Annotated in this window: 50 protein-coding genes and 1 tRNA gene (1 of these 51 running past the window's edge); 30 read left to right on the top strand and 21 right to left on the bottom strand. The window is 72.5% G+C overall.

The window, feature by feature from the left end:
- Both ACZ6ZT_RS29565 and ACZ6ZT_RS29560 read right to left on the bottom strand, forming a co-directional pair.
- Positions 1-16, bottom strand: partial view of a DUF1062 domain-containing protein gene (locus ACZ6ZT_RS29565; protein ID WP_469723233.1) — the start only. It extends 533 nt beyond the left edge of the window; only the first 16 of its 549 coding nucleotides appear in the window; its start codon is at positions 14-16; its stop codon lies beyond the left edge, outside the window.
- Between the two features lie 184 nt (positions 17-200).
- A complete protein-coding gene (locus ACZ6ZT_RS29560; RefSeq protein ID WP_469723155.1) occupies positions 201-593 on the bottom strand; it encodes a hypothetical protein in 393 nt (130 codons plus the stop codon).
- 307 nt (positions 594-900) lie between these two features.
- Here ACZ6ZT_RS29560 and ACZ6ZT_RS29555 point away from each other — a divergent pair, with 307 nt between their 5' ends.
- From ACZ6ZT_RS29555 to ACZ6ZT_RS29520, 8 genes are all read left to right on the top strand, one after another.
- Complete coding sequence (locus ACZ6ZT_RS29555; protein ID WP_469723154.1) at positions 901-1,554, top strand: DUF4360 domain-containing protein; 654 nt, start codon at positions 901-903, stop codon at positions 1,552-1,554.
- Positions 1,555-1,589: 35 nt separating this feature from the next.
- Positions 1,590-2,255 (top strand): DUF4360 domain-containing protein, encoded by a 666-nt coding sequence (locus ACZ6ZT_RS29550; RefSeq protein ID WP_469723153.1) that lies wholly within the window; start codon positions 1,590-1,592, stop codon positions 2,253-2,255.
- 159 nt (positions 2,256-2,414) lie between these two features.
- Entirely contained in the window at positions 2,415-3,203 is a 789-nt protein-coding gene (locus tag ACZ6ZT_RS29545) for a 2-keto-4-pentenoate hydratase (protein ID WP_469723152.1), read from the top strand.
- A gap of 12 nt (positions 3,204-3,215) precedes the next feature.
- On the top strand, positions 3,216-4,112 hold the full coding sequence (locus ACZ6ZT_RS29540; RefSeq protein ID WP_469723150.1) for an acetaldehyde dehydrogenase (acetylating): 897 nt from the start codon (positions 3,216-3,218) through the stop codon (positions 4,110-4,112).
- Positions 4,109-5,143 carry a 4-hydroxy-2-oxovalerate aldolase gene (dmpG, locus tag ACZ6ZT_RS29535; RefSeq protein ID WP_469723149.1) on the top strand — a complete coding sequence of 345 codons (1,035 nt, stop codon included), beginning with the start codon at positions 4,109-4,111 and terminating at the stop codon, positions 5,141-5,143. Before ACZ6ZT_RS29540 ends, dmpG begins: the two co-directional genes overlap by 4 nt.
- Positions 5,144-5,195: 52 nt before the next feature.
- On the top strand, positions 5,196-6,347 hold the full coding sequence (locus ACZ6ZT_RS29530; RefSeq protein WP_469723148.1) for a Rieske 2Fe-2S domain-containing protein: 1,152 nt from the start codon (positions 5,196-5,198) through the stop codon (positions 6,345-6,347).
- Positions 6,344-6,700 carry a hypothetical protein gene (locus ACZ6ZT_RS29525; protein ID WP_469723147.1) on the top strand — a complete coding sequence of 119 codons (357 nt, stop codon included), beginning with the start codon at positions 6,344-6,346 and terminating at the stop codon, positions 6,698-6,700. Before ACZ6ZT_RS29530 ends, ACZ6ZT_RS29525 begins: the two co-directional genes overlap by 4 nt.
- A 283-nt stretch (positions 6,701-6,983) precedes the next feature.
- On the top strand, positions 6,984-8,000 hold the full coding sequence (locus tag ACZ6ZT_RS29520) for a 2Fe-2S iron-sulfur cluster-binding protein (protein WP_469723146.1): 1,017 nt from the start codon (positions 6,984-6,986) through the stop codon (positions 7,998-8,000).
- Positions 8,001-8,076: 76 nt separating this feature from the next.
- Here ACZ6ZT_RS29520 and ACZ6ZT_RS29515 read toward each other — a convergent pair whose 3' ends face one another.
- On the bottom strand, positions 8,077-8,964 hold the full coding sequence (locus tag ACZ6ZT_RS29515; protein ID WP_469723145.1) for an IclR family transcriptional regulator: 888 nt from the start codon (positions 8,962-8,964) through the stop codon (positions 8,077-8,079).
- A 232-nt stretch (positions 8,965-9,196) separates the two neighbouring features.
- Entirely contained in the window at positions 9,197-10,423 is a 1,227-nt protein-coding gene (locus ACZ6ZT_RS29510) for an IS110 family RNA-guided transposase (RefSeq protein WP_469723144.1), read from the bottom strand.
- 477 nt (positions 10,424-10,900) lie between these two features.
- On the opposite strand from ACZ6ZT_RS29510, the gene hsaA reads away from it, so the two are divergent.
- The 5 genes from hsaA to ACZ6ZT_RS29485 are packed head-to-tail and all read left to right on the top strand — an operon-like array spanning position 10,901 to position 16,050.
- Entirely contained in the window at positions 10,901-12,070 is a 1,170-nt protein-coding gene (hsaA, locus tag ACZ6ZT_RS29505; RefSeq protein ID WP_469723143.1) for a 3-hydroxy-9,10-secoandrosta-1,3,5(10)-triene-9,17-dione monooxygenase oxygenase subunit, read from the top strand.
- Positions 12,067-12,924, top strand: a complete 858-nt coding sequence (gene hsaD / locus ACZ6ZT_RS29500; protein WP_469723142.1) for a 4,5:9,10-diseco-3-hydroxy-5,9,17-trioxoandrosta-1(10),2-diene-4-oate hydrolase — start codon at positions 12,067-12,069, stop codon at positions 12,922-12,924. The genes hsaA and hsaD overlap by 4 nt, the downstream gene beginning before the upstream one ends.
- A gap of 11 nt (positions 12,925-12,935) precedes the next feature.
- Positions 12,936-13,829: a VOC family protein gene (locus ACZ6ZT_RS29495; protein ID WP_469723140.1), complete on the top strand. Its 894-nt coding sequence runs from the start codon at positions 12,936-12,938 to the stop codon at positions 13,827-13,829.
- On the top strand, positions 13,817-14,350 hold the full coding sequence (locus ACZ6ZT_RS29490) for a flavin reductase family protein (RefSeq protein ID WP_469723139.1): 534 nt from the start codon (positions 13,817-13,819) through the stop codon (positions 14,348-14,350). Before ACZ6ZT_RS29495 ends, ACZ6ZT_RS29490 begins: the two co-directional genes overlap by 13 nt.
- Positions 14,347-16,050 carry an FAD-dependent oxidoreductase gene (locus ACZ6ZT_RS29485; protein WP_469723137.1) on the top strand — a complete coding sequence of 568 codons (1,704 nt, stop codon included), beginning with the start codon at positions 14,347-14,349 and terminating at the stop codon, positions 16,048-16,050. Before ACZ6ZT_RS29490 ends, ACZ6ZT_RS29485 begins: the two co-directional genes overlap by 4 nt.
- On the opposite strand, the gene ACZ6ZT_RS29480 is transcribed toward ACZ6ZT_RS29485, so the two are convergent.
- A complete protein-coding gene (locus ACZ6ZT_RS29480) occupies positions 16,029-16,712 on the bottom strand; it encodes an HAD family acid phosphatase (protein WP_469723135.1) in 684 nt (227 codons plus the stop codon). The two genes, ACZ6ZT_RS29485 and ACZ6ZT_RS29480, sit on opposite strands and share 22 nt — an antisense overlap.
- A 200-nt stretch (positions 16,713-16,912) precedes the next feature.
- Between ACZ6ZT_RS29480 and ACZ6ZT_RS29475 the strand changes: the two genes are divergently transcribed.
- The 3 genes from ACZ6ZT_RS29475 (at position 16,913) to ACZ6ZT_RS29465 (ending at position 19,849) form a co-directional block, all read left to right on the top strand.
- The gene (locus tag ACZ6ZT_RS29475) at positions 16,913-17,731 is read left to right on the top strand and encodes a serine protease (protein WP_469723134.1); all 819 of its coding nucleotides are present in this window, start codon (positions 16,913-16,915) and stop codon (positions 17,729-17,731) included.
- A 247-nt stretch (positions 17,732-17,978) separates the two neighbouring features.
- Positions 17,979-18,647 carry a response regulator gene (locus tag ACZ6ZT_RS29470; protein ID WP_469723133.1) on the top strand — a complete coding sequence of 223 codons (669 nt, stop codon included), beginning with the start codon at positions 17,979-17,981 and terminating at the stop codon, positions 18,645-18,647.
- A complete protein-coding gene (locus ACZ6ZT_RS29465) occupies positions 18,644-19,849 on the top strand; it encodes a sensor histidine kinase (protein ID WP_469723132.1) in 1,206 nt (401 codons plus the stop codon). The genes ACZ6ZT_RS29470 and ACZ6ZT_RS29465 overlap by 4 nt, the downstream gene beginning before the upstream one ends.
- Positions 19,850-19,883: 34 nt before the next feature.
- Here the strand turns inward: ACZ6ZT_RS29465 and ACZ6ZT_RS29460 are convergent, their stop codons facing one another.
- Positions 19,884-20,156, bottom strand: coding sequence for a transcriptional regulator (locus ACZ6ZT_RS29460; RefSeq protein WP_469723232.1), 273 nt, complete (start codon positions 20,154-20,156; stop codon positions 19,884-19,886).
- Positions 20,157-20,263: 107 nt separating this feature from the next.
- Complete coding sequence (locus ACZ6ZT_RS29455) at positions 20,264-20,689, bottom strand: hypothetical protein (RefSeq protein WP_469723131.1); 426 nt, start codon at positions 20,687-20,689, stop codon at positions 20,264-20,266.
- Positions 20,690-20,856: 167 nt separating this feature from the next.
- Here ACZ6ZT_RS29455 and ACZ6ZT_RS29450 point away from each other — a divergent pair, with 167 nt between their 5' ends.
- From ACZ6ZT_RS29450 to ACZ6ZT_RS29435, 4 genes are all read left to right on the top strand, one after another.
- Positions 20,857-21,198, top strand: a complete 342-nt coding sequence (locus ACZ6ZT_RS29450) for a chorismate mutase (protein ID WP_469723130.1) — start codon at positions 20,857-20,859, stop codon at positions 21,196-21,198.
- 89 nt (positions 21,199-21,287) lie between these two features.
- Positions 21,288-23,789 (top strand): aminopeptidase N, encoded by a 2,502-nt coding sequence (gene pepN / locus ACZ6ZT_RS29445; protein WP_469723128.1) that lies wholly within the window; start codon positions 21,288-21,290, stop codon positions 23,787-23,789.
- Between the two features lie 375 nt (positions 23,790-24,164).
- Complete coding sequence (locus ACZ6ZT_RS29440; RefSeq protein ID WP_469723127.1) at positions 24,165-25,556, top strand: pyridoxal phosphate-dependent decarboxylase family protein; 1,392 nt, start codon at positions 24,165-24,167, stop codon at positions 25,554-25,556.
- Positions 25,553-26,962 carry a lysine N(6)-hydroxylase/L-ornithine N(5)-oxygenase family protein gene (locus ACZ6ZT_RS29435; RefSeq protein ID WP_469723126.1) on the top strand — a complete coding sequence of 470 codons (1,410 nt, stop codon included), beginning with the start codon at positions 25,553-25,555 and terminating at the stop codon, positions 26,960-26,962. Before ACZ6ZT_RS29440 ends, ACZ6ZT_RS29435 begins: the two co-directional genes overlap by 4 nt.
- A gap of 9 nt (positions 26,963-26,971) precedes the next feature.
- On the opposite strand, the gene ACZ6ZT_RS29430 is transcribed toward ACZ6ZT_RS29435, so the two are convergent.
- Positions 26,972-28,789: a bifunctional metallophosphatase/5'-nucleotidase gene (locus ACZ6ZT_RS29430; RefSeq protein ID WP_469723124.1), complete on the bottom strand. Its 1,818-nt coding sequence runs from the start codon at positions 28,787-28,789 to the stop codon at positions 26,972-26,974.
- A gap of 142 nt (positions 28,790-28,931) precedes the next feature.
- Here ACZ6ZT_RS29430 and ACZ6ZT_RS29425 point away from each other — a divergent pair, with 142 nt between their 5' ends.
- The gene (locus ACZ6ZT_RS29425; protein WP_469723123.1) at positions 28,932-29,657 is read left to right on the top strand and encodes an SIMPL domain-containing protein; all 726 of its coding nucleotides are present in this window, start codon (positions 28,932-28,934) and stop codon (positions 29,655-29,657) included.
- Between the two features lie 157 nt (positions 29,658-29,814).
- Entirely contained in the window at positions 29,815-31,242 is a 1,428-nt protein-coding gene (pyk, locus tag ACZ6ZT_RS29420; protein WP_469723121.1) for a pyruvate kinase, read from the top strand.
- Positions 31,243-31,329: 87 nt separating this feature from the next.
- Here the strand turns inward: pyk and ACZ6ZT_RS29415 are convergent, their stop codons facing one another.
- Together ACZ6ZT_RS29415 and ACZ6ZT_RS29410 are read right to left on the bottom strand one after the other, a co-directional pair.
- Positions 31,330-32,079, bottom strand: coding sequence for a helix-turn-helix domain-containing protein (locus ACZ6ZT_RS29415; RefSeq protein WP_469723119.1), 750 nt, complete (start codon positions 32,077-32,079; stop codon positions 31,330-31,332).
- A 110-nt stretch (positions 32,080-32,189) separates the two neighbouring features.
- Positions 32,190-32,265: transfer RNA gene (locus ACZ6ZT_RS29410), tRNA-Leu, on the bottom strand.
- A 97-nt stretch (positions 32,266-32,362) separates the two neighbouring features.
- Between ACZ6ZT_RS29410 and ACZ6ZT_RS29405 the strand changes: the two genes are divergently transcribed.
- Positions 32,363-33,016 carry an ANTAR domain-containing response regulator gene (locus ACZ6ZT_RS29405; RefSeq protein WP_469723118.1) on the top strand — a complete coding sequence of 218 codons (654 nt, stop codon included), beginning with the start codon at positions 32,363-32,365 and terminating at the stop codon, positions 33,014-33,016.
- Between the two features lie 69 nt (positions 33,017-33,085).
- Here the strand turns inward: ACZ6ZT_RS29405 and ACZ6ZT_RS29400 are convergent, their stop codons facing one another.
- From ACZ6ZT_RS29400 to ACZ6ZT_RS29365, 8 genes are all read right to left on the bottom strand, one after another.
- Positions 33,086-33,802, bottom strand: coding sequence for an ABC transporter ATP-binding protein (locus ACZ6ZT_RS29400; protein ID WP_469723117.1), 717 nt, complete (start codon positions 33,800-33,802; stop codon positions 33,086-33,088).
- Positions 33,799-34,746 carry an ABC transporter ATP-binding protein gene (locus ACZ6ZT_RS29395; RefSeq protein WP_469723116.1) on the bottom strand — a complete coding sequence of 316 codons (948 nt, stop codon included), beginning with the start codon at positions 34,744-34,746 and terminating at the stop codon, positions 33,799-33,801. The genes ACZ6ZT_RS29400 and ACZ6ZT_RS29395 overlap by 4 nt, the downstream gene beginning before the upstream one ends.
- A 3-nt stretch (positions 34,747-34,749) precedes the next feature.
- Positions 34,750-36,567, bottom strand: coding sequence for a branched-chain amino acid ABC transporter permease (locus ACZ6ZT_RS29390; RefSeq protein WP_469723114.1), 1,818 nt, complete (start codon positions 36,565-36,567; stop codon positions 34,750-34,752).
- 5 nt (positions 36,568-36,572) lie between these two features.
- Positions 36,573-37,502: a branched-chain amino acid ABC transporter permease gene (locus ACZ6ZT_RS29385; RefSeq protein ID WP_469723112.1), complete on the bottom strand. Its 930-nt coding sequence runs from the start codon at positions 37,500-37,502 to the stop codon at positions 36,573-36,575.
- A gap of 124 nt (positions 37,503-37,626) precedes the next feature.
- Positions 37,627-38,856 carry a branched-chain amino acid ABC transporter substrate-binding protein gene (locus tag ACZ6ZT_RS29380; protein WP_469723111.1) on the bottom strand — a complete coding sequence of 410 codons (1,230 nt, stop codon included), beginning with the start codon at positions 38,854-38,856 and terminating at the stop codon, positions 37,627-37,629.
- A 299-nt stretch (positions 38,857-39,155) separates the two neighbouring features.
- The gene (locus tag ACZ6ZT_RS29375; RefSeq protein WP_469723110.1) at positions 39,156-39,479 is read right to left on the bottom strand and encodes a hypothetical protein; all 324 of its coding nucleotides are present in this window, start codon (positions 39,477-39,479) and stop codon (positions 39,156-39,158) included.
- A 452-nt stretch (positions 39,480-39,931) separates the two neighbouring features.
- On the bottom strand, positions 39,932-40,399 hold the full coding sequence (locus ACZ6ZT_RS29370; RefSeq protein WP_469723108.1) for a PaaI family thioesterase: 468 nt from the start codon (positions 40,397-40,399) through the stop codon (positions 39,932-39,934).
- A 64-nt stretch (positions 40,400-40,463) separates the two neighbouring features.
- Positions 40,464-42,734 carry an FdhF/YdeP family oxidoreductase gene (locus ACZ6ZT_RS29365; protein ID WP_469723106.1) on the bottom strand — a complete coding sequence of 757 codons (2,271 nt, stop codon included), beginning with the start codon at positions 42,732-42,734 and terminating at the stop codon, positions 40,464-40,466.
- Between the two features lie 202 nt (positions 42,735-42,936).
- Here ACZ6ZT_RS29365 and polA point away from each other — a divergent pair, with 202 nt between their 5' ends.
- The gene (polA, locus tag ACZ6ZT_RS29360) at positions 42,937-45,657 is read left to right on the top strand and encodes a DNA polymerase I (RefSeq protein ID WP_469723105.1); all 2,721 of its coding nucleotides are present in this window, start codon (positions 42,937-42,939) and stop codon (positions 45,655-45,657) included.
- Positions 45,658-45,694: 37 nt separating this feature from the next.
- On the opposite strand, the gene ACZ6ZT_RS29355 is transcribed toward polA, so the two are convergent.
- Complete coding sequence (locus tag ACZ6ZT_RS29355; RefSeq protein WP_469723104.1) at positions 45,695-46,564, bottom strand: DUF4184 family protein; 870 nt, start codon at positions 46,562-46,564, stop codon at positions 45,695-45,697.
- A gap of 162 nt (positions 46,565-46,726) precedes the next feature.
- On the opposite strand from ACZ6ZT_RS29355, the gene ACZ6ZT_RS29350 reads away from it, so the two are divergent.
- The 3 genes from ACZ6ZT_RS29350 to pgfA all read left to right on the top strand — a co-directional run bounded on the left by ACZ6ZT_RS29350 (position 46,727) and on the right by pgfA (position 49,369).
- A complete protein-coding gene (locus ACZ6ZT_RS29350; protein ID WP_469723103.1) occupies positions 46,727-48,043 on the top strand; it encodes a lytic transglycosylase domain-containing protein in 1,317 nt (438 codons plus the stop codon).
- Positions 48,044-48,229: 186 nt separating this feature from the next.
- On the top strand, positions 48,230-48,370 hold the full coding sequence (locus tag ACZ6ZT_RS29345) for an SPW_0924 family protein (RefSeq protein ID WP_469723102.1): 141 nt from the start codon (positions 48,230-48,232) through the stop codon (positions 48,368-48,370).
- 12 nt (positions 48,371-48,382) lie between these two features.
- Positions 48,383-49,369 (top strand): cell envelope lipid trafficking protein PgfA, encoded by a 987-nt coding sequence (gene pgfA, locus ACZ6ZT_RS29340; protein WP_469723101.1) that lies wholly within the window; start codon positions 48,383-48,385, stop codon positions 49,367-49,369.
- On the opposite strand, the gene hrpB is transcribed toward pgfA, so the two are convergent.
- Together hrpB and ACZ6ZT_RS29330 are read right to left on the bottom strand one after the other, a co-directional pair.
- On the bottom strand, positions 49,359-51,971 hold the full coding sequence (gene hrpB, locus ACZ6ZT_RS29335; protein WP_469723231.1) for an ATP-dependent helicase HrpB: 2,613 nt from the start codon (positions 51,969-51,971) through the stop codon (positions 49,359-49,361). The two genes, pgfA and hrpB, sit on opposite strands and share 11 nt — an antisense overlap.
- 25 nt (positions 51,972-51,996) lie before the next feature.
- Positions 51,997-52,845 carry a class I SAM-dependent methyltransferase gene (locus ACZ6ZT_RS29330; protein WP_469723099.1) on the bottom strand — a complete coding sequence of 283 codons (849 nt, stop codon included), beginning with the start codon at positions 52,843-52,845 and terminating at the stop codon, positions 51,997-51,999.
- A 368-nt stretch (positions 52,846-53,213) separates the two neighbouring features.
- On the opposite strand from ACZ6ZT_RS29330, the gene rpsA reads away from it, so the two are divergent.
- The 3 genes from rpsA to coaE all read left to right on the top strand — a co-directional run bounded on the left by rpsA (position 53,214) and on the right by coaE (position 56,585).
- Positions 53,214-54,737 carry a 30S ribosomal protein S1 gene (gene rpsA / locus ACZ6ZT_RS29325; RefSeq protein WP_469723098.1) on the top strand — a complete coding sequence of 508 codons (1,524 nt, stop codon included), beginning with the start codon at positions 53,214-53,216 and terminating at the stop codon, positions 54,735-54,737.
- 238 nt (positions 54,738-54,975) lie between these two features.
- Positions 54,976-55,914, top strand: a complete 939-nt coding sequence (locus ACZ6ZT_RS29320; RefSeq protein WP_469723096.1) for a PAC2 family protein — start codon at positions 54,976-54,978, stop codon at positions 55,912-55,914.
- Positions 55,915-55,982: 68 nt separating this feature from the next.
- Positions 55,983-56,585 (top strand): dephospho-CoA kinase, encoded by a 603-nt coding sequence (gene coaE / locus ACZ6ZT_RS29315; RefSeq protein ID WP_469723094.1) that lies wholly within the window; start codon positions 55,983-55,985, stop codon positions 56,583-56,585.
- Positions 56,586-56,636 lie beyond the last annotated feature (51 nt).

Below are 56,636 nucleotides of genomic sequence, written 5' to 3'. Positions count from 1 at the left end.
CCCAGGTGTTGAGCACAGGAGTACACCGCATTCAGTGAGAAATCCGCAGCGGGAAGCAGCGCGGCGCGGAAGCGCGACGCGCGACGAATCAGCAGTCGGGGTGTCTCACACGAGGTACAACGGGCCGTCCTAGCCTGGGCGATGTGGTCCACGGGCACGCTAACGGCCCCCACCGCCCCCGCTCCACCGGTTTTCCCGGGCTACGCCCCCACCACCCCCAGCACCCGCAGAACGGCCCCGCCCGTCCACTCCGCGAGGGCGACGGCGTCGGCGCGGAGTCCCTCCGGGAGGTGGACGCGGTCGCCTTCGCGGAGCAGGAGGACGGGGTGGCCCGGGAGGATCAGGGCCGCGTCCAGCCGCACGGTCAGCTCGGCCACGATGTCGAAGATCCGCCCCCGGTGCGGCCGGTCGACCATCAGCCCGGTCGTGTCCGCGTAGACCTCCGCCTCGCCGCCGTCCGGGGCGCGGATGAAGAGGGGAACGCCCTGGCCGTCGCCCACGAGGTGGGGCCGGAGGACCTCGCGCAGGACGGCCTGGTCCAGGGGCGCCGACCGGCCGTGCCGGAAGCGCTCCACGAAGATGCTGTAGCTCACGGCGGGAAGCCTCGTTTCGTTTCGTCGTCCCCGGTGGCGGCGGTCCTCGGTGGCGCGGAGCCGGGCGCGGGCGGGAGGGTTGGGGGTTCGGGACATCCTGGCGGGGCCTTGGGTGGGGGCCTCGGGGGAGCGGGGCCGGTGGGGTGGGGGTGTGGGGGTTGTGGAGTTGTGGGTTCCGGCCAGGGGGCGGGGCGGGGGTGCCGGGGCCGGGTGCTTGTCCGGTACGCGTCCCTCGGTCACCCCGTTCGCCGTGGTGGCATGTCCATGCTCATCCCCTCATCCGTTCCCGACCTACGGAGTACCCGGCATGCTGTTGCGCAGACTCGCCTTCGGGACCGCCGCCCTCGCCCTGGCGGCCGTCGCCGCACCCGCCCCCGCGCAGGCCGCCGACACCCCCTCGGCCCCGCCCGGCCGCGTCACCGTCGAGGTCGTCGGCGCCAACGGCTCCGGCTGCCCCCAGGGCACCACCGAGGTCGCCGCCGCCTCCGACAACACCGCCTTCACCGTCACCTACAGCAACTACCTCGCCCAGACCGGCGCCGGCGCCGGCGGCACCGAGTTCCGCAAGAACTGCCAGCTCGCCCTGCGCGTCCACGTCCCCCAGGGCTACACGTACGCCATCGCCCGCGCCGACTACCGCGGCTTCGCCCACCTCCAGCGCGGCGCCTACGGCCAGGAGCGCGCCGGGTACTACTTCCAGGGCGCCGCCCAGACCACCCGCATCACCCACCAGGTCAACGGCCCCTTCTCCGACAACTGGCAGGCCAGCGACCAGACCTCCTCCAACGACCTCGTGTGGGCCCCCTGCGGCGAGGAGCGGAACCTCAACGTCAACACCGAACTCCGGGTCTACGGCGGCACCTCCGGCCCCCAGAACCTCAGCTTCATGAGCATGGACTCCACGGACGGCAGCGTCAGCACCGTCTACCACTTCGAGTGGAAGGAATGCCCCGCCGCCTGACCGTGGACCGCGCGCACGCAGAAGGAGTGACACCGATGCCTCATTCCCTGTCCCGCACCCTGCTCGTCGGCGGCGCCGCAGCCGCCCTGATCGCCACCGCCGCCCCCGCCCAGGCCACGGCCCCGCAGATCACGGTCCCGCCGGACAAGATCGTCATCGAACTCGCCACCGTGAACGGCTCGGGCTGCCGCGAGGGCACCGCCCAGGTCGCCGTCGCCCCCGACAACACCGCCTTCACCGTCACCTACAGCGACTACATGGCCCAGATCGGCCCCGGCGCCCCGCCGACCGGCTTCCGCAAGAACTGCCAGCTCAACCTCCGCGTCCACGTGCCGAACGGCTTCACGTACGCCATCGTCCAGGCCGACTACCGCGGCTTCGCCTACCTCCAGCCCGGCGCGTCCGGCGTGGAGCGAGCCAACTACTACTTCCAGGGCATGCCGCAGACCACCCAGCGCAGCCACACCTTCAGCGGCCCGCTGGACGACAACTGGCAGACCTCCGACAAGACCGAGTACGCGGACCTCGTCTGGGCCCCCTGCGGCGAGAAGCGCAACTTCAACATCAACACCGAACTCCGTGTGAACCCCGGGACGTCCGGCCCGAACGCCACCAGCTTCATGGCGATGGACTCCACCGACGCGAGCGTGAACACCCTCTACCACCTCGCCTGGGAGGTGTGTCCGGCGCCGAGGAAGTAAAGCCGCACCGCCGCACAGCCGCGGGCCGGGACGGGTGACCGTTGCGGCCCGCTCCGCTTTCCCGCTCAGCGGGACAACGGGCTCCCGCCCACCGCCACCCCCCGCCTACCGTCTGCGGCACCACACCACACCACACCCCACCGCAGCCGGGAGGCCCCCATGCTCGACGACCGGCTCCGGCGCGAGGCCGCCGCGCTGCTGCGCGCGGCGGAGCTGCGGCGGACCCCCGTACGGCCGCTGGCCGAGCTGTTCGAGGGGATCGGCGCCGAGGACGCGTACGAGATCCAGCTCCTCAACATCCACCGCCGGGTCCAGGAGGACGGCGCCCGCGTCACCGGGCACAAGGTCGGGCTGTCCTCGCCCGTCATGCAGGCCATGATGGGCGTCGAGGAGCCCGATTACGGGCACCTCCTCGACGCCATGGAGCTGCGCTCCGGGGTCCCCGTCCCGGTGGCCGCGTACTGCGCGCCCCGTATCGAGGTCGAGGTCGGCTTCGTGCTCGGCGCCGACCTGCCCGGCGAAGGCTGCACCGAGGCCGACGTGCTCGCCGCCACCGAGCGCGTCGTCCCCGCCCTGGAGCTCATCGACAGCCGCATCGCGGACTGGCGGATCTCCCTCGCCGACACCATCGCCGACAACGCCTCCTCCGCCGGTTACGTCATCGGCCCCGGCCGCGACCCCCGCGAGCTGGACCTGAAGGCCATCGAGGCCCGCCTCACCGACGACGACGGCGCCACCCTCGCCACCGGCCGCTCCGACGCCGTCCTCGGCGATCCCGCCACCGCCGTCGCCTGGCTGGCCCGTACCGTCGCCCGCTTCGGGGTCCGGCTGCGGGCCGGGCACCTCGTCCTGCCCGGGTCCTGCACCCGCGCCGTGGACGTGGCCGCCGGGCGGACCTACACCGCCGGGTTCAGCGGCCTGGGCGCCGTGTCCCTCTCCTTCCTCTGACCGGAGTACCGCGTGAAGAAAGCCACCGCAGCCATCGTCGGCTCCGGCAACATAGGCACCGACCTGCTCTACAAGCTGCTCCGCTCCCCGCACATCGAGCCCCGCTGGATGATCGGCGTCGACCCCGCCAGCGAGGGCCTCGCCCGGGCCCGCCGGGCCGGGCTGGAGACCTCCCACGAGGGCGTCGAACCGCTGCTCGGCTCCCGGGGAGAGCTGCCCGACCTGGTCTTCGAGGCCACCTCCGCGTCCGTGCACCGCGCCAACGCCCCGCGCTACGAGGCGCTCGGCATCAAGACCGTCGACCTGACCCCCGCCGCCGTCGGCCCCGCCGTGGTGCCGCCCGCGAACCTGACCGCCCACCTGGACCGGCCCAACGTCAACATGATCACCTGTGGCGGCCAGGCCACCATCCCGATCGTGTACGCCGTCTCGCGCGTGGTGCCCGTCGCGTACGCGGAGATCGTCGCCTCGGTCGCCTCGGTGTCGGCCGGGCCGGGCACCCGCGCCAACATCGACGAGTTCACCCGTACCACCGCCCGGGGCATCGAGGAGATCGGCGGCGCCGCGCGCGGCAAGGCGATCATCATCCTCAACCCGGCCGACCCGCCCGTCATCATGCGCGACACCGTCTTCTGCGCCATCCCCGAGGACGCCGACCGCGAGGCCGTCACCGCCTCCGTCAAGCGGATCGCCGAGGACGTCGCCGCGTACGTGCCCGGCTACCGGCTGCGCGCCGAGCCGCAGTTCGACGCCCCGTCGCCCGCGACCGGCGGGCACGCCCGGGTCGCGGTGTTCCTGGAGGTGGAGGGCGCGGGCGACTACCTGCCGCCCTACGCCGGAAACCTCGACATCATGACCGCCGCCGCCACCAAGGCCGGCGAGGAGTTCGCGAAGGGCCTCCACCTGTGAAGACGTACTCCGACACCCTCGACATCCGGATCACCGACTCCTCGCTGCGCGACGGCTCGCACGCCGTGCGCCACCGCTTCACCGCCGAGGACGTACGGTCCGTCGTGGCGGCGCTCGACGGCGCGGGCGTCCCCGTCATCGAAGTCACCCACGGCGACGGACTCGGCGGCTCCTCCTTCAACTACGGTTTCTCCGCCACCCCCGAGCAGGACCTCATCAAGGCCGCCGCCGAGACGGCCCGGAACGCGAAGATCGCCTTCCTGATGCTGCCCGGCCTCGGCGTCCTCGACGACATCCGCGCCGCCCAGGCGGGCGGCGGCGCCGTCTGCCGGATCGCCACCCACTGCACCGAGGCCGACATCTCCGTCCAGCACTTCGGGCTGGCCCGCGCCCTCGGCCTGGAGACCGTCGGCTTCCTGATGATGGCCCACTCCACCAGCCCCGAGGACCTCGCCCGCCAGGGCCGGATCATGGCCGACGCCGGCTGCCAGTGCGTGTACGTGGTCGACTCGGCCGGGGCCATGGTGATGGACCAGGTCACCGACCGGGTCGCGGCGCTGGCCGCCGAGCTGGGGGACGACGCGCAGACCGGCTTCCACGGGCACGAGAACCTCGGCCTCGGCGTCGGCAACTCCGTCGCCGCCGTCCGCGCCGGCGCCGTGCAGATCGACGGCTCCACCCGCCGCCTCGGCGCCGGGGCGGGCAACACGCCCGTCGAGGCCTTCGCCGCCGTCTGCCGGAAGATGGGCCTGCGCACCGGCATCGACGTCCTCAAGATCATCGACGCGGCCGAGGACGTGGTGCGGCCCGTCATGGACGACGAATGCCGGCTCGACCGGATGGCCCTGCTCATGGGCCACGCCGGGGTCTACTCCAGCTTCCTCGCGCACGCCTACCGCCAGGCCGCCCGCTACGGCGTCTCCGGCCCGCGGATCCTGCTGCGCGCGGGCGAACGCGGCCTCGTCGGCGGCCAGGAGGACCAGCTCATCGACATCGCGCTCGAACTCGCCGTGGCCGCCACCGGCCGTTAGCCGGGCCCCTTCTCCCACCGCTCACCCCGCAACGAAGTGGAGGGCCACACCCATGACCCCAACGACCCCGGGCACCGCCGCCGTGGACGGGCCCCGCGTCATCGAGGCGGCCGCCGTCCCCGACCGGTTCGCCCGCGGCTGGCACTGCCTCGGCCTCGCCGCCGACTTCGCGGGCGGCCGGCCGCACGAGGTGGAGGCCTTCGGCACCCGCCTCGTGGTCTTCCGCGGAGCCCGGGACGCAGCCCCGCACGTCCTGAACGCGTACTGCCCCCACATGGGCGGCAACCTCGCCCACGGCACCGTCAAGGACGACACCGTCGCCTGTCCCTTCCACGACTGGCGCTGGTCCGGCGACGGCCGCTGCGCCGCCGTCCCCTACGCCCGCCGGGTCCCGCCGCGCGCCCGCACCCGCGCCTGGACCACCCTGGAACGCAACGGCCAGCTCTACGTGTGGCACGACCCCGAGGGCAACCCGCCGCCCGCCGACGTCACCATCCCCGCCATCGAGGGCTACGGGGAGGCCGACTGGAGCGGGTGGAGCTGGAACTCGCTGCGCGTGGAGAACGCCAACTGCCGCGAGATCGTGGACAACGTGGTGGACATGGCGCACTTCTACTACGTGCACTACGCCTTCCCGCACCGCTTCAAGAACGTCTTCGACGGGCATGTAGCCACCCAGTACATGGAGTCCACCCCGCGCGGCGACGTCGACCTCGGCACCCTCTCCACCGGCGGCGGCCTGCGCTCCGACGCCTCCTACCACGGCCCCTCGTACATGATCGACCGGCTGTGGAGCGATGTGAGCGGCGGGCAGGAGATGGAGTCCGTCCTCATCAACTGCCATTACCCCGTGGACGCGAACAGCTTCGTCCTGATGTACGGGGCGATGGTCAGGAAGCTGCCCGGCATGAGCGACGAGCAGGCGGCGGATGCCGCGCGGCTCACCTCGGAGGGGCTGGCGGTGGGCTTCGAGCAGGACGTGGAGATCTGGCGGAACAAGACCCGGATCGACAACCCGCTCCTGACGGAGGAGGACGGCCCGGTGTACCAGCTGCGCCGCTGGTACGAGCAGTTCTACGTGGACGCCGCCGACGTCCGCGAGGAGATGGTGCGGCGCTTCGAGTTCGAGATCGACACCAGCCGGGCCACCGCCGCCTGGCGGGCGGAGGTCGAGGCGAACCTCGCGCGGCGGGCCGCCGGATGACGCCCGTGGTGTGCGGGGCGTGCGGCAACCGGGTGTGGTGCGAGAAGTTCAGCCCCGCGCACACCCAGGTGCAGTGGACGGGCGACGCCGCCGCGCTGTGCCCGCACATCGCCGCCGAGGTCGCCGCGGGCCGGCCAAGCGGCCGCGCCCGCTCCTGCGAGCGGCTCGCCGACGCCATCGGGGCGGCGGTCCGCGAGGGGCGCCTGCGCGAAACCCCGCGGGACGGGGGCGGGGTGGCCGGACCGCCACCGGACGGGGGCGCCTTGAGCGGGGCGCGCCCCGGCGGGCCCGGCCCGGGCGCGGAGGCGTCCGGTGAGCCCGGCCCGGGCGCGGAGGTGCCCGGTGACGTCTGAGCACGGCGTCCCGCCCGGCCGGCCTTCGCCGGGGGGAGCGGCCCCGGGAACGGGGCCGGGAGGGGGGCCGGGAGGGGGTCCGAGTACGGACTCGGGCGGGAGCCCCAGCGGGGGTCCGGGCCGGGCTGCGAGGTACCCGGTGATGCCTGAGCACCGGGTCCCGCCCGGCTCGCCGTCACCGGCGGGTCCCCCGGCGGGCGGCCCCGGCCCGGGCGCGGTCCCGGGCGCTGAGGCCGCGGGCGGAGGCGGGTCCGCCGGGGTGGTGGCAGGCTCCGGGGGACCCGTGGCTCCCGCGGCCCCCGGTGGGCTGGTGGTGCGGGTCAGGGCGCGGATCCAGGAGACCCTGGTGGCCGTGTCGCTCGTGCTGGAGCCGGAGCTCCCGTACGCGCCGGGGCAGTTCCTCACGGTCCGGATCCCCGGCGGGGGCGCCCGGTGCTACTCCCTGGCCAGCTCCCCGCACACCGGCGAGCCGATGCGCATCACCGTCAAGCGGGTCCCCGGCGGGGCCGGCTCCGGCTGGGTCTGCGACACCGTGGTCCCGGGTGACGAACTGGAGGTGCTCGCGCCCACGGGGGCCTTCACCCCGGGACCGGGCGGCCTGGACGCCGATCTGCTGCTGGTGGCGGGCGGCAGCGGGATCACCCCCGTCGTCTCCCTCGCGAAGTCGGCCCTGGTGGCCGGGCGGGGGCGGGTCGCGCTGCTCTACGCCAACCGGGACGCCGAGTCGGTGATCTTCGCGGAGGAGCTGCGGCGGCTGGCCGGGGAGCACCCCGGGCGGTTCGGCGTCGTGCACTGGCTGGAGGAGCTCCAGGGGCTGCCGACCGCCGGCCGGCTCGGACCGCTGCTGGCCCCGTACGCCGGGCGCGAGGCCTGGCTGTGCGGGCCCGGCCCGCTGATGGACGCCGCCGAGGCCGCCCTGCGCGCGGCCGGGACCGCCCCCGGCCGGATCCACCGCGAGCGCTACTTCTCCCTCGCCGCCGACGTCTTCGCCCCCGCCGCCGCACCGGCCCCCGGCCCCACCGACACCCCGGCCGTCGTCGAGGCGGAGCTGGACGGGACCGCGTACCGGCTGCCCTGGGACCGGCGGACCCCGCTGCTCGACGTGCTGCTCGCGGCGGGCGTCGAAGCCCCGTACTCCTGCCGGGAGGGCGCCTGCGCGGCCTGCTGCTGCCGGGTCCTGGAGGGCGAGGTCACCATGGGCCGCAACGAGGTCCTGGACGCCACCGACCTGGCCGAGGGGTACGTCCTGGCCTGCCAGGCGCTGCCGCTCACCGACCGGGTGCGCATCGGCTACGCGTGAGAAAGGCCCCGGGTCCGGCCCCCTGGCGAGGGGTCGGGTCCGGGGCCTCACTCGTGCGATGGGATATGACTACCCGCTACATCCACTCGCTGAACCGCAGCCAGCCCAACATGTTGTCCATCGCCCGTTCGGAGACGGCCGGTTCGCCCTCCGGCGGGGCGGCCGGGGCCGCCCGGCCCGCCCGCCGCCCGGCCCCGTACAGCTCCCGCCACACCGCCCGCGCGCACCCCGCGACCGGCGGCGCCAGCCGTACCAGTTCCCGCTCGCCGCCCCCGACCGCCGAGAGCGACACGGCGGCGACCGCCCGTCCGGCGCCCCGCAGCGGCGCCGCCACGCACGAGACGCCCCGGAAGCTCTCCTCCCGGTCGAAGGCGATCCCGCGGTCGCGGGTGGCCGCCAGCTCCGCGCGCAGCGCGAGCGGCCGGACCAGGGTGCGGGCCGTCCGCGGGCGCAGGCCCCGCGCGAGGACCCGCTCGACGGCGTCCGGACCGCTGAACGCCAGGATCGCCTTGCCCGCCGCCGTGGAGTACGCCGGCATCCGGCCGCCGACCCGGGAGGGCACGGCCGTGGCCTCCGAGCCGCCGATCCGCTCCAGGCACACCACCTCCGCCCCGTCCAGCACCGACAGGTGCACCAGCTGGCCGGTCCGCTCGTGCAGGTCGTGCAGCAGCGGCAGCGCCGCGCGGCGCAGCCGGTTGTGGTGCGCGGCGAGCGCGCCCAGCTCCAGCATCCGCATGCCCATCCGGTAGTCCCGGCCCTCCCGGTCCAGCCAGCGCAGCCGCACCAGCTGGTCGAGGATCCGGTGGGCCGACGAGCGGGGGATCCCGGAGCGGCGCACGACCTCGGTGAGGGAGAGGCGCGGGTCCGGGCCCTCGAAGGCGCCCAGCACGCTCGCGGCCTTCTCCAGCAGCGAGGGCGGCGGCCGGTGCGCGTGCGGTGCCCGCGGTGACAGCTCTGTCTCCATGGCCTCTGTCTCCATGGCCCGCACCCTGACACGGGCGCTCGGCCGCCGGGAAGCACCCGGACGTAATTATTTCTGTCAGGAATACTCCTATTAGGTCTACGAGGAGTGCGGTTCCGGGGTTCCCGCTCAGCGGGAACGGCGAGTTCCGCCGCCCGGCGCCCCGGCGTACGTTCACCGCACCCGGCAGCCCCCCACGGCACCTCCGAGAAAGACATCTCACGGCGTTAAGCCGTCAAGCCGCTACTGCCAGAGAGGAGGGAAACGCCTGATGTTCGTCGAACAGTGTGTTGTGTTTGAGGCAGTGGAAGAGCTGGCCGAGCATGCGGTTGAACAGGTGCCGTTGGGCCTGGGCGTGCCAGTCCCCGACTTCTCGTCGGTGGCGGTAGTGAGCGTTCGCGCCAGGCGAAGCCTGCAAGGAGGAGAACGCCCAGAGGTAGCCGGCGTGGTGGAGCCGATTGTTCTTGATCATGCGACGTCCGACGTGGTGCTTCTTGCCAGATGCACGGGTGATGGGCGCCGATCCGGCGTAGGCCTTCAGCGACCGGGCTTCGGCGAACCGCGTGCGGTCGTCGCCGATCTCAGCGAGCACCCGGGCGCCGGTCTGCGGGCCGAGGCCGGGGAAGCTCAGCAGGACCTCAGCGTCCGGATGCTGGCGAAAAGAGGCCTCGGCCGCCTCCGCGAGCTCGTCGGCGGCGATGCAGACAGCGTCGAGTTGCCGCAGCAGGGCGAGCATCTGCTTGCCCAGAGCCTCCTCGACAAGACCCGGCTGGTGGGCGAAGTCACCACGGAACACTTCGCGCAGCCGTTCGACTTCGGCGTCGATGCCCCGGGTTCGGCCCGCTCGCTTGAGAGCGGATCGCAACTGGGCCCGCGAGACGCTCGCGGCCTTGGCCGGGGTCGGAGCGAGGGCCAGCAGGGCACGGGCTTCTGGCCGGCACAGGCCGTTTTGCCAGACCGCGAAGGCCTCCAGAGCAGCGGGATAGTACTCGCGCAGCAGGGACCGCAGCTGGTTGGAGATCTGCTGACGGTTCCAGGTCGCGTCCTGCTGAGCTCGGGCGAGGACCGCGATCGCCCTGGCGAGGTCGCTGTCCTCGGGCAGGGGGCGGTGCATGGGCATGTCGGTTCGCAGGATGTTCGCCAGGACCAGGGCGTCGCCTGGGTCGGACTTCTTGCGCGAGACGCCATGTCGGTCCCGGTAGCGGGCCGCAGCCATCGGATTGACTGCGAACACCTGCCGTTTGCCCTGCCGCAGGGCGGCGACCAGCAGGCCGCGGCTGGTCTCGATCGCGACCGGGATCGGTTCGTCCTCGGTGTCGCCGTACTCAGCGAGCAGGTTCAGCAGCAGCCGGTAGCCGGCCACATCGTCCGTGATGCGGCGCTTGGCCAGCAGCTGTCCGGTGTCGTCGATCAAGGCCACATCGTGGTGGTGTTCGGCCCAGTCGATTCCGCAGTAGATCACTCTCTTCCTCCCCTTGGCACAGGTATCTGCGCTGGCAGCGAGCACATGCGGGCCACGCGGCGACCTAATTCAAGGACTCGACCTCCCCGGTCGGTCCGCCATCTCACAAGCCGTTCGTGGCACCAGCGCACTACACGGGCCTCGGTCTGCCTCAGAACTCAACGGCTCGGGCTTTGCGAGAGGTCACCGCGTAGCGGGCTCGCACCACAAACACCAACGAGTGAAAGCACCGATGGGTGGTGGCGGCCACGGAGACACCGGGCGCCGCCGTGCTCTCGGAAGGCCTTGCCAGGCCCGGGCAATACCTAGGCATACGCCCGGCGCCTGCGAGGCCGCCACCAACCCTGCGTTCCGCCCGCCGCTCTTTCTCAAGGCCTCAAAGGCCTGGGACACACGTAGGCATCACGGAACCGCACTCGAACAGCCCGGACAGACAACCGCCTGATCCGGAACCGCTACGAAGGAATTAGGGACACCATGAGCGACGAAGACGTCCTCGACGCCGTCCGCGCCCTCGCCCCGGCCCTGCGCGAGCGCGCCGCCGAGGCCGAGGCCCTGCGCAAGGTCCCCGAGGAGAGCGTCAAGGAGCTGGCGGACACCGGCTTCTTCCGCCTCCTCCAGCCCCGCTCCCACGGCGGCCGCGCCGCCCACCCCGGCGTCTTCTACGCCGCCGTCAAGGAGATCGCCAAGGCCTGCGGCTCCACCGGCTGGGTCTCCTCCGTCGTCGGCGTCCACCCCTGGCACGTCGCCCTCTACGATCCCCGCGCCCAGCAGGAGGTCTGGGGCGCCGACCAGGACGCCCGCGTCTGCTCCTCCTATGCCCCCACCGGCAAGGTCACCCCCGTCACCGGCGGCTTCACCCTCAGCGGGCGCTGGCACTTCTCCTCCGGCTGCGACCACACCGACTGGGCGCTGCTCGGCGGCCTGGTCACCGACGCCGAGGGCCGGCCCGTCGACATGCGGACCTTCCTCGTCCCCCGCTCCGAGTACCGGATCGACGAGGTCTGGGACACCGTCGGCCTGCGCGGCTCCGGCTCCAACGACATCACCGTCGAGGAGGTGTTCGTCCCCGAGCACCGCGCCCTCAGCTTCGGCCCGGTCACCGCGCTGAGCGTGCCCGGCCATGCGGTGAACCCCGAGCCCGTCTACCGGCTCCCGTACGCGTCCGTGTTCACCACCACCATCTCGACCCCCCTCGTCGGCATCGCCGAAGGCGCCTACGAGGCCCACCTCACCGCCACCCGCGAGCGGTTCCGCGTCTCCTACGGGCAGCAGGCCGCCGAGGACCCCTTCGCCCAGGTCCGCATCGCCCGCGCCGCCAGCGACATCGACGCCTCCTGGCTCCAGCTCCGGCGCAACATCGCCGACCTGTACGCCCTCGCCGAACGCGGCGAGCCGCTGCCGCTCACGATGCGCACCCGCGCCCGGCGCGACCAGGTCCTCGCCTCCGAACGCTGCGTCGCCGCCGTCGACCTCCTCATGGAGAACGCGGGCGGCAGCGCCCAGCGCACCGGCCCCAACCCCCTCCAGCGGGCCTGGCGCGACGTCCACACCGGCCGCGGCCACGCCGCCAACGACCCCGAACGCGCCCTCGTCCTCTTCGGGCAGGGCGCCCTCGGCCTCGACATCCAGGACACGATGCTGTGAGCCACACGTACGAGAGCACCTCCCGCACCGGCAAGGCCGGCGGCCTCACCCTCCACTACCACGAGGCCGGCCCCGACGACCCGGACGCACCCGTCGTGATCATGCTGCACGGCGGCGGTCCCGGCGCCTCGGGCTGGTCCAACTTCGGCGGCAACCTGCCCCACTTCGCCGCCCGCTTCCGGACCCTCCTCGTCGACCAGCCCTGCTACGGCCGTTCCGACAAGCCCGAGCCCGACCGCGACTACTTCAGCTACAGCGCCCTCGCCGTCACCGCCCTCATGGACGGCCTCGGCATCGCACGCGCCCACTTCATCGGCAACTCCCTCGGCGGCGGGGCCGCCACCCGCATCGCCCTCGACCACCCCGACCGGGTCGCGAAGCTGCTGCTGATGGGACCCGGCGGCATCTCGCTCAACCTGTTCTCCGCCGACCCGACCGAAGGCATCAAGCGGCTCTTCGAGTTCAGCCTCGACCCCGAGCCCACCCGCGAGCGGATGCGCACCTTCCTCACCACCCTCGTCCACGACCCGGCGCTCGTCACCGACGCCCTGGTCGAGGAACGCTTCACCCAGGCCACCGACCCCGCCGCCCTGCTCGGCAACGCCCGGATGGCCGCCTCGTTCGCCCGCTGGCCCGGCGACACCCTGCTCTGGCGCGAGGCCCACCGCATCACCTGCCCCGTCCTGCTGACCTGGGGCCGCGAGGACCGCGTCAACCCCGTCGACGGCGCCTTCCTCGCCCTCAAGGCCATCCCCGACGCCCGCCTGCACGTCTTCCCCCGCTGCGGCCACTGGGCGCAGACCGAGGCCGCCGACGCCTTCAACCGCCTCGCCACCGACTTCTTCTCCCACTGAAGGGGCCCGCCATGGACATCCGCGCACTCGGCTACCTGCGCATCGAGACCGCCGACCTGCCCGCCTGGCGCAGCTACGCCCTCGACCTCCTCGGCATGACCGAGGCCCCCGGCAGCACGCCCGAGCGGCTCGACGTACGCATCGACGACCGCGTGCACCGCTTCCAGTTCCTCGCGGGGGAGCGGGACCGGCTGCTCGCCGCCGGGTTCGAGCTGGCGAACGCCCGCGCCCTGGAGGAGGCCGCCGCCGCACTGGAGGCCGCCGGACACCCCGTCAAGGAGGCCGACGCCGCCACCCTCGCCGACCGGCGCGTCCAGGGCCTGATCCACTGCGAGGACCCCAGCGGCAACCCGCTGGAGCTGTACTGGGGCCAGGCCCAGGACCACACCCCGCTCGCCGCCCCCTACGGCAACCGCTTCGTCACCGGCGACCTCGGCCTCGGCCACGTCGTCCTGCCCGCCCCCGAGACGCGGGACACCCTCGCCTTCTACGAGGACCTCCTCGGCTTCCAGCTGCGCGACTCGATGCGGCTGCCCCCGGCCGCCGTCCCCACCGCCGCGCCCGGCGCCGACGTCCACTGGATGCACTTCCTCAGCCCCAACCGCCGCCACCACAGCCTCGGCCTCTACCCGGGCGCGCTGCCGCCCGGCATCGTCCACTTCATGGTCGAGGCGGAACGGCTGGACGACGTCGGCTACTGCCTGGACCGGATGCACCGGGCGGGCGTCCCCATCGCCTCCACCCTCGGCCGGCACTCCAACGACCACATGGTCTCCTTCTACGCCCAGGCCCCCGGCGGCTTCCAGGTCGAGTTCGGCTGGGACGGCCTGCTCGTGGACCCGGCCGCCTGGACCGCCAAGGAGATCACCGCCGACAGCTTCTGGGGCCACCGGTGGAACGGCTGACCGCGCCGGGCGGGGCCGGTGCGGACACCGGTGCGGACGCTGTCGTGGACGGCTTCGCGGACGCCTTCGCCCGGGGCGTCGCCGTCGCCGCGGCCCTCGGCGCCGACGGCCGCCCCGCCGGGCTGGTCTGCGACTCCTTCGCCTCCCTGTCGCTGGAGCCACCGCTGGTCCTGCTGTGCGTGGCCGCCGACGCGGCCGGCTGGCCCGCCGTCCGCGCGGCCGGACGGTTCGCGGTGAGCATCCTCGCCGAGGAGCAACGGGCGGTCTGCGCGGCCCTGGACGCCGACGGCCGCCGTACGGGGAGCGGCGACGCCTTCGCGGGCTTCGGCTGGCAGGCCGGCGAGGGCGGGGCCGTCCGGATCACCGGGGCGCTGGCCACCGCCGACTGCGTCCTCGACTCCGTCCACGAGGCGGGCGACCACCACCTGGTCACCGCCCGGGTCCTCGCGCTGGCCGCCCGCGAGGGCGGATCGCCCCTGCTGTCCTTCCGCAGCGACTACGTCACCGGAGCCTTCGGATGAACCCTGCCCCCGATGCCCACTACGACGTCGTGGTGGCCGGCTCCGGCGCGGCCGGACTGGCCGCCGCGATCACCGCCCGGCTGCGCGGCCTGAGCGTCCTCGTCGTGGAGAAGACCGACAAGTACGGCGGCTCCACCGCCCTGTCCGGCGGCGCGGTCTGGGTCCCCGGCAACTTCCACCTCGACCGGGCCGCCCTCGCCGACACCCCCGCCAAGGCGCGCGCCTACCTCGACGCCACCGTCGGCGACCGGGTCCCGCGCGCCCGCACCGACGCCTACCTGGCCCACGGACCGCGCATGCTGCGGGAGTTCCACGACCGCACCGAGGTCCGCTTCATGTACACCCCCGGCTACCCGGACTACTTCCCCGAGGCGCCGGGCGGGATGGCCCAGGGGCGTTCCGTCGAGCCGCGCATCGTCGACCTGCGGCTGCTGGGGGAGCTGGGCCGCGACATGCGCCGCGCGGGACTGCCCACGTACGGGCTGACGATGACCTCGTACGACTTCCGGTTCCTGAACATGGCCGGCCGGACCTGGGCGGGCCGCCGGGCCTCGGTGCGGGTCGGGCTGCGCGCCCTCGGGGCGCTCGCCGCCGGGCGCAGGCCGCTGTCCCTCGGGGAGGCGCTGATCGCCCGGATGCGGCTCTCGCTGCACCGCCTCGGCGGGGACCTGTGGCTGTCGGCGCCGCTGACCGGGCTGGTCACCGACGGCTCCGGCCGGGTGGACGGCGTACGGGTCCTGCGCGGCGGCCGGGAGGTCACCGTGGCGGCCCGGGGCGGGGTGGTGCTGGCCTCGGGCGGGTTCTCGCACGACCAGGCCCTGCGCGAGAAGCACCTGCCCGCGCCCACCTCCACCGACTGGACGCACGCCTCCCCGGAGCAGACCGGCGACGCGCTGCGGCTGGGGGAGGAACTGGGCGCCGCCACCGACCTGCTCGACCGGGTGTGGGGCGCGCCCTCGCTGTGCCCGCCGGGGGAGCGGCCGTTCTTCCTCGTCGCCGACCGGGGCATACCGGGGATGGTCATCGTCAACGGGGCGGGGGAGCGGTACGCCAATGAGGCGTTGCCCTACCACGCGTTCGTGGACCGGATGTACGCCGCCGACCGGCCGCGGGCCCGTACGGTGCCGTCCTGGCTGGTCCTCGACGCCCGCGCGAAGTCCCGCTACCTCTTCGCGGGCCTGCTGCCCGGGCAGCCGTTCCCGAAGCGATGGCGGGAGAGCGGCTTCCTGCGCCGGGCCGCCACCGTGGAGGAGCTGGCCCGGCAGCTGGACGCCCCCGGCCTGCCCGCGGCCGTCGCCCGCTTCAACGGCTTCGCCGAGCGCGGCCGGGACGAGGACTTCGGCCGGGGCGAGAGCGTCTACGACCGCTACTACGGCGACCCGACGCTGGCCAACCCGAACCTGGCGCCGCTCGCGAAGGGCCCCTTCTACGCGGTCCCCGTGCACCCGGGCGACATCGGCACCAAGGGCGGGCTGGTCACCGACGGGGACGGCCGGGTGCTGCGCGAGGACGCCACCGCCGTGCCGGGCCTGTACGCCTCGGGCAACTGCTCGGCGGCGGTGATGGGCGGGACCTACCCGGGGCCGGGAGCCACCATCGGCCCCGCGATGGCCTTCTCCTGGGCGGCGGTGAACGCCGTCGCGCGGGACCGGGAGGGTCGTGAGGAGAGCGGGGAGGGTCAGGACAGCTTGCCGTCGTAGTCCGGGAGCTTGACGGTGCGCTCGGCGTGGCCGCCGACGAGGTCGCCGTCGTTGTTGCCGATGTTGGCGATGATCGTGTAGCCGCGCGCCTCGATCTCCGCGCGCTTGCCCGTCTTGTACGCGCTGACCTGCGAGAAGAGGTCGGGCAGGTCGCGGACGTAGAGGCCGGTGACCGGGTAGCCGACGGCCTTGAGGTTGTGCTCGGTCAGCGAGTACACGATGCCCGGGCGGGCGGTGACGAAGAAGATCGCGACGCCGCGGTCGGCGGCGTACCGGGTCAGGTCGCGGACCTTGGAGATCGCGGGGGTCGGGAGGGTCCAGAACCAGTGGAAGTCCGTCTCCAGCGAGGAGTTGTCGATGTCGAGGACGATCGCCGGCTTCTCGCCGGGCCGGGCGGTGGCGATCCGCTGCTCGATGGCGGGGCGGGCGGCGTCGATGACGGAGGCCACGTCGCGCTGCCAGGTCGCGTAGTCGATGCCCAGGATGGCCGCGTTGCCGCCGGGGGCGGAGGCGGTGGAGGCGGTGGAGGCGGCGGCGGCCGGGGCGGCGGGCGCCGGGGTGGGAGCGGGGGCGGCCGCGGCGGCGGTGGCGGGGAGCAGCGTCAGGACGGTGGCGGCGACGGCCGCGGCGGCGGCGGTGCGGGCGCGGTGGGCTGCGAGCATGCGGGGGCGCTCCTGAAGGCGGGGGGGGTTGGCATGTACGCGCTCAGCGTCGAGGAGTGCCGCCGCCCTGTCTACCGGCCGGTAGGAAACTTTTCGTGGCCGCCCGATGAATGATCACGGCCGGGGCCGGAAGTTGTCCGAAAACGCCTTCTTGAAGACCGCCGCTTCCGGCATGTGTCATGGACTCGTCATTCCACTCGATGGCGCGCACAGCCCAACCCCCCACGAAAGGCAGTGTGTTGACCGTGGCCACTCTCGGAAGAATCCTCAAGCGCACCCTCGCCGCCGGCGCCGTGGCCCTCGCGGCCGTCAGCCTCCAGCCCACCGGCGCCAGCGCCGCGCCCGCCCCCGTCGTCGGCGGCACCCGCGCCGCGCAGGGCGAGTTCCCGTTCATGGTCCGCCTCTCCATGGGCTGCGGCGGCGCCCTCTACACCCAGCAGATCGTGCTCACCGCCGCCCACTGCGTCGACGGCTCCGGCAACAACACCTCCATCACCGCCACCGGCGGCGTCGTCGACCTCAACAGCGCCAGTGCCGTCAAGGTCAAGTCCACCAAGGTCCTCCAGGCCCCCGGCTACAACGGCAAGGGCCGCGACTGGGCCCTGATCAAGCTCGCCAAGCCCATCAACCAGCCCACCCTGAAGATCGCCGAGACCAAGACCTACGACAACGGCACCTTCACCATCGCCGGCTGGGGCGCCACCCGCGAGGGCGGCGGCCAGCAGCGCTACCTCATGAAGGCCACCGTCCCCTTCGTCTCCGACGCCTCCTGCCAGAGCGCGTACGGCGCCGACCTCGTCCCCGGCGAGGAGATCTGCGCCGGCTTCACCCAGGGCGGCACCGACACCTGCCAGGGCGACTCGGGCGGCCCGATGTTCCGCCGCGACAACGCCAACGCCTGGATCCAGGTCGGCATCGTCAGCTGGGGCGAGGGCTGCGCGCGCGCCGGCTACCCCGGCGTCTACACCGAGGTCTCCACCTTCGCCGCCGACATCAAGGCGGCGGCGGCCGGCCTGTAACCCGGCCGGGCCGCCCGGTGCCGCCCGCGCCTCGTCCTTCCGGCCCCCTCGGTGGCGGCCGGAAGGACGAGGCGCCGCTCCACGGGTCCCCGTAACGTCGAAGGGGCCGCCACGGACCCCGCCCACCGCCGCCCCGCCCCCGGCCCGGCGTGCGGTTGCGGGCCGCGGCGGCCACGGGTCCCATGGGAGGACCCCTCGGGCGGCAGCGGGCGACGGCGGCGGGCGACGGCAGCGGGAGAGGCAGCGCATGGCGATCAGCGTGGTCATCGCGGACGACCAGGAGATGGTGCGGACCGGCTTCCGGATGATCCTCGAAAGCCAGTCCGACATCGAGGTCGTCGCCGACGTCGTCGACGGCGAAGCCGCCCTCGCGGCCGTCGCCACCCACCACCCCGACGTCCTCCTCCTCGACATCCGCATGCCCGGCCTCGACGGCCTGGAGGTCACCCGCCGCCTCTCCGCCCAGGGGGACGGCCCGCGCATCGTCATCGTCACCACCTTCGACCTCGACGAATACGTCCACGCGGCACTCCACGGCGGAGCCTGCGGCTTCCTCCTCAAAGACGCCAGCCCGGCCATGCTGGTCGAAGCCGTCCGCGCCGCCGCCGTCGGCGACTCCCTCGTCTCCCCGGCCATCACCGTGCGCCTGCTGCGCGACATGGTCCCCCGCACCCCCGCCGCCCAGGCGGCCCGGGCCGCGCGCCGCCCCGCCGAACCCCTCACCGAACGCGAACGGGACGTCGTACGCTGCCTCGCCCGCGGGCTGACCAACGCCGAGATCGCCGCCGAGCTGTACGTGTCGCTGTCCACCGTCAAGACGCACCTGGCCAACGTCCAGGCCAAGCTCGACGCCCGCAACCGCGTCGAGATCGCCGCCTGGGCCTGGGAGAGCGGCCTCGCCGCCACCACGGCGTGAGCCCCCTCGCCGCGTGGTCGCGCCGCCACCCCCGCGCCGCCGACGGGATCCGGCTCCTCGTCTGCCTGGTCCTCCTCGCCCTCGTCACCTTCGAGGGCGTCGTCCTGGCCCGCCGGCCCAGCCTCCCGCACGCCGCCGTCTGGATCTCCGGCATCCTCGTCTGCCTCGGCGCCGCCCCCTGGCCCCGCGTCCCCCTCCTCGCCCGCGCCTGGTTCGCCGCCGCCGTCACCTGGACCGCCACCCTGCTGCTGATGTTCGGCAACCACCCCCTCGTCGTCTGGGGCGGCGGGGAGGCCCTCGCCCTGCTCGTCCTGCTCTCCCAGGTCCTGCAGCGCGCCCCCGTCCGCACCGCCGCCGTCCTCGGCTCCCTCCTCGGGCTGGGCTGCATGGCCGTCCCCGTCCGCGACAGCGACCCCGGCCGGTTCACCCTGCTCTTCAGCGTCCTCGCCGTCGTCGTCGCCGCCTACTCCCTGCTGCTGCGCCTCCAGGCCGTCCAGCGCGTGCGCGAGCTGCGCGCCGTACGCACCGCCGAACGCCTGGAGCTCGCCCGTGAGCTCCACGACCTCGTCGCCCACCACGTCACCGGCATCGTCGTCGAGGCCCGGGCCGCCCGCTTCACCCAGGTCACCGCCGAACGCGCCGCCGAGATCTTCGGCCGCATCGAAGCCGCCGGGGACGAGGCCCTGGGCTCCATGCGGCGCCTCGTCGCCATACTCCGCGAGGGCGACCACGCCGGAGCGGCCCACGGCCCCGGCCCTGGCTCCGGCCCCGGCCCCGGCGCCGGCCCCGGGAGCGCCGCCCACGCCCCCGTAGCCGGGCTCGGCGACCTGCGCGGGCTCACCGAACGCTTCTCCGCGACCGGCCCGCCCGTGCTGCTCTCCATCGAGGACGGCCTCGACCAGCGGGTCCCCGGCCACGTCGCCGCCACCGCCCACCGCATCGTCCTCGAAGCCCTCACCAACATCTCCAAACACGCCGCCACCGCCACCGCCGTCCGCATCAGCCTGCGCGGCGTCCCCACCGGCCTCGAAGTACGGATCGCCGACGACGGGGGCCGCCCCGCCCGCCTCTCGGAACAGGCCCGCGGCGGCGGCTACGGCCTCGCCGGGATGACGGAACGCGCCGAAGCCCTCGGCGGCTCCCTCACCGCCGGCCCCGCCCCCGAAGGCGGCTGGCTCGTCACCGCCCTCCTACCCCTGTGACCCGGCCGACCCGACCGGCCCGTTGCCGTCGCCGCTACCCGAGGGCGATCGCCCGGAGCGCGGCCAGGTGGCGCCAGTAGACCTCGCGTCCCTCGGGGGTGAGGGACAGCCAGGTGCGGGAGTGACGCCCGGCCCGCCCCTTGGACACCGCCACCCAGCCCGCCCCCTCCAGGGCGGCGACCTGCTTGGACAGCACCGAGTCGCTGACCTCCACCAGGTCCCGTACGAACGCGAACTCCGCCTTGTCCAGCGGAGCCAGCGCCGCCACCACCGACAGCCGCACCGGAGCGTTGAGCAGCGGCGCCAGATCGTGCCGGGGATGCCCCCAGGCCCGTGACCCGGCCGCCCCGGCGCCCCCCGCCGCCGGGCCGGTGCCCGAACCGTCCGGGTTCCCCGAGCGCGCCCCGCCGTCCGTCACGAGGCCCTCCGCGTCTCCGTCAGGGCCCCCACCGCGGCCGGCAGCGCACACGCCACCGCCGCGGCCACCGCGAAGCCCGCCCGGTCCGCGAACACCGTGGTGCCCAGGCCGACCGCGACCCCGAACAGCACCCCCCAGCCCCCGATCACCAGCCCGTGCTTGAGCCCGAAGCCCCGCCGCACGACCCGCTGCCGCGCCGCGTACCCGCTCAGCCCGGACACCAGCGCCGCGTTGGCCACCGCGAAGGCCACCACAGGGGCCGGGCCGTGCCCGTGGAACGACAGCGCCAGCGGTACGAGCAGCAACTGCCCCGCCGCGAAGACCCACAGGTAGCGCGCGTACCAACCCGACCGCTCCCGCACCGCCCCCTCCAGCCCGGTCACCCGGACCAGGGCCTCCCTCGCCCGTACCGCATCGCTCATGGCCGTTCCCCCGTCTCCTGCGCCACCTCGGGGCGATTCGCCCCTTGCCAGAATGGCTACTACTTTCCACATTGGCAAGTAGATGGCAGGGAGGCGGAGCCGGCACCCCGTCTCACAGGCCGACCGGCAGCGCGAACCCGCGCGAGCGCCACGTATTCTCGGGAACCATGAACACCAGCGACATCGACGAGACCGGCGAGGTCCGCGCGAGCGACGAGAGCGTCACCGCCGAGCTGTCCCGCCTGCGCGACAGCATCGACAACATCGACGCGGCCGTGGTCCACATGCTCGCCGAGCGCTTCAAGTGCACCCAGCAGGTCGGCCACCTCAAGGCCAGGCACCAGCTGCCCCCTGCCGACCCCAGCCGCGAGGCCAGCCAGATCGCCCGCCTGCGCCAGCTCGCCGAGAACGCCAAGCTCGACCCGGCCTTCGCCGAAAAGCTCCTCAACTTCATCATCGCCGAGGTCATCCGCCACCACGAGACCATCGCCGCCGGCGAAGAGCAGTAACCGCACCCCCGACGCCCCGACGAAGCGGGGGCCCCACCTCCGGCCCCCGCCCCCTTCGGCACGGCGCACCCGTCAGGCAGCATGGGCGCATGTCCGCACTGACGCGCAACGAAGCGCAGCTCCGAGCCCGGCTCCTCGACGTCCACGACTACGCCGTCGCCCTCGACCTCACCACCGGCGACGACACCTTCGAGTCCACCACCGTCATCAGGTTCAGCGCCCGCACCCCGGGCGACACCTTCGTGGAACTGAAGCCCGAAGAACTGCGCTCCGCGACGCTCGACGGCCACCCCCTCGACCCCGCCGCCCTCGACGACAACCGCCTCCCGCTCACCGACCTCACCGAAGGCCCCCACGAGCTGCGCGTCGAGGCCCGCATGCGCTACTCCCGCACCGGCGAGGGCCTGCACCGCTTCACCGACCCCGCGGACGGAGAGACGTACGTCTACTCCCAGATGTTCATGGACGACGTCCAGCGCGTCTTCCCCGCCTTCGACCAGCCCGACCTCAAGGCCGTCTTCGCCTTCACCGTCACCGCCCCCGCCCACTGGACCGTCCTCGCCAACGGCATCACCACCCGCACCGGCGACCGCGACAGCGACGGCGCCGGCCTCTGGACCTCCGCCCCCACCCCCCTCATCTCCACCTACCTCGCCGCCCTCGCCGGCGGCCCCTGGCACAGCGTCACCACCGAACACGCCGGCCTGCCCTTCGGCATCCACTGCCGCCGCTCCCTCGCCCCCCACCTCGACGCCGACGCCGAGGAGATCCTCTCCGTCACCACCGCCTGCTTCGACCGCTACCACGAGAAGTTCGCCGAGCCCTACCCCTTCGACTCCTACGACCAGGCCTTCGTCCCCGAGTTCAACGCCGGCGCCATGGAAAACCCCGGCCTCGTCACCTTCCGCGACGAATTCGTCTTCCGCTCCGCCGTCACCGACACCGAACGCCAGACCCGCGCCATGGTCATCGCCCACGAAATGGCCCACATGTGGTTCGGCGACCTCGTCACCCTCGCCTGGTTCGACGACATCTGGCTCAACGAATCCTTCGCCGAATACATGGGCTACCAGACCCTCACCGAAGCCACCCGCTTCACCGACACCTGGACCGAGTTCGGCGTCACCCGCAAATCCTGGGGCTACGACGCCGACCAGCGCCCCTCCACCCACCCCGTCGCCCCCGGCCCCGACGACGTCCCCGACACCGCCTCCGCCCTCCTCAACTTCGACGGCATCTCCTACGCCAAGGGCGCCTCCGCCCTGCGCCAGCTCGTCGCCTGGCTCGGCGAGAAGGACTTCCTCGCCGGCATCAACACCCACTTCGCCCGCCACAAGTTCGCCAACGCCTCCCTCGCCGACTTCGTGGACTCCCTCGCCGCCCACACCGACCGCGACGTCCACAGCTGGGCCGACATCTGGCTGCGCACCACCGGCCCCGACACCCTCACCCCCCACATCGAGGAAAGCCCCGGCGGCTGGACCCTCACCGTCGACCGGAACGGCAGCCGCCCCCACCGCATCACCGCCGGCACCTACACCCGCACCCCCGACGGCCGCCTCGAACGCGCCGAACTCCTCGAACTCGACGTCCCCTCCGACGAGATCCTCTCCGCCTCCGGCCCCCGCCCCGCCCTGCTCCTCCTCAACGACGGCGACCTCACCTACGCCAAGGTCCGCCTCGACGAAACCTCCCTCCACACCGCCCTGCGCGACCTCTCCCGCATCCCCGACCCCCTCAGCCGCACCGTCATCTGGACCTCCCTGCGCGACATGGTCCGCGACGGCGCACTCGAACCCGCCACCTACCTCGCCACCGCCGAGGCCCACCTCCCCGAGGAGAGCGACCTCGCCGTCGTCCAAGGCGTCCTCGCCTTCGCCCGCACCCAGATCGCCGACCACTACACCGCCCCCGAACAGCGCGGCGCCGCCCTCACCACCATCGGCTCCATCGCCCGCGCCCTGCTGCGCCGCACCGAGGACGGCCGCGAACCCGGACTGCGCCTCGCCGCCGTCCGCGCCGCCATCGACAGCGCCACCCAGCCCGACACCATCGCCGCCTGGCTCGCGGACGGCACCGTCGGCGGCAGCCCCGAACTCGACCCCGAACTGCGCTGGCGCATCCTCGGCCGGCTCTCCGTCCTCGGCGCCGTCGACGAAGCCGACATCGACGCCGCCCTCGCCGCCGACCCCAGCGCCACCGGCCGCGAAGGCGCCGCCCGCTGCCGCGCCGCCCTGCCCACCGCCGAGGCCAAGGCCGCAGCCTGGCAGCGCCTCTTCCACGACGACACCCTGTCCAACTACCTCTTCAGCGCCACCGCCCAGGGCTTCTGGAAGCCCGAACAAGCCGACCTCGTACGGGAGTACGTCCCCCGCTACTACCCCGACGCCGTCGCCCTCGCCGCCCGCCGCGGCCCCGCCATCGGCCAGGCCGCCGGCCGCTGGGCCTTCCCGGCCCACGCCGTGGACGAAACGAACCTCCAGGCCGGCCGCGCCTGCCTCGAAACCCCCGGCATCCTGCCCCTCCTGCGCCGCCAGCTCGTCGACCAACTCGACGACCTCGCCCGCGCCCTGCGCGTCCGCAACCCCTGACCCCACCCCGTCGGGCAGCCCCCAACGCTGCCCGACGGCCCACCCCCAGCCAGACCGGCCTCCCCGGCCGGCCACCCCGGCTGCGGCCCGGCTGCCGGCGGGGCGCCTCGGCGCGGTCCCGTTTCCGACGGGGTACCTCGGTCCGGTCCTGTTCCCGGCGGGACGCTCCGGCCCGGCCCCACCGCCCGCGGGACGCCCCGGCCGGCCCCGCCCCGCCCCGCCGCTGGCCGGACGCCGCGGCCCCAGGCGGCCGGAAAGGGAGGGCGGAGACGCCCCGGCGGTTACCCCATTCGGGTTGGATCGTTGTACCGGCCGGGTGTTCCGTACGGCCTCCGCCGGACGGTGCCCCGTACGTGCCGAGCCTCCGGAGGCCCCATGACCGCGCCCACGCCCCCGCAAGCGCCCCCGCTCGCCGGCGGACGCCACGGCGGCGACGCGCTGCGGCCCCTCCTCGACACCGTCCTCACCGCCCTGCGCACCGGCGCCGAGGAACGCGGCGGACCCCTCCCCGCCGGCGGCCCCGACGCCACCGCCGCCCGGGTCGCCGCCGCACTGGGCGACGTACTGCCCGACCACGGCACCGGCGACCACGAAGCCCTCCGCACCCTCACCCACACCCTCGCCGCCGGCGCCGCCGACCCCGCCCACCCCCTGTGCGCCGCCCACCTGCACTGCCCCCCGCTCGCGGTCGCCGCCGCCGCCGACCTCGCCGCCAGCGCCCTCAACCCCTCCCTCGACTCCTGGGACCAGGCCCCCGCCGCCTCCGCCATCGAGGCCCACCTCACCCGCGCCCTCGCCGCCGAGCTCTACGCCACCCCCCGCGCCGACGCCGTCCTCACCACCGGCGGCACCGAAGCCAACCAGCTCGCCCTGCTGCTCGCCCGCGAACGCCACGGCCCCCGCCTGACCGTCCTGCAGGGAGCCAACGCCCACCACTCCATCCCGCGCGCCGCCTGGCTCCTCGGCCTGCCCCCCGCCGTCGCCCTCCCCACCCCCAGCGGCGTCCTCGACCCCGCCACCCTCGCCGAAGCCCTCGCCACCACCCCCGGCCCCGTCCTCGTCACCGCCACCGCGGGCACCACCGACGCCGGCCTCATCGACCCCCTCACCCCCCTCGCCGACCTCTGCGACCGGCACGGCGCCGACCTCCACATCGACGCCGCCTACGGCGGCACCCTCGCCCTCAGCCCCCGCCACCGCCACCGGCTCGACGGCCTCACCCGCGCCCGCTCCCTCACCCTCGACCTGCACAAACTCGGCTGGCAGCCCGTCGCCGCCGGCCTCCTCGCCGTCCCCGACAGCCGCCTCCTGGCCCCCCTCGGCCACCAGGCCGACTACCTCAACGCCGCCGACGACACCGAAGCCGGCCTCCCCGACCTCCTCGGCCGCTCCCTGCGCACCACCCGCCGCCCCGACGCCTTCAAGATCGCCGTCACCCTGCGCTCACTCGGCCGCGACGGCCTCGCCCACCTCATCGACCTCACCCACGCCGCAGCCCACCGGCTCGCCGCACTCCTCGACGCCCACCCCGGCTTCGAACTCCACGCGCACCCCACCCTCACCACGGTCCTCTTCCGACCCACCCCCACGGACGACGACCACCTCGCCACCCTGCGCCGCACCCTCCTCCACGACGGCACCGCCGTCCTCGGCCGCGCCACCGCCGACGGCCGCCTCTGGCTCAAAGCCACCCTGCTCAACCCGCACACCACCGCGCAGGACCTCGACACCCTCGTCGCCCTCCTGGAAGGCAGAACCCCCCGATGACCGCCCAGCTCGAAACACCCCACGACCTCGTCGGAATCGGCATCGGCCCCTTCAACCTCTCCCTCGCCGCCCTCGCCCACGGCCTCCCCCAACAAGGCGTCAACCCCCTCGCCACCGCCTTCTACGACCAGCGCCGCGACTTCCGCTGGCACCCCGGCCTCCTCATCGACGGCGCCACCCTCCAAGTCCCCTTCCTCGCCGACCTCGTCACCCTCGCCGACCCCGCCAGCCCCTGGACCTTCCTCAACTACCTCAAACACAAGGAACGGCTCTTCCCCTTCTACTTCGCCGAGCAGTTCCACATCCAACGCGCCGAATACGACGCCTACTGCCGCTGGGTCGCCGGCCGCCTCCCCGGACTCCACTTCGGCCACCAGGTCGACGCCGTCCGCTGGAACCCCGAACGCGACCTCTTCGAAGTCGACTTCACCCAACTCGACCCCGACGGCGAAGCCGAAGCCCTCGGCCGCACCCACACCCGCAACCTCGTCCTCGGCATCGGCACCACCCCCTACATCCCCGAACCCCTGCGCCCCCTCGCCGACGCCCCCACCGTCCCCGTCATCCACTCCGCCGACTACCTCGACAACCGCCAACGCATCCTCGGCGCCGACCACGTCACCGTCATCGGATCAGGCCAGTCCGGCGCCGAAATCTTCCTCGACCTGCTGCGCACCCGCCCCCACGGCCACGAACGCCTCACCTGGCTCGCCCGCACCCCCTCCTTCGCCCCCATGGAGTACTCCAAACTCGGCCTCGAACACTTCACCCCCGACTACACCCGCTACTTCCACGCCCTCCCCGAACCCGTCCGCGACCACCTCATCCCCGCCCAATGGCAACTCCACAAGGGCATCGACGCCGCCACCATCGCCGCCATCCACGACGAGCTCTACCGCCGCACCCTCCACGGCGGCTGGCCCGACGCCGTCCTCACCCCCGGCGTCAGCGTCCGCACCGCCGGCCGCGTCGCCACCACCAAGGTCGAACTCCACCTCGAACACACCCAGCAGGGCACCCGCTCCCGCCTCACCACCGACGCCGTCGTCCTCGCCACCGGCTACGAGGAACGCCCCCTCACCAGCCTCCTCGCCGGCCTCGACCCCTACCTGCGCAAGGACTCCTCCGGCCGCCCCCGCATCGACGACCGCCACCGCATGATCCTGGACCCCTCCGTCACCGGAACCGTCTTCGTCCAGAACGGCGAACGCCACACCCACGGCGTCGGTGCCCCCGACCTCGGCCTCGCCGCCTGGCGCAGCGCCGCCATCCTCAACACCCTTACCGACAAAGAGCCCTACCCCCAGCCCCGCCGCACCGCCTTCACCACCTTCGGCCTCGAACAGCGGGAGCACACCCGCCCGCACCCCGCGGGCGAGCTGCTCCCCCTCGTCGAACACCCATAAGGCGCAGGACTAGAACACCGGCACACCCGCCCGCGTCAGCCGCCAGTCCACCGACGCGAACGTCGACGCGTCCACCGCCCCCTTCGCCTTCACCCACTGGATGATCGTGTTACGGATCTCCTCCGAATTCGCCCACAGCTGCCTGGCCTGCGGAACATGCGGGAAGTTCCCGCCCCCCGAGGCCCGGTAGTTGTTCACCGCGAACACGAACCGCGCCGCCGGATCCACCGGCTTCCCCGCGAACGACAACCCCGAGATCCGCGACCCCACCGGCCGCGACACGTCGATGTCGTACGTCAGCCCGTACACCGCGTCGTAGTTGTAGTCCGGAATGCCCTCCGCGTTCGTCAGCTTCGCCGGATCCACCGGCGCGTCCACCGCCGTCCGCACGTAGTACCGCGCCGAGAACTCCAGGTAGTCCTTCAGCTGCGCACCCGTGAGCAGCCGCGCCTCCAGCGTGTTCTCGAACGGGTACAGCCCCGCCGCGTCCTTGATCGTGATCTGCCCCGCCGGAATCGACGCCGTCCGCGAGAAACACGACGCCTGCGACAGCACCGGCAGCGCCGCCCACTCCGAACCGGCCAGCGCCGCCTTCACCGTCTCCGCCTGCACATGGTTGATCAGGTCGATCACCGGCACGTCCTTCACCGGCCCGTCCGCCGAGGACATCGCCTGCGCCGACGTACCGATCACCTGGTTGACGTACGCGACCACCTTGCGGTGCTCGTCCGACAGCAGCCGCACGATCTTCTCGTCCTCGGCCGCCGTGTTCGAGTTCAGCACCCGCGCCGCGACCTTCGCCACCGACCAGCGGCCCTTGTCCCACACCAGCTCGAAATCGAACAGCGTCAGCCGCTGCCCCCACTTCAACGGCTCCGACAGCACCACGTCCTTGCCGGTCGCCTTGTTCCGCACCCGGTACTCCGGGATCTCCGTGTGCGCGTGACCCACCAGGACCGCGTCGATCCCCGCCACCTGCTCCGCCACCAGCGCGGCCGCGTTCTCGACGTACGGCAGCTGGTCCCCGTAGCTCGACGTACCGCTGGACCCCGAATGCGCCGACACGATCACCACGTCCGCACCCATCGAGCGCAGCTTCGGCACGTACTTCGCCGCCTGCTCCTCCAGCCCCGGGAACGTCATCTTCCCCTGCACGTTCGCCTTGTCCCAGATCGCGATCCCCGGGTTCGTCAGCCCCAGCACCGCCACCTTCACGTCCCGCCCGTGCGGCGTGCGCAGCCGGTGCATGCTGTATGGCGGGAACGCCGGCCGCAGCGTCTTCGCGTCCAGCGCGTTCGCCCCCAGCAGCGGGAAGTCACACTGCTCCTCGAACTTGCGCAGCACCGGGATCCCGTAATTGAACTCGTGGTTCCCCAGCGCCGCCGCGTCATAGCCGATCGCGTTCATCGCCTGCGCCATCGGATGCACCGGACCGCGCCGCGCGGTGATCGGATCCACCTTCGCGTAGTAGTACGAGAGCTGCGTGCCCTGGATCGTGTCACCGGCGTCGATCAGCAGCGTGTTGCACCGGCCCCGGTCCGCCCGCACCTGCTCCACCAGCGTCGAGATCTTCGCCAGGCCGACATCGTTGTGCGCCTTGTCGTCGAACTCCTTGTCCGTGAAGTAATCCCAGTTGAAGACGTTGCCGTGCAGATCGGTCGTCCCCATCACGGTGAACGCGTACGTACGCGGCCCCTTCGCGGCCCCCAGCGAACCGGCCTGCGGGCCCTCCTGCGCGGCGGCCGGGGTGCTCGTGGCCCCCGCCAGCGCCACCGCCGCACCCGTCGCGGCCGAGGCCCCCATGAACTTCCTACGGTCGAACGCCATGCCATCTCCCCTTGTGAGGCGTGTGTTTCGAGGCGTGAACAACGCGCGTAGATTCTGACCCACCGGTAACAAAGCGCAACACCCCCACCAGGTTTCGATCCGATGACCACACCCGTACGAGCGACAGTGCGACAGTGAAACCATGACCGACGAAGCCATCAGCAACAGCCGGGACGCCGCACACCTGCCCTACGGAACCCCCGAAACCCCGCGCGTCGCCGTCCGCGGCGAAGCCCGCCTCGAAGTCGACCCCGAGATCGCCCGCATCGGCATCACCGTCAGCGCCCGCGGCACCGACCGCCGCGCCGCCCTCGAAGACCTCACCCGCCGCAACAACGCCGTCCTCGACCTCGTCAAGAGCTACGGCGAACCCGTCGAGAAACTCGAAACCGGCGCCTTCTCCATCACCCCCGAACTCACCCGCCACGGCCGCGCCGAACGCGTCCGCGCCTACCACGGCCGCGTCCACATCACCGCCGAACTCAACGACTTCACCACCCTCGGCGAACTCACCACCCGCCTCGCCGACCTCGAACTCACCCAGGTCGACGGCCCCTGGTGGGCCCTGCGCCCCACCTCGCCCGCCCACGGCGAAGCCCGCCGCCAGGCCGTCCTCGAAGCCGTCCAGCGCGCCCGCGAATACGCCCAGGCCCTCGGCGCCGAACTCGCCGCCCTGGTCGAGCTCGCCGACCTCGGCGCCGAGAACGGCGCCCCCCTCGGCCGGCCCGGCGGGGGCGGCATGCGCACCATGGCCTTCGCCGCCGACGCCGAGGATTCCGTCGCCCCGCCCCTCGACCTCGAACCCCAGCGGCAGACCGTCTACGCCCAGGTCAACGCCCGCTTCACGATGACCCCGCCGCAGCTCTGAAACCCGTACAAAACGCCGAACCGGTGCCCCTGTCGGGGTGCTCATCAGAGCACCCCGATGCACATTCAATAAATGTCAACAACCTTTTGCCTAACGGTTGTTGAGTGGACACCCGGAACCAATTTCCTACTGCCTGGTAGGGGCATACGCTCGACCCATGCGCCGAGCGAAAATCGTATGTACCCTGGGCCCCGCCACCGACTCATACGACCAGATCAAAGCCCTGGTCGAAGCCGGAATGGACATCGCCCGCCTCAACCTCAGCCACGGCACCTACGCCGAACACGAGGAGCGCTACCAGCGCGTACGCAAGGCCTCCGACGAGACCGGCCGCAGCGTCGGCATCCTCGCCGACCTTCAAGGCCCGAAGATCCGACTCGGCCGCTTCCACGAAGGCCCCGTACTCCTTGAACGCGGCGACGACTTCACCATCACCGTCGAAGACCACGAAGGTGACCGCCACACCTGCGGCACCACCTACAAGGGCCTCGCCGCCGACGTCACCACCGGCGAACGCATCCTCGTCGACGACGGCCGCGTCACCCTCGAAGTCACCGCCGTCGAAGGGCCCCGCGTCCACACCCGCGTCATCGAAGGCGGCATGGTCAGCGACCACAAGGGACTCAACCTCCCCGGCGTCGCCGTCTCCGTCCCCGCCCTCTCCGAAAAAGACATCGACGACCTCCGCTGGGCCCTGCGCACCGGCGCCGACGTCATCGCCCTCTCCTTCGTCCGCAGCGGCCACGACATCGAAGACGTCCACCGCATCATGGACGAAGAAGGCCGACGCCTCCCCGTCATCGCGAAGATCGAAAAGCCCCAGGCCGTCGACAACATCGACGACATCGTCGCCGCCTTCGACGGCATCATGGTCGCCCGCGGCGACCTCGGCGTCGAAATGCCCCTCGAACACGTCCCCATCGTCCAAAAGCGCGCCGTCAAACTCGCCAAACGCAACGCCAAGCCGGTCATCGTCGCCACCCAGATGCTCGACTCGATGATCGACAACTCCCGCCCCACCCGCGCCGAAGCCTCCGACGTCGCCAACGCCGTCATCGACGGCACCGACGCCGTCATGCTCTCCGGCGAAACCAGCGTCGGCAAATACCCCGTCGAAACCGTCCGCACCATGGCCCGCATCGTCGAAGCCGCCGAAGAAGACATCCTCGCCAAGGGCCTCCCGCCCCTCACCGACCGCAACAAACCCCGCACCCAGGGCGGAGCCGTCGCCCGCGCCGCCGCCGAAATGGGCGACTTCCTCGGCGCGAAATTCCTCGTCGCCTTCACCCAGAGCGGAGACACCGTCCGCCGGCTCTCCCGCTACCGCTCACCCATCCCCCTGCTCGCCTTCACCCCCGACGAGGCCACCCGCTCCCAGCTCAACCTCACCTGGGGCGTCGAAACCTTCCTCGGCCCCCACGTCGACTCCACCGACGCCATGGTCGCCCAGGTCGAGGAAGAACTCCTGCGCATCGGACGCTGCGTCCCCGGCGACGTCGTCGTGATCACCGCCGGCTCACCGCCCGGCGTCAGCGGCAAGACCAACCTCGTCCGCATCCACCACATCGGCGACGCGGTCCGCTAGCCCCACCCCCCCCGCAGCGCAGGCCCGGTGACACCCCCCACCCCCGGGGTGTCACCAGCCGAAACGCCGGCCCACCGCGTGGCAGCCCTAGTACTTGGCCCCGACGTGCAGATCCATGAGCGCGACGCACGCTTTCCGGGCGACGGAAACGTTGTACGGATCGGCCCCCCGCGCGAGCACGGTCCACCGCACCCCGACCTTGGTGAGGGTGTCGGTACACAGCTTCCGGATGTCGTCGGACTTGTTGGTGAAGAAGTAGCGGGGGTACTCGTACCGCTTGCCGTTCCGCACGGTCCAGTTGATGCTCCGGCACCCGTCGGAGTGGATCAGTCCCCGGATGAACGCCCACGGGTGCGCATCGACGATGTCCTGCTGCCACGGTTCGAGGACGATCCGCCGATCGTGTTTCCGGCCGGGCCCGTGTTGCGGGAACATGCACGTCCAGTGCCGCCCGTAGCTGGTCACGGCCACGCAGCCCTGCTTCTGCAGCAGGTGGACCCTTTCATCGGGCCGTACAGCCTTGATCGCCGCGCGGCACAGTTCGATGAGTCCCGGCCACGCGTCGGCGCAGGCGATCCGGAGATGGTGTCCTCCGCGCGGATGCGGGCTGATGCAGCCATCACCGAGATAGAGGCCGAGCAAGTACGCGTATGACGCCTCGTCCGTGGGCGCCGTGCAGGGCAGCGCGTGGGGGAGAAGGCGCGGAAGGGGCTCTACACGCGATGTCCACGCCCGGATGGCGGCGCGGGATATCCCGGTTTCTTTGCTGACGGAGTTCAGGCTGCGCCCGTCGGCGAGCAGGTCCAGCGCGTGTGCGCGAGTGTTCAAGTCGTACATGTGGCCGACGCTGCCGCGCGGGATTCGATCACGTGGCGTATTTCGCTCGGCTTCCCCGAAACGAGTGAAGGTCACGCGATTCTCGCGTGACCTTGGAAATGAAGGAAAAGTGCCCCGGGTCGGACTCGAACCGACACTGTGTGGGTTTTGAATCCACTGCCTGCTGCCAAATTGGGCTACCGGGGCTTATGGATCGAAGGTTGAGGTCGACCCGCTGCGAGTACACCTTACCGCAGCTAGGTAGGCTCAGGGGAGCAGTAGTGCCCCGTATCAAGGAGCCCCCGTGACCGCCGAGCATGAGTCGACGCCCACGCCCGACGCCGACCAGTCGCACGTTCCGCCGCTGACGACCCGGGTCGTCATCGCCGAGGACGAGGCGCTCATCCGTCTGGATCTGAAAGAGATGCTGGAGGAGGAGGGGTACTCCGTCGTCGGGGAGGCCGGGGACGGGCAGAGGGCCGTCGAGCTGGCTCGGGAGCACCGGCCCGACCTGGTGATCCTGGATGTGAAGATGCCCGTCCTGGACGGGATCTCCGCCGCCGAGAAGATCGCGGAGGAGTCCATCGCCCCCGTCCTGATGCTGACCGCGTTCTCGCAGCGCGACCTCGTCGAGCGGGCCCGGGACGCCGGGGCCATGGCGTACCTGGTGAAGCCGTTCAGCAAGAGCGACGTCGTCCCGGCCATCGAGATGGCCGTGTCCCGCTTCGCGGAGCTGAAGGCGCTGGAGAAGGAGGTCGCGGACCTTTCCGCGCGTCTGGAGACCCGCAAGCTGGTGGACCGTGCCAAGAGCATCCTGCAGACCCAGTACGGGCTGACCGAGCCGGCTGCCTTCCGGTGGATCCAGAAGACCTCCATGGACCGCCGCATGTCGATGCAGCAGGTCGCCGAGGCGGTCATTGAGGACGCCGAGGAGAAGAAGCAGAGCGCCGGGAAGTAGCGGTACGCGAGAAGCGTGAGGCCCGTCCCCCAGGGGGACGGGCCTCACGCGTGAGCGGGGTGGCGGGGGCTAGTCCTCGCCGAGGTAGGCCTTGCGGACGTCCTCGTTGACGAGGAGTTCGCGGCCCGGGCCCGACAGGACGATCTTGCCGATCTCCATGACGTGGCCCTGGTCGGCGAGCGACAGCGCGGCCTGGGCGTTCTGCTCGACCAGCAGGATCGTGGTCCCGGCCGCCTTGAGCTCGGCGATCGTCGCCATGATCTTCTGCATCATGAGGGGGGAGAGGCCCATGGAGGGCTCGTCCAGCATGAGCAGCTTCGGGCGGCACATGAGCGCGCGGCCCATGGCGAGCATCTGCTGCTCGCCGCCCGAGAGGGTGCCGGCGGCCTGCTTGCGGCGTTCGCCCAGGATCGGGAAGAGCTCGTAGGCGCGCTCGACGTCCTGCTGAATGGCGGCCTTGTCGTTCTGGAGGTAGGCGCCGAGGAGCAGGTTGTCCTCGATGGTCATGCGCGGGAAGATGTGCCGCCCCTCGGGGGAGTGGGCGAGCCCGAGCGCGACGATGTCGTGTGCCTGGACCTTCTTGAGCGATTTGCCCTCGAACTTCACCTGGCCTCCGGCCGGCTTGATGAGGCCGGAGAGGGTGCGCAGGGTGGTGGTCTTGCCGGCGCCGTTGGTGCCGATGAGGGTGACGATCTGGCCGGCTTCGACGGTGAAGGAGATGCCCTTGACGGCTTCGATCTTGCCGTAGGCGACGCGGAGGTCTTCGACCTCGAGGAGGGCGGTCACTTGGCTTCTCCGTCCGTGCTGGTGGTGCTGTGCGCCTCCGCGGCCTCGGCTTCCGTGGCTTCGGCTTCCGCTGCCCCGGCTTCCGCTGCCCCGGCTTCCGCGGCTGCGGCTTCCGCGGCTTCGACTTCCGCGGCTTCGTCGGCGCCGGGGGCGCCTTCGAAGGGTTCGCCGAGGTAGGCGGCGATGACGCGTTCGTCGCTCTGGACTTCGGTGGCGGTGCCTTCGATGAGCTTCTCGCCCTGGACGAGGCAGGCGACGCGGTCGCAGAGGTTGAAGATGAAGCGCATGTCGTGCTCGATGACGAGGACGGCGATGCCCTGGTCGCGGATCGCGAAGATGAGTTCTTCGGCGGCGCGGGTTTCCTGGGGGTTCATGCCGGCGGTGGGCTCGTCGAGGAGGATGAGGCCGGGGTCGCTGGCGAGGGCGCGGGCGATTTCCAGCTTGCGCTGTTCGCCGTAGGGGAGGTTGCGCGCGAGGTGGTCGGCCTTGTGGGCGAGGCCGATGAAGTCCAGGAGTTCCATGGCGCGGGTGCGGCTGGCTTCTTCGGCGCGGCCGAAGCTGGGCAGGCGCAGGAGGGCGGACCAGAGGCCTTCCTTGGTGCGGGTGTGGCGTCCGACGAGGACGTTTTCCAGGACCGTCATGTTGTTGAAGAGACGGATGTTCTGGAAGGTGCGGGCGATGCCGGCCGCAGTGACCTTGTAGGACTTGGGGGGCAGGACCGTGCCCTTGTACCGGACTTCGCCCTCGGTGGGGATGTAGAGGCCGGTGAGGCAGTTGAAGAAGGTGGTCTTGCCGGCGCCGTTGGGGCCGATGAGGCCGACGATCTCGCCGCTGCGGACGGTGAGGTCGACGTTCTTGACGGCGGTGAGGCCACCGAAGCGCATCGTGACGCCGCGGGCGTCGAGGACCGTCTCGGTGACCGTCTCGGTCGTGGTGGTGGTCATGGATCAGGCCCCTGTCTTGCCGAGGACTGTGGGTGCTTCGAGGTCCTTGTGCAGTTCGAGCTGGTTGCGCCGGTTGGGGATGAGGCCTTCGGGGCGCAGGCGCATCAGGACGACGAGTGCGATGCCGAAGGCGAGGAGCTGGATGTCGCCGAAGTCCTGGAGCTTGTTGGGGATGAGGAAGAGGAGGGCGCCGCCGACGAGGGGTCCGGCGATGGTGCCCATGCCGCCGAGGACGACGGCGGCGAGGAGGAACGCCGAGTTCGGGGGGACGGCGTTGGCGAAGACGTACTGGTCCGGGGTGACGGTGTAGTTCACGTGGGCCTGTACGGCGCCGGCGAGGCCGGCGAGGGTGGCGCCGAGGGCGAAGGCGATGAGTTTGACGCGGAAGCCGTTGATGCCCATGGCTTCGGCGGCGGTCTCGTCTTCGCGGATGGCGACCCAGGCGCGGCCGATGCGGGATTCGGCGCTGCGCCGGAAGACCATGACCACGATGAGGGTGACCAGGAGCATCAGGAAGAAGTAGTTGGCGAAGCGGCCGATGGTGAATCCGGCGAGGGTGTGGCTGGCGCCGAAGTCGAAGCCGAAGAGGTCGACGTTGGGGACGCCGGCGATGCCGTTGGGGCCGTTGGTGAGGTCGGGGCCGGAGACGCCGTCGAGGTTGTTCATCGAGATCCGGAAGATCTCTCCGAAGCCGAGGGTGACGATGGCGAGGTAGTCGCCGCGCAGGCGCAGGGTCGGGGCGCCGATGAGGACGCCGAAGACCATGGACGCGCCGGCTCCGAGGAGGATCGCGGCCCAGAAGGGGAAGTGCACTCCGAAGGGGGAGTTGGGGGAGCCGGAGACCAGGGCCGCGGTGTAGGCGCCGACGCCGAGGAAGGCGACGTAGCCGAGGTCGAGGAGGCCGGTGAGGCCGACGACGATGTTCAGGCCGAGGGCGACGGTGGCGAAGATGAGGATGTTGACGCCGAGGGTCGCGTACTGGTCGTCGGTCTGGGTGAGCGGGAAGGCGGCGGCCGCGACGAAGGCGCCGACGAGGGCGACGTTGCGGTGCTTGTTGGTGAGGGCGCTGAAGCGGGCGACGAGGCCGGCTTTGTGGATGGCGCCGAAGAGGAAGCCGGCGGCGATCAGGAACCCGATGAAGAGGTCCTGGTACGAGGTGGTGACGCCGAAGGTGAAGACGCCGAGTGCGACGGCGAGGAGGGCTGCGATCAGCAGGATCTCGGCGTAGGCCGGGAGTTCGCGGGCGGGCTTGGGGGTGCCTGAGGCGTGGGCGGCCTTGGTGACGGCCCAGCTGTTGCCGATGTTGTGCTTGGTCTGCTCCCACCAGCTGTCTTCGGGGTCCGCGAGTTCGAGTGCGGGGCGTTCGAAGGGGAGGGAGCGGGCGCCGAGGTAGGCGGCGGCGGCGGTGACGAGGGCGATGAAGCCGCCGGGTTCGAGGTTGACGAGGCCGCCGAGGGTGTCGCTGATGGCCCAGGCCGTGTAGAGGACGGTGAGCAGGGTGCCGAGGGCGGTGAGTTTGATCGCGGCGTCGGCTCCGGCGGGGGTGAGCCAGCGCAGGCCCTTGATGCCGTAGGAGGAGAGGCCGAAGAGGGTGGTGAGGGCGCCGCCGACGAGGACGAGCCACTGGAGGCCGCCGGGGTATCCGTAGACGGTGAGGTCGCCGGGGAAGGCGGAGGTCCAGGTCCAGGCGAGGAAGCAGGAGAGGACGGTGAGGGCGCCGCCGGCGGTGGCGAGGGCGCGGGCCGTCTTCTCGGGGAGGGAGACTCCCGCGCGGCCGGCGGGGACCGTCTGCTCGGTGGTGTCGGTGGTGGTTGTCGTCATGGTTCTCACGCCCTGTCGGCCACGCGCTCGCCCAGCAGACCCTGGGGTCGGAAGAGCAGCACGAGGATGAGGAGTACGAACGCCCAGGTGTTGCCCCAGGACTGGCCGCCGAGCTGGCTCATGCCGGGGACGTCGGCGATGTAGGCGGTGGTGAGGGTTTCGGCGAGGCCGAGGACCAGGCCGCCGATCATGGCGCCGTAGATGTTTCCGATGCCGCCGAGGACGGCGGCGGTGAAGGCCTTGAGGCCGAGGATGAAGCCCATGCGGTAGTTGACTTCGCCGTATTTGAGGCCGTAGGCGACGGCTCCGATGGCGGCGAACGCGGCGCCGAGGGCGAAGGCGACCGTGATGATGCGGTCGGTGTTGATGCCCATGAGCTTGGCGGTGTCGGGGTCCTGGGCGGTGGCCTGCATGCCGCGGCCGGTGCGGGTCTTCTTGACGAAGAAGCCGAGGATGGCCATGGAGATGGGGGCGGCGATCAGCAGGAAGACGTCACCGGTCTGGATGGTGATGCTGCCGATGTGGAAGGGGCCGCCGGGGATTTCGGGGAAGACCCTGGAGGACTTCGCGTCGGGGTACCAGGCCCATACCGCCTGCTGGAGGACGATGGAGAGGCCGATGGCGGTGATGAGCGGTGCGAGCCGGGGAGCGCTGCGCAGGGGGCGGTAGGCGAAGCGTTCGGCTCCGACGGCTATGAGGGTGGCGATGATGATCGCACCGATGATCATGAGGGGCAGGGCGAGCCACATGGTGGTGCCGCCGGGGAGCATCAGCCAGACCGTGAGGGCTCCGAACCCGCCTGTCATGAAGATCTCGCCGTGGGCGAAGTTGATGAGCTGGACAATGCCATAGACCATCGTGTAGCCGATGGCGACGAGCCCGTACATGGATCCCAGTAGCAGGCCGTTGACCAGCTGTTGCGGCAGTTCGTGCACCGCAGGTCCTCCGAGTCTTTCGACGGATGTGACACCGCGCGGGGCGCAAGGTGCGCGCCCCGCGCGGCGGGTGAGGGGTGAGGCGGGCCGGTGGCTAGGGGCTAGCGGTTCGGCCGGGGGGAGGTCAGCCGCCGTAGGTGCCGGACTCGACGGACTTCCACTCGCCGCCGTCGACCTTGTAGACGGTGAGCTGCTTGTTGGTGGCGTCGCCGAACTCGTCGAAGGAGACCTTGCCGGTCACGCCGTCGAAGGAGACGCCCTGGACGGCTTCGAGGACCTTGGTGCGGGCGTCGGAGGGGAGCTTGCCGTCGTTGGCGTCGACGACCTTCTTGACCGCTTCGATGACCGCCCAGGCGGAGTCGTAGGAGTAGCCGCCGTAGGCCGCGAAGGGGTCCTTGTAGCCGGCCTTGGTGTAGTTGGCGACGAAGTCCTTGGCGGAGGGGAGGCTTTCGACGGGGGCGCCGACGGAGGTGGCGAGGTCGCCGCCGGCGGCGTCGCCCGCGAGCTCGACGAACTTCTTGTCGTAGATGCCGTCACCGCCGACGAGCGGGATGTTGGCGCCGGAAGCCTTGATCTGCTTGCTGAGCGGGCCGGCCGCGGGGTACTCGCCGCCGTAGTAGACGACGTCGGCGCCCGAGCTCTTGACCTGGGTCACGATCGCGGAGAAGTCCTTGGAGTCCGGGTCGATGTGACCCTCGCCGGCGACGGCGCCGCCGAGCTTGGTGAACTCGCCCTTGAAGGTTCCGGCGAGGCCGGCGCCGTAGGTCTTCTTGTCATCGATGATGAAGACCTTCTTCTTGCCCGCCTTGTTGAAGAGGTACTGCGCCGCGAACGGGCCCTGGATGGCGTCCGTGGTGGCGGTGCGGAAGTAGCTCTTGTAGGTGCGGACCTTCTGGCCCTCGGCCCACTTGGGGCCCTGGGTCAGGGACGGGCTGGTGTTGGCCGGGGAGATCTGGGCCAGCTTGGCGTCGTCGAAGACCTTCTGCATGGACTCGGAGACCGAGGAGTTCAGCGGGCCGACGACGCCGAGGACGTCCTTGTCGGCGGTGAGCTTGGTGGCGTTCTGCTGGCCGGAGGAGGCCTGGGCCTGGTCGTCGAGCGCCTGGATCTTGAAGGTGACGCCCTTGACGTACTTCTTCTCGTTGGCCTGCTTGGCGGCGAGGTCCGCGGAGTTCTTGATGCCGAGGCCGAGGGCGGAGAGGTCGCCGGTCAGCGGGGCGTCGACGCCGATGACGACCGTGGTGTTGCCACCGTCGCCGGCGGAGCCGCCGCTGTCGCGAGAGCCGCAGGCGGTCAGAGTGAGGGCGCCCGCGGCGAGGGCGGCGGTCACGGCGATGAGCTGACGATGACGCACGATCAGTCCTTTCCTGGCGCCGCGTCCCCCCTGGGACGCGCCGAGTCGAACGCGGGAACCGAACTGAAGGGAATCCGGCGGTCGCGGTAACTGGCCGTGACTCTAAGCGGCTCATCGGGGGATATGGAGGGCTCAGGCCAATGATGTGACTCTCTTGTTATGCCACGGCGTAATACATAGCGGATCTCTGCGGGTGGAACGGGGGAATTCAGGCCGGTTCGTCTTGTCCGCATGCTGAGACCGGTGAGGACCATGGAGCGCTTTGAGTCCTGTCGCGCCAGGACTCTGGGGCCCGTTGGTCATGACGGGGGTGCGGTCGCTCCGTCTCGGGTATCGGGACAGGCCCTGGTCAGGGCGACGGAAAGGTCCCTGGCATATCGGTCACCGGGGATGTAACTGTGATCCTCTTTCTGGAATCCATTACTCAGGGTTACTTCGAGGAATGGCATTCCGGAATTCCGTGCTACATGCACGCAATCCTTGGCCTGAATCGTCAGGATCAGCTCGCGGACTTCCCCCGCCGCCACCGTGACCGGCAGGACCGGCTGGATCGCCACGCTCAGCGCGCTCGACGGCTGGCCGATCCGCTCCAGCGTCACGGCCGGGCCGGAGTCGGTCCGCACACGCACAGTGAACGCGAAGGCGCTCCCGGCGGGAGGCGGGTCGAGGGGGTCCCCGTAGGCGAGGGACAGCGTCTGGGAGGGCGGCGCCGGTGCGACGGGCGCCGGCGCCTCGGGCCGGGTGGCGTACCAGCGGGCGGCGCCCGCGGCCAGGACGGCGGCCGCCCCCAGGGCCAGCAGGGCCCGCCGGTGCCGGGCGGCGCCCGCGCGGACCGTCTCGGCCAGCCGGTTCGCGGGCGCACGGGGACCCGTGCGCGGGGCCTCGCGGCCGGTCGTGCCCTCCCCGGGCTCCACGGGCCCGATGCCCCCGCTCACCGCCCCGGCCCGCCCGCCGGGAACGCCGCGGGGGTGGTCACGCGCGCGGCGGTGGCGCGCCGCGGCGCCGGTCCCGATCCCATGGGGGGAACGCTAGACCGGCACCGGGAGCCGCACAACTGCTCGTATCGGCGGGCTTGTTACGACTCCGTGTCGCGCAGCAGGCAGGTGAGGCGGGCGGTGCAGACGCGGCGGTCCTGCTCGTCGGAGATGACGATCTCGTAGGTGGCGGTGGAGCGGCCCCGGTGGACGGGGGTGGCGACGCCGGTGACCAGGCCGGAGCGGGCGCCGCGGTGGTGGGTGCAGTTCAGGTCGACGCCGACGGCGATCTTGTTGATGCCGCCGTGCATCATCGCGCCGATGGAGCCGAGGGTCTCGGCCAGGACGGCGGAGGCGCCGCCGTGCAGGAGTCCGTAGGGCTGGGTGTTGCCCTTGACCGGCATGGTGGCGACGACCCGCTCGGCGGAGGCCTCCAGGACGCGGATCTCCATGCGGGTGCCGAGGTCGCCGGCGGAGAAGAGGGCGGGCAGGTCTATGCCCAGGGCCGCGTACTCGTCGAGGACCTCCTGCGGGAACTTCACGGCGTGCTCGGCGTGCTGCTCGGCCATGGGGTCTGCTCCGTTCGTCAACGCTCGTTAACCGATGTGTGTCGGGGCCGTTCTATCAGGTCCGTCAGGCCCGCTCGAAGCGCACGACGACGGACTTGCTGGCGGGGGTGTTGCTGGTGTCGGCGGTGGAGTCGAGGGGGACCAGCACGTTGGTCTCGGGGTAGTAGGCGGCGGCGCAGCCCCGGGCGGTCGGGTAGTGGACGACGCGGAAGCCGGGCGCCCGGCGCTCGACGCCGTCGGTCCACTCGCTGACGAGGTCGGTGTAGGAGCCGTCGGCCAGGCCCAGCTCGGCGGCGTCGTCGGGGTGGACCATGACGACGCGGCGGCCGCCGGTGATGCCGCGGTAGCGGTCGTCGAGGCCGTAGATGGTGGTGTTGTACTGGTCGTGGCTGCGCAGGGTCTGCAGGAGCAGGCGGCCGGCGGGCACGCGCGGGTACTCGACGGGGGCGGCGGTGAAGTTGGCCTTGCCGGTCCTGGTGGGGAAGCGGCGTTCGTCGCGGGGGGCGTGCGGGAGCCGGAAGCCGCCGGGGTGGGCGACGCGGGCGTTGAAGTCCTCGAAGCCGGGGATCACGCGGGCGATGCGGTCGCGGATGGCGGCGTAGTCGGCTTCGAACTCCTCCCACGGGGTGGCGGAGGCGCCGCCGAGGACGGCGCGGGCCATGCGGGCGACGATGGCGGGCTCGGACAGCAGGTGGGGGGAGGCGGGGGCGAGGTTGCCGCGGGAGGCGTGGACCATGCCCATGGAGTCCTCGACGGTCACGAACTGCTTGCCGGAGGCCTGGACGTCCTTGTCGGTGCGGCCGAGGGTGGGCAGGATCAGGGCGCGCCGGCCGGTGACGGCGTGGGAGCGGTTGAGCTTGGTGGAGACGTGCACGGTCAGGGAGGCGCGGCGCATCGCGGCCTCGGTGACGTCGGTGTCGGGGGTGGCGCCGACGAAGTTGCCGCCCATGGCGAAGAAGACCTTGGCCTCGCCGTCGCGCAGGGCCTGGATGGCGCGGACGACGTCGAAGCCGTGGGCGCGCGGCGAGGTGATGGCGAATTCGCGGTCGAGGGCGTCGAGGAAGGCGGGCGCGGGACGTTCGAAGATCCCCATGGTGCGGTCGCCCTGGACGTTCGAGTGGCCGCGGACGGGGCAGACGCCGGCGCCGGGGCGGCCGATGTCGCCGCGCAGCAGGAGGAGGTTGACGACCTCGCGGATGGTGGCGACGGCGTGCTTGTGCTGGGTCAGGCCCATGGCCCAGCAGACGATGGTGCGCTTCGAGGCCAGGATCATGGCCAGGGCGGCTTCGATGTCGGGGCGGGTGAGGCCGGTGGCGGTGAGGGTCTCGTCCCAGTCGGCTTCCCGGGCGGCGGCCGCGAACTCCTCGTAGCCGTGGGTGTGCTCGCGGATGAAGGCCTCGTCGGTGGCCCCGTCGGCCTCGATGACGAGCTTGTTGAGGAGGCGGAAGAGGGCCTGGTCGCCGCCGATGCGGATCTGGAGGAAGAGGTCGGTCAGGGCGGTGCCCTTGAACATGCCGAGGGGGGTCTGGGGGTTCTTGAAGCGTTCGGTGCCGGCCTCGGGCAGCGGGTTCACCGAGATGATCTTCGCGCCGGCCTGCTTGGCCTTCTCCAGGGCGGAGAGCATGCGCGGGTGGTTGGTGCCCGGGTTCTGCCCGGCGACGATGATCAGTTCGGCCTGGTGGAGGTCTTCGAGGGAGACGCTGCCCTTGCCGATGCCGATCGTCTCGTTCAGCGCGGAGCCCGAGGACTCGTGGCACATGTTGGAGCAGTCGGGCAGGTTGTTGGTGCCGAACTCGCGGGCGAAGAGCTGGAAGAGGAACGCGGCCTCGTTGCTGGTGCGGCCCGAGGTGTAGAAGACGGCCTCGTCGGGGGAGGACAGGGCGCGCAGCTCCTGCGCGATCACCGAGAAGGCCTCCTTCCAGCTGATCGGCTCGTAGTGGTCGCCGCCCTCGGGGAGGTAGACGGGCTCGGTGATGCGGCCCTGCTGGCCGAGCCAGTAGCCGGAGCGGGTGGCGAGGTCGGCGAGGGAGTGCTCGGCGAAGAACGCCGGGGTGACCCGGCGCAGGGTGGCCTCCTCGGCGACGGCCTTGGCGCCGTTCTCGCAGAACTCGGCGGTGTGCCGCTTGTCGCCTTCGGGCCAGGCGCAGCCGGGGCAGTCGAAGCCGTCCTTCTGGTTGACCTTGAGGAGGGTGCGGGCGGTGCGGACGAGGCCCATCTGCTCCTGGGCGATCTTCAGCGTGTGCCCGATCGCGGGCAGGCCGGCCGCCGCGTGCTGAGGGGGCGCGACCTGCGGCGCGTCCTGTACGGGATCACCTGCGGGCGGCTTGGTGGCCATGTCGCTCCCCTTCGAGCATCCTGAGCTGCTTCGTTGCTGCTTAGTCGCTGCTTCGTCGCGCGCGCGGCCGGTGCGGGCCGCGGCCGCGCGCCGTCTGCCGCGTTGCGTGCGCGCCGTATGCGCGTGCGCGTCCGAATCCTGTCACGCTGCGCCGACATCGCCGACGGCGGATTTGTCGGTGGGGGCGCCTAGGATCGGGGACGTGGCAGAGACAGCATCGAAGAAGACCGACCAGCCGACCGCAGCGGACCGCCCCCGCCTGATGCTCATGGACGGGCACTCCCTGGCGTACCGGGCGTTCTTCGCGCTGCCCGCGGAGAACTTCACGACCGCGACCGGCCAGCCGACGAACGCCATCTACGGCTTCGCGTCGATGCTGGCGAACACGCTGCGCGACGAGGCGCCCACGCATTTCGCGGTGGCGTTCGACGTCTCGCGCAAGACGTGGCGCTCGACGGAGTTCCCCGAGTACAAGGCGAACCGCTCCAAGACCCCCGACGAGTTCAAGGGACAGGTCGAGCTGATCGGCGAGCTCCTGGACGCGATGAACGTGCCGCGGTTCGCGATCGACGGCTTCGAGGCCGACGACGTGATCGCCACGCTGGCGACGCGGGCCGAGGCCGCCGGCTTCGACGTGCTGATCGTCACCGGTGACCGGGACTCCTTCCAGCTGGTCTCCGAGCACACCACCGTGCTGTACCCGACCAAGGGCGTCTCCGAGCTGACCCGGTTCACCCCGGAGAAGGTCGAGGAGAAGTACGGGCTCACCCCGCAGCAGTACCCGGACTTCGCGGCGCTGCGTGGCGACCCGTCCGACAACCTGCCCGGCATCCCGGGCGTCGGCGAGAAGACCGCCGCGAAGTGGATCACCCAGTTCGGGTCGTTCGCTGAGCTGGTGGAGCGCGCCGAGGAGGTCAAGGGCAAGGCCGGGCAGAACTTCCGCGACCACCTGGAGGCCGTGAAGCTCAACCGGGTCCTGACCGAGATGGTCAAGGACGTCGAGCTGCCCAAGGCCCCCGCCGACCTGGAGCGCGCCCCCTACGACCGCTCCGCGGTGACCGGCGTGCTGGACGTCCTGGAGATCCGCAACGCCTCGCTGCGCGAGCGCCTGCTGGCCGTGGACCCGGGCACCGCCGAGGAGCCCGCCCCGGCCCCGGCGGCCGGGGTGGAGCTGGACGGGTCCGTGCTGGGCGCCGGTGAGCTGGGCCCCTGGCTCCAGGCCCACGCGGGCGGCCCGCTGGGCGTCTCCACCGTCGACAGCTGGGGCCTGGGCCAGGGCAACGTCTCCGAGGTCGCGCTCGCCGCGGCCGGCGGGGCCGCCGCCTGGTTCGACCCCTCCGTGCTGGACGAGGCCGACGAGAAGGCCTTCGCCGCCTGGGCCGCCGACCCGGCCCGCCCCAAGGTCGTGCACAACGCCAAGGGCCTGATGCGGGTCTTCCCCGAGCACGGCTGGACCCTGGCCGGGGTCACCATGGACACCGCGCTGGCCGCCTACCTGGTCAAGCCGGGCCGCCGCTCCTTCGCGCTGGACGCCCTGTCCAACGAGTACCTGCACCGGGAGCTCGCGCCCCCGGCAGCCGACGGCCAGCTCGCCTTCGGGGCCGACGAGAGCGCCGAGGCCGACGCCCTGATGGCGCAGGCCCGCGCCGTCCTCGACCTGGGCGAGGCCTTCACCGCCAAGCTCGACGAGGTGGGCGCCACCGAGCTGCTCCACGACATGGAGCTGCCCACCTCCGAGCTGCTGGCCCGGCTGGAGCGGGCGGGCATCGCCGCCGACCGCGAGCACCTGGAGGGCATGGAGCAGCAGTTCGCCGCAGCCGTGCAGCAGGCGGTGAAGGAGGCGCACGCGACGGTGGGCCACGAGTTCAACCTCGGCTCGCCCAAGCAGCTCCAGGAGGTGTTCTTCGGCGAGCTGGACCTGCCGAAGACGAAGAAGACCAAGACCGGTTACACCACGGACGCCGACGCCCTGGCCTGGCTGGCGACGCAGACCGACCACGAACTCCCGGTGATCATGCTGCGGCACCGGGAGCAGGCCAAGCTGCGCGTCACCGTCGAGGGCCTGGTCAAGTCCATCGCCGCCGACGGCCGGGTGCACACCAGCTTCAGCCAGACCGTCGCCGCGACCGGCCGGCTCTCGTCCACCGACCCCAACCTGCAGAACGTGCCGGTGCGCACCGACGAGGGCCGCGCCATCCGCCGCGGCTTCGTCGTCGGCGAGGGCTACGAGACCCTCATGACCGCCGACTACAGCCAGATCGAGCTGCGCGTCATGGCCCACCTCTCCGAGGACGAGGGCCTCATCGAGGCGTTCCTCTCCGGCGAGGACCTGCACACCACCGTCGCCTCCCAGGTGTTCGGGGTGGAGCGCTCCCGGGTCGACGCCGAGATGCGCCGCAAGATCAAGGCCATGTCGTACGGGCTCGCGTACGGGCTGTCCGCCTTCGGGCTCGCCCAGCAGCTGAACATCGAGCCCGCCGAGGCGCGCGGCCTGATGGACACCTTCTTCGAGCGGTTCGGCGGGGTCCGCGACTACCTCCAGCGCGTGGTCGACGAGGCCCGCGCCACCGGGTACACGGCCACCGTGTTCGGGCGCCGCCGCTACCTGCCCGACCTCAACAGCGACAACCGCCAGCGCCGCGAGGCCGCCGAGCGGATGGCGCTCAACGCCCCCATCCAGGGCACCGCCGCCGACATCGTCAAGGTCGCCATGCTCCGGGTGGACAAGGCCCTGACCGAGGCCGGACTGACCTCGCGGATGCTGCTCCAGGTCCATGACGAGATCGTGCTGGAGATCGCCCCCGGCGAGCGCGGGAAGGTCGAGGAGCTGCTGCGCCGCGAGATGGCCGCCGCCGTCGAACTGCGGGCTCCGCTCGACGTGTCGGTGGGCGTGGGCGCGGACTGGGAGTCCGCCGCGCACTGACGGACGGCCGTACGCCGGCCCGGACGCCCGTTCCCGCCTACGCGGCGGGGACGGGCGTCCGCGCGTCCCGGGCCGTGGCGCCGGGGCCGGCGGGGTCCCGGGGGCGCCGGTGCAGGAGGCGGACGAGGGCCCCGTACAGCAGCAGGCCGACGGCGAGGCCGCCGCCCGCGCCGAAGCAGACGGTCGGGACGATGTCGAGCGGGGTGCGGATCCGGTCGAAGAAGGTGAAGTAGCGCACCACCCGCAGGGTGATCCCCGCCGCCACGCACACCGTGAGCAGCGCGGCCGCCCCCCACAGCCCGCGACGGCCGAGCGCCGGCACCGCCGCGGGCGGCCCGGGCGGGACCGGCAGCCGGCGCCAGGCCGTCACCGTGAACCAGAACAGGGCGCAGCCGGCCAGCGCCGACGTTCCGTACTGGACGAAGGTGTAGAGGGGCAGCCCGAAGGCGAAGGGCTCCCCGAGCCGGGGGAGTGCGTCCGTCCCCCAGCGGTGCGGGTGCGTGAAGCTGTCCCACAGCACGTGCGTGAGCGAGCCCGCCACCGCCGACAGGTAGCACCACAGGGCGAGCGCGGCCGGCCGGCGCTCCCGCCAGGACTCACCGCGTACGAGGGCGTACGCCCGGCCCCGCCAGGCCCGCGGCAGCAGCGCGACGAGCGGCTCGCGCAGCAGGAGCCAGTACGCGCAGAGGGCGGCGGTGAGGGCGGCGTCCACGGTGACCACGCCGAGGGCCGAATGCGCGAAGCCGCCGTAGCGGAAGAGGCCTTCGACGACCGCGTCCGCGAAGTAGAAGGTGTCCGGCGCGAAGGATCCGAGGACGAGGGCGGAGGCGATCAGCGGCCCCCGGGCGCGACCGGTCCGGCGGACGGCCGGAAGCACGGCCGCCGCGTGGCTGAGGGTGAACGGCATGGCGCTTCTCCTGGATCTCGGGCGTCGGGAGGCGTCGGGACAGTATGCGCGAGCCGCGCGGGGACGTGGGGATCCGGTGAAAGCCGGACTTCGGTGCGTGCCCTGTGAAGGGAGTTGACGTAGGGTCACGCGCACGCCCAGGCCCTAGGGGAGGGACCCAACATGTCGGCACGAATAGCCGGACGCGGACTGCGCAGGGGCGCGGCCGCCGCTCTGGTATCGGCACTGGTCGCCGCGGCGATGACGGCCTCGCAGGGCCCGGCCGCCGGTGTCGGCGGGCGGATGTCCGCGGCCGGGGACGGTGCGGGGACGGTGGCGGCGGGGCCCGCCGCGGGCTCCGGCGGCGACTCCTCGTACTTCACCGAACTCCCGCCGCTGGTCAGCCCGCTGCCCCCGGCGGCGCTGCTGCCGGAGGACGGGCAGCCGGCCGCGCGGCCGACGCCCGGACCGGCCCCGGACGCGGCGGGCCCGGCCGTCCCCGTGACGGTGCCGGTGGTGTTCGAGGGTGCCCAGGGGATACCGGCGAGCGTGCTCGCGGCGTACCGGGGCGCCGAGCGCAAGGTGGCGGAGAGCGACCCCGGGTGCGGGCTGCGCTGGCAACTCCTCGCGGCGATCGGCAAGGTGGAGTCCGGACAGGCGAACGGCGGCCGGGTCGACGCCGCCGGAACGACCCTGCGGCCCATCCTGGGGCCCGTGCTCGACGGCAACGGCTTCGCGGACATCTCCGACACGGACGGCGGGGCCTATGACGGCGACGCCCGCCACGACCGGGCCGTCGGGCCGATGCAGTTCATCCCCTCCACCTGGGCCGGCTGGGGCCAGGACGCGAACGGCGACGGGCGCCGCGACCCGAACAACGTCCACGACGCGGCGCTGGCGGCGGCCCGCTACCTGTGCGCGGGCAACCGCGACCTGCGGGTGGGGGCGGACCTGGACCGGGCGGTGCTGTCGTACAACCAGTCCGCGGAGTACCTGCGGACGGTGCGGTCCTGGTTCGCGTACTACCTCCAGGGCGCGCACGAGGTCCCGGACACGGCCGGTACGGGCGGCGGCGGTTGGGGTTCCGGCGCGGGCACGGCCCGGCCGACGCCCCCGAAGCCGAGCCCGACGCCCCCGCCCACGCCGACCCCGAAGCCGACACCGGCCCCGAAGCCGACACCGACTCCTACGCCGACCCCGACGCCGAAGCCGGACCCGACGCCGAAGCCGGACCCGACGCCGAAGCCGGACCCGAAGCCGAAGCCGACGCCGACTCCGACTCCGACCCCCACGCCGACTCCGACCCCCACGCCGACTCCGACGCCCACGCCGACTCCGACGCCGACCCCGACCCCCTCCGCGTCCGCTTCCCCATCGGCGAAGCCCACCGCGTCCGCCTCCCCTTCGGCGAAGCCCACCGCGTCCGCCTCCCCTTCGGCGAAGCCCTCCTCGCCCAAGGCGAGCCCCACCCCCGCCGCCCCGGCCCCGCGGGCCCCGTAACCCCGAAGGCCCGCGCAGCACCCCGCACGCCGTCCCCGGTTCCCGCCGGAGGCCACCGGCCCGTTCCGCCCGCCACCGCGGGCGGGGCGGGCCTTCTCGTGACGCGGGCCCAGACGGTTCTCATCTCGCCCCCGCGTTGCTACGGTACGCCTCCCTGACGCCCCATCAGATACCGGAGGCCCCGGCATGCGCGCACTCGTCGCCGCCGCCCTCGGGCTGGCCGCCGCCCTGGCCCTCGTCCTCGCCGTCACGGCGTTCGACGCGCCGGAGGGCACGACCTCCCCCAAGCCCCTGCTCACCACCGCGCCCGCCGCGCCCGGACAGTAGAGGAGGCCGGCCGTGCGACGCAGAGCGAGCCTGGTCCTGCTGGCACTCGCCGTGTTCTGCGCGGCCCTCGCACCCCTGCTGCGCTGGTACGCGTACCCGAGGCTGGCCAAGATCCCGCCGAACCAGTACCAGGAGATGGTGATGGAGGCGAAGGACGCGACCCTGCTCGACTACGCCGGCGGCATGCGGCCGAAGAAGGTCGACAAGGTCACCATCGTCCAGACGCTCAAGGGCAACGTCGAGGCGTCCAGGGAGATCGAGGCCGACGCCGGCAAGGACGTCGTCGTCTGGGACACGCTGTCCTACATCATCGGGCCCGACGGCAAGATGGTCTCCCGCATCCCCGAGCGCTACATCTTCGACGCGCACACCCAGGACCCCGTGCACGCCACCGGCGAGATGGTCGACGGGGACCCGGTCAAGCGCGAGGGCATCGAGTTCAAGTGGCCGTTCTTCACCGAGCCGCGCGACTACCTCTACTTCGACGCGCAGACCCGCACCTCCTCGCCGATCCACTACGTCGGACCGCGCACCTACCGGGGCTTGGACGTCTACTACTTCGAGCAGACCGTCCCCTGGACCAAGGTGGCGATGCCGAAGAAGATGCCGATCGAGGGCATCGACCCGGCGACGATCGAGCAGACCACCGGTACCACGCTCTGGTACACGGTGACGGCCCGCTTCTGGGTGGACCCGGTCACCGGGGCGCCCGTCAACGCCGAGCAGGACATCCAGCAGGAGATGCGCGGCGGCATCGCGGCCGGCGCGCCCGACGGGAAGCTCACCGCCTTCGCCGGGCACGTCACGATGCGGCCCGACTACGCGAAGTACACCCTGGATCTGGTGTCGGCCAATCGTACGAAGGTCCTCGCACTGCACACCTATGCCCCGGCCGGCCTCACGCTGGCCGGAATGGCGCTGCTCGCGGCCGCCCTCTGGCTGGAGGCCCGCGGCCGCCGCGGGGAAACCGGCCCCGGCGCGGGCGGCCTCAGCGCCTGAGGCGGGCGTTGGTGTGCCGCGTCGGCTCGGCGGTCGCCGGATCCTCGGGCCACGGGTGCCGGGGGTAGCGGCCGCGCAGCTCGGCGCGGACGGCGCGGTAGCCCTCCCGCCAGAAGGAGGCCAGATCGGCGGTGACGGCGGCGGGCCGCCCGGCCGGGGACAGCAGGTGCACCAGCACCGGCACCCCGGCCACGCGCGGGGTCTCGGCCAGCCCGAACAGTTCCTGGAGCTTCACGGCGAGCACGGGCTGCTCGCCGGTGTAGTCGACGCGGACCCGGGACCCGCTGGGCACCTCGATCCGCTCGGGGGCCAGCTCGCCGAGCCGGGCCGCCTCGCCGGTGGCCCACGGCAGGAGCCGGTTCAGGGCCTGCCCGGCGTCGATGCGGGCCAGGTCGGCGCGGCGGCGGGCCCGCGACAGCTCGGGCTCCAGCCAGTCCCCGGCCCGCTCCAGCAGGGCCGCGTCGTCCGCCACGTCGGGCCAGGCGCCGCCCCGTACCCGGTGCAGGAATCCCAGCCGGGCCCGCAGCGCCCGCGCGTCGGCACTCCAGCGCAGCAGGCCGAGGCCCTCGGCGCGCAGGCCGTCGAGGAGGGCGGCCCGGACGAGCGCGGGGTCGGGGGACCTCAGGGGGCGGACGGCCAGCGGGACCGCCCCCAGCCGCTCGGCGGCGCGGGCGACGAGGTCGCCGTCCTCCCAGCAGACCTCCTCGGCCTCGGTCAGCAGGTGCGCGGCGGTGGCCCGGGCGGTGTCCTCGTCGATGACGGCGGCCAGCCGCACCCGGGCGCTGGCGGCGTGCGGCCCCCGGTCGGCGACCGCCACCGCCAGCCAGGGCGCGCTCCGCAGCGGCGACCCGTCCCCGACCTCGGCCGCCGTGCCGCCGGCCATGAGGAAGACCCCCTCCCCCTTGGCCCGCGCCACCCGCTCGGGAAACGCGAGCGCCGCGACGAGCCCGGCGGCCGCGCCGGTGCCCGTTCCATCGCCGTGTGAGGCTTGTGAGGCGTGTGAGGCCTCTGGGGCGCGGGGGTCCGGGGCCGCGCCCCGGGACGGGGTCCGGGGCGCGGCGGCCGAGCGCCCGGCAGGGTCACCCGCGGCGCGCTCCAGCCGCCTGGCCTCCGCCCGCCAGCGGGCGGCGTACGCGTCGCCGCCCGCCAGGGCCCGGCGCCAGGCCCCGGCCAGGTCGTCCCCGTACTCGCGCGGCGGCTCCTCGCTCAGCAGCGCGACGATCTCGGCGGCCCGGCGGGTCCCCAGCGCGGCGGAGCCGTCCAGCAGGGCGCGGGCCAGCCGCGGGTGCAGCCCCAGCCGGGCCATCCGCTGCCCGCGCGGGGTCGGCCGCCCGCCGGCGTCCACCGCGCCGACGGCCGTCAGGACCTCCCGCGCGGCGGCCATCGCCCCGGCGGGCGGCGGGTCCGGCAGGGCCAGCCCGGAGGCGTCCGGGTCGCCCCAGCAGGCGGCCTGGAGCGCGAACTGCGCCAGGTCCGCGATCCGGATCTCGGGGGAGGGGAAGGAGGGCAGCCGGGCGTCCTCCGCCTCGGCCCAGCAGCGGTACACCGTCCCCGGCGCCTCCCGCCCGGCCCGGCCCGCCCGCTGGCGGCCGGCCGCGCGGGAGGCCCGTACGGTCGCCAGCGCCCCCAGGCCCCGGGCGTGGTCCACCCGGGGTTCGCGCGCGAGCCCCGAGTCCACGACGACCCGTACGCCGGGCACGGTCAGGCTCGACTCCGCGACCGCCGTCGCCAGGATCACCCGGCGGTGCGGCGCGGGCGTGAGCACCGCGTCCTGGACGGCGGCGGGCGCCCGGCCGTGCACCTGGAGCACCTCCGCGTCGACGGCCCCCAGCTGCCCGGCCACCCGGGCGATCTCGCCGACGCCGGGCAGGAAGCACAGCACGTCGCCGGAACGTTCCGCCAGCGCCCGCCGGACCACCGAGGCCACGTGCGCCAGCTGCGCCGGGTCCACCCGCATGCCGTGCGGCGGCCGCACCGGCCGGACCGGCGGCGCCCACACCGTCTCCACCGGATAGGAGACCGAGGCCGCCTCCACCACGGGCGCCGCCGCCTGCCCGGCGCCGTCCCCGTCGCCCAGCAGCCGCGCCCAGGCCGCCGCGTCCGTCGTCGCCGAGGCCGCCACCAGCCGCAGCTCCGGGCGCAGGGTCGCGCGTACGTCGAGGAGGAAGGCGGCGGCGGTGTCCGCGTCCAGGTGCCGCTCGTGGCACTCGTCCAGCACCACCACGTCCACGCCGGTCAGCTCCTGGTCCCGCTGGAGCCGCTGGAGCAGCACCCCGGTGGTGACCACCTCGACCACCGTCCCGGGGCCCACGACCCGCTCGCCGCGCACGGTGAAGCCGACCGACTCCCCGGCCCGCTCGCCCAGCAGCCACGCCATGCGGCGCGCGGCGGCCCGCGCCGCGATCCGCCGGGGCTCCGCGACCACCACCCGGCGGCGCGGCCCGCCCCCCGCCAGCCCCGCCAGCACCAGTGGCACCAGCGTGGTCTTGCCGGTGCCGGGCGGCGCGCACAGCACGGCCGCGCCCCGCTCCTCCAGGGCGGCGACGAGCGCGGGCACGGCCTCCCGTACGGGCAGGGCGTCCAGCTCGGCGGTATGGATCACGGGGGAGGGCACGGAGCGGGTCACCTCAGTCGCGCTCGCAGACGAAGATCGCGGTACCGGGGATCAGGTTGCCGCGCAGCGGGGACCAGCCGCCCCACTCCTGGTCGTTCCACTCGGGCCACTCCGGCTCGACCAGGTCCACCAGGCGGAAGCCGCCCGCCACCACGTCCCGGACCCGGTCGCCGAGGGTGCGGTGGTGCTCGACGTACACGGCGTCGCCCGCCTCGTCCTGCTCGACGTACGGGGTCCGGTCGAAGTAGGACGCGGCGACGGAGAGCCCCTCCGGCCCCGGCTCGTCGGGGAAGGCCCAGCGGATCGGGTGGGTGACGGAGAAGACCCAGCGGCCGCCGGGGCGCAGCACGCGGCGCACCTCGCGCATCACGTTCACCGGGTCGGCGACGAAGGGGACGGCCCCGTAGGCGGAGCAGGCCAGGTCGAAGGAGGCGTCGCGGAACGGCAGCCGGCCGGCGTCGGCCTCGACGAGCGGTACGTCATCGCCGATGCGCAGGGCGTGCTGGAGCTGGCGGTGGGAGAGGTCCAGGGCCACCGGGCGGGCGCCCCGCGCGGCGAGCCAGCGCGAGCACTGGGCGGCTCCGGCGCCGATCTCCAGGACGTCCTTGCCCTTGAGGGAGGCGGCCGGTCCCAGCAGGGCCGCCTGCTCCTCGTCGAGGCCCTCGGGGCCCCAGACGAAGCGGTCGTCGCCGAGGAAGGCGCCGTGCTCGCTCTGGTAGTCGTCGGCGTTGCGGTCCCACCAGCCGCGGCTGGCCCTGCTGCTCTCCGCCTCGCCGGCGTCACGCCGGGTGGCCTCGGCGTCGTCCCCGGCGGCGGCTTCCGCCTCGTACGCGTCTTCGGGGTCGTAGTCCTCTTGGTTCATGGGGCCCGTCGTCGTAGTCTGCGGATGGGTTCCTGACGTGCGTCCCGGTGTACTTCTCGAACTGCTCATCGGGGCGTCCACGCACACGAATTGTGCCGGTTATGCGGTGATGTGCCCGCGCTGTGGGCCTTCGCGCATTGACCCTGTCCGGCTGCCCCCGTATGCTACAAGTTGCGCTGCGAGCCTGTGCTCCTCAGACCTAGCAGGCTGCGCTTGCTTCTGTTGATGTCCCCTCGGTTTTCGAGGCCCTACCGCTGCTTCTGTGGATGCGGGGCTTCCTTGGCTGTCCGGCTTCGGCAGTTGCCGATAAGGGCTCCCGGCGTAGCAGTACCTACGACTTTCTGTCCGTAACCGGAGCCCTTTCCCACATGACGAGCAGCACCGAGACCACCGCCACCACCCCTCCGCAGGTAGCGGTCAACGACATCGGCGACGCGGACGCGTTCCTCGCGGCGATCGACGAGACGATCAAGTACTTCAACGACGGCGACATCGTCGACGGCGTCATCGTCAAGGTGGACCGGGACGAGGTTCTCCTCGACATCGGTTACAAGACGGAAGGCGTGATCCCGAGCCGCGAGCTCTCGATCAAGCACGACGTCGACCCGAACGAGGTCGTCAAGGTCGGCGACGAGATCGAGGCCCTGGTTCTCCAGAAGGAGGACAAGGAAGGCCGCCTGATCCTGTCCAAGAAGCGCGCTCAGTACGAGCGTGCCTGGGGCACGATCGAGAAGATCAAGGAAGAAGACGGCATCGTCACCGGTACCGTCATCGAGGTCGTCAAGGGTGGTCTCATCCTCGACATCGGCCTCCGCGGCTTCCTGCCGGCCTCCCTCGTCGAGATGCGTCGCGTCCGCGACCTCCAGCCCTACGTGGGCAAGGAGCTCGAGGCGAAGATCATCGAGCTGGACAAGAACCGCAACAACGTGGTCCTGTCCCGCCGTGCCTGGCTCGAGCAGACCCAGTCCGAGGTTCGCCAGACGTTCCTCACCACCCTGCAGAAGGGTCAGGTCCGCTCCGGCGTCGTCTCCTCGATCGTCAACTTCGGTGCCTTCGTGGACCTGGGCGGCGTCGACGGTCTCGTGCACGTCTCCGAGCTGTCCTGGAAGCACATCGACCACCCGTCCGAGGTCGTCGAGGTCGGTCAGGAAGTCACCGTCGAGGTTCTCGACGTGGACATGGACCGCGAGCGCGTCTCCCTGTCGCTGAAGGCGACGCAGGAAGACCCGTGGCAGCAGTTCGCCCGGACCCACCAGATCGGCCAGGTCGTCCCGGGTAAGGTCACCAAGCTGGTTCCGTTCGGTGCGTTCGTCCGCGTGGACGAGGGCATCGAGGGTCTGGTCCACATCTCCGAGCTGGCCGAGCGCCACGTGGAGATCCCGGAGCAGGTCGTCCAGGTCAACGACGAGATCTTCGTCAAGGTCATCGACATCGACCTGGAGCGTCGCCGGATCTCGCTGTCCCTGAAGCAGGCCAACGAGTCCTTCGGTGCCGACCCGGCGTCGGTCGAGTTCGACCCGACCCTGTACGGCATGGCCGCGTCCTACGACGACCAGGGCAACTACATCTACCCCGAGGGCTTCGACCCCGAGACCAACGACTGGCTCGAGGGCTACGAGACCCAGCGCGAGACGTGGGAGCGCCAGTACGCCGAGGCGCAGGTCCGCTTCGAGCAGCACCAGGCGCAGGTCATCAAGAGCCGCGAGGCCGACGAGGCCGCCGCTGCCGAGGGCGCTGCCGCCCCGGCCGCCGGTGGTGGCAACACCGGTGGCGGCGCCAGCCTCTCCGGTGGTTCGTACTCCTCCGAGGGTGCGGACGAGACCTCCGGCGCCCTGGCGTCGGACGAGGCACTGGCCGCGCTCCGCGAGAAGCTGGCCGGCGGCCAGAGCTGATCGCAGCCACAGCGCATCCCGGTGCGGCACGTCCGCGCTGATGTGAGGTGAACGACGAGGCCCGTCCCCTTCGGGGGGCGGGCCTCGTCGCGTTGGCCCGGGCGGGCTCGTGCGGGGGGCGGCCCGTCGCGGGGGGCCGCGTACGCGTCACTTCCGGCGCATCGCGCCAACTGGGGAATGGCGTCGCCTCCTTGGGCGTTGTCGCCACAGAACACGGCGCGAGGGAGGAGTGGTGACGGTGCTTGATCCACAGGGTCTGTACGAGTGGGACGCCAAGGGGCTGGCGGTGGCCGACCTGGCCCTTGCCCAGGACTCGGCCGGGCTGGTCATGCTCTACCACTTCGAGGGGTACATCGACGCGGGTGAGACCGGCGAGCAGATCGTCGAGCGGCTCCTGGACACGCTGCCGCACCAGGTGGTCGCCCGGTTCGACGCGGACCGGCTGGTGGACTACCGCGCCCGGCGACCGCTGCTGACGTTCAAGCGCGACCACTGGACGGAGTTCGAGGAGCCCGCCCTGGAGGTGCGCCTGGTGCAGGACGCCACCGGCGCGCCGTTCCTGCTGCTCTCCGGCCCGGAGCCGGACGTGGAGTGGGAGCGCTTCGCCGTCGCCGTCCGGCAGATCGTCGAGCGGCTCGGCGTACGGCTCTCGGTCAACTTCCACGGCATCCCGATGGGCGTCCCGCACACCCGCCCCGTCGGCATCACCCCGCACGGCAACCGCACCGACCTGATGCCCGGCCACCGCAGCCCCTTCGACGAGGCCCAGGTCCCCGGCAGCGCCGAGTCGCTCGTGGAGTTCCGCCTCGGCCAGGCCGGGCACGACGTGCTGGGCGTCGCCGCGCACGTACCGCACTACATCGCCCGCTCCGCGTACCCGGACGCCGCGCTCACCGCGCTGGAGGCGATCACCGCCGCGACCGGGCTGGTCCTGCCGGCCGTCGCGCACGCCCTGCGCACCGAGGCGCACCGGACGCAGACCGAGATCGACCGCCAGATCCGGGAGGGCGACGAGGAGCTCGTCAGCCTGGTCCAGGGGCTGGAGCACCAGTACGACGCCGCCGCCGGGTCCGAAACCCGGGGGAACATGATCGCCGAGCCCGCCGAGATCCCGTCGGCGGACGAGATCGGCCGCGAGTTCGAGCGGTTCCTGGCGGAGCGCGAGGGCGAGGGGTAGGCAGGAGTACGGGGGCGGGTGCGGGGGGCCCTGGATCCCGCCGGGTGGCGGGGCCTAGGGTGCTCAGCATGTTGAAAGTGGGCCTGACAGGCGGAATCGGTGCCGGCAAGAGCGAGGTCTCGCGGCTGCTGGCGGGGTACGGGGCGGTCGTCGTGGACGCCGACCGCATCGCGCGGGAGGTCGTCGAGCCCGGGACCCCGGGTCTGGCGGCCGTGGTGGAGGCCTTCGGGGACTCCGTGCTGACCGCCGACGGGGCCCTGGACCGGCCGAAGCTGGGGGCGATCGTGTTCGCCGACCCGGAGCGGCTCCAGGCCCTGAACGCCATCGTGCACCCGCTGGTCGGGGCCCGGTCCGCCGAGCTGGAGGGGGCCGCGGGGCCCGACGCGATCGTGGTGCACGACGTACCGCTGCTCACGGAGAACGGGCTCGCGCCGCTGTACGACCTCGTCGTGGTGGTGGACGCGTCACCCGGCACGCAGCTGGCCCGGCTGACCGCGCTGCGCGGCATGACCGAGGACGAGGCGCGGGCGCGGATGGCGGCCCAGGCCACCCGCGAGCAGCGGCTCGCGGTGGCCACGCTGGTCATCGACAACGACGGGCCGCTGGAGGCGCTGGAGCCGCAGGTGCGCGCGGTGTGGAAGGAACTCACGGCGCGGGCGGCGGCGCGCTAGGGCCTGTGTGAGGTTGCGATCAGTCGGCGGCTTTGAGGAGGTCGTCGATCC

Source organism: Streptomyces sp. NPDC102258 (genome assembly GCF_055584685.1).
The sequence above is the reverse complement of the archived record's forward strand: the minus strand, read 5'-3'. Positions and strand labels throughout refer to the sequence as shown.

Bases quoted from the DNA above. Each gene is read 5' to 3' on its own strand.
- rpsA (WP_469723098.1), top strand. From the start codon at position 53,214: ATGACGAGCAGCACCGAGACCACCGCCACCACCCCTCCGCAGGTAGCG.
- ACZ6ZT_RS29430 (WP_469723124.1), bottom strand. From the start codon at position 28,789: ATGGCGTTCGACCGTAGGAAGTTCATGGGGGCCTCGGCCGCGACGGGT.
- ACZ6ZT_RS29440 (WP_469723127.1), top strand. From the start codon at position 24,165: ATGACCGCGCCCACGCCCCCGCAAGCGCCCCCGCTCGCCGGCGGACGC.
- ACZ6ZT_RS29455 (WP_469723131.1), bottom strand. From the start codon at position 20,689: ATGAGCGATGCGGTACGGGCGAGGGAGGCCCTGGTCCGGGTGACCGGG.
- ACZ6ZT_RS29365 (WP_469723106.1), bottom strand. From the start codon at position 42,734: ATGGCCACCAAGCCGCCCGCAGGTGATCCCGTACAGGACGCGCCGCAG.
- ACZ6ZT_RS29485 (WP_469723137.1), top strand. From the start codon at position 14,347: ATGAACCCTGCCCCCGATGCCCACTACGACGTCGTGGTGGCCGGCTCC.
- ACZ6ZT_RS29370 (WP_469723108.1), bottom strand. From the start codon at position 40,399: ATGGCCGAGCAGCACGCCGAGCACGCCGTGAAGTTCCCGCAGGAGGTC.
- ACZ6ZT_RS29350 (WP_469723103.1), top strand. From the start codon at position 46,727: ATGTCGGCACGAATAGCCGGACGCGGACTGCGCAGGGGCGCGGCCGCC.
- ACZ6ZT_RS29475 (WP_469723134.1), top strand. From the start codon at position 16,913: ATGGCGCGCACAGCCCAACCCCCCACGAAAGGCAGTGTGTTGACCGTG.
- ACZ6ZT_RS29545 (WP_469723152.1), top strand. From the start codon at position 2,415: ATGCTCGACGACCGGCTCCGGCGCGAGGCCGCCGCGCTGCTGCGCGCG.
- ACZ6ZT_RS29480 (WP_469723135.1), bottom strand. From the start codon at position 16,712: ATGCTCGCAGCCCACCGCGCCCGCACCGCCGCCGCCGCGGCCGTCGCC.
- ACZ6ZT_RS29525 (WP_469723147.1), top strand. From the start codon at position 6,344: ATGACGCCCGTGGTGTGCGGGGCGTGCGGCAACCGGGTGTGGTGCGAG.
- ACZ6ZT_RS29470 (WP_469723133.1), top strand. From the start codon at position 17,979: ATGGCGATCAGCGTGGTCATCGCGGACGACCAGGAGATGGTGCGGACC.
- ACZ6ZT_RS29345 (WP_469723102.1), top strand. From the start codon at position 48,230: ATGCGCGCACTCGTCGCCGCCGCCCTCGGGCTGGCCGCCGCCCTGGCC.
- pepN (WP_469723128.1), top strand. From the start codon at position 21,288: ATGTCCGCACTGACGCGCAACGAAGCGCAGCTCCGAGCCCGGCTCCTC.
- ACZ6ZT_RS29555 (WP_469723154.1), top strand. From the start codon at position 901: ATGCTGTTGCGCAGACTCGCCTTCGGGACCGCCGCCCTCGCCCTGGCG.
- ACZ6ZT_RS29330 (WP_469723099.1), bottom strand. From the start codon at position 52,845: ATGAACCAAGAGGACTACGACCCCGAAGACGCGTACGAGGCGGAAGCC.
- ACZ6ZT_RS29355 (WP_469723104.1), bottom strand. From the start codon at position 46,564: ATGCCGTTCACCCTCAGCCACGCGGCGGCCGTGCTTCCGGCCGTCCGC.
- ACZ6ZT_RS29435 (WP_469723126.1), top strand. From the start codon at position 25,553: ATGACCGCCCAGCTCGAAACACCCCACGACCTCGTCGGAATCGGCATC.
- ACZ6ZT_RS29425 (WP_469723123.1), top strand. From the start codon at position 28,932: ATGACCGACGAAGCCATCAGCAACAGCCGGGACGCCGCACACCTGCCC.
- hsaA (WP_469723143.1), top strand. From the start codon at position 10,901: ATGAGCGACGAAGACGTCCTCGACGCCGTCCGCGCCCTCGCCCCGGCC.
- ACZ6ZT_RS29495 (WP_469723140.1), top strand. From the start codon at position 12,936: ATGGACATCCGCGCACTCGGCTACCTGCGCATCGAGACCGCCGACCTG.
- ACZ6ZT_RS29450 (WP_469723130.1), top strand. From the start codon at position 20,857: ATGAACACCAGCGACATCGACGAGACCGGCGAGGTCCGCGCGAGCGAC.
- ACZ6ZT_RS29415 (WP_469723119.1), bottom strand. From the start codon at position 32,079: ATGTACGACTTGAACACTCGCGCACACGCGCTGGACCTGCTCGCCGAC.
- ACZ6ZT_RS29395 (WP_469723116.1), bottom strand. From the start codon at position 34,746: ATGACCACCACCACGACCGAGACGGTCACCGAGACGGTCCTCGACGCC.
- ACZ6ZT_RS29530 (WP_469723148.1), top strand. From the start codon at position 5,196: ATGACCCCAACGACCCCGGGCACCGCCGCCGTGGACGGGCCCCGCGTC.
- ACZ6ZT_RS29515 (WP_469723145.1), bottom strand. From the start codon at position 8,964: ATGGAGACAGAGCTGTCACCGCGGGCACCGCACGCGCACCGGCCGCCG.
- ACZ6ZT_RS29550 (WP_469723153.1), top strand. From the start codon at position 1,590: ATGCCTCATTCCCTGTCCCGCACCCTGCTCGTCGGCGGCGCCGCAGCC.
- coaE (WP_469723094.1), top strand. From the start codon at position 55,983: ATGTTGAAAGTGGGCCTGACAGGCGGAATCGGTGCCGGCAAGAGCGAG.
- ACZ6ZT_RS29390 (WP_469723114.1), bottom strand. From the start codon at position 36,567: ATGACGACAACCACCACCGACACCACCGAGCAGACGGTCCCCGCCGGC.
- pyk (WP_469723121.1), top strand. From the start codon at position 29,815: ATGCGCCGAGCGAAAATCGTATGTACCCTGGGCCCCGCCACCGACTCA.